At 66.7% G+C, this 46050-nt stretch carries 47 protein-coding genes and 2 pseudogenes (1 of these 49 only partly in view); 27 read left to right on the top strand and 22 right to left on the bottom strand.

The genetic code is table 11. From position 1 onward, the window contains the following. Positions 1-172: 172 nt before the first annotated feature. Positions 173-775: pseudogene (locus tag D6M19_RS34580) on the bottom strand (hypothetical protein); the annotation flags it as partial. A gap of 97 nt (positions 776-872) precedes the next feature. On the opposite strand from D6M19_RS34580, the gene D6M19_RS24015 reads away from it, so the two are divergent. Next, positions 873-2744, top strand: coding sequence for a DNA polymerase III subunits gamma/tau (locus D6M19_RS24015; protein WP_123027767.1), 1872 nt, complete (start codon positions 873-875; stop codon positions 2742-2744). A gap of 7 nt (positions 2745-2751) precedes the next feature. On the opposite strand, the gene D6M19_RS24010 is transcribed toward D6M19_RS24015, so the two are convergent. Next, complete coding sequence (locus D6M19_RS24010) at positions 2752-4065, bottom strand: class I SAM-dependent methyltransferase (protein ID WP_123027766.1); 1314 nt, start codon at positions 4063-4065, stop codon at positions 2752-2754. A gap of 28 nt (positions 4066-4093) precedes the next feature. Beyond that, complete coding sequence (locus tag D6M19_RS24005; RefSeq protein ID WP_123027765.1) at positions 4094-5473, bottom strand: FAD-binding oxidoreductase; 1380 nt, start codon at positions 5471-5473, stop codon at positions 4094-4096. 64 nt (positions 5474-5537) lie between these two features. On the opposite strand from D6M19_RS24005, the gene D6M19_RS24000 reads away from it, so the two are divergent. Beyond that, positions 5538-5978, top strand: a complete 441-nt coding sequence (locus D6M19_RS24000) for an SRPBCC family protein (protein WP_123027764.1) — start codon at positions 5538-5540, stop codon at positions 5976-5978. On the opposite strand, the gene D6M19_RS23995 is transcribed toward D6M19_RS24000, so the two are convergent. Continuing rightward, on the bottom strand, positions 5975-6721 hold the full coding sequence (locus D6M19_RS23995; RefSeq protein ID WP_123027784.1) for an Rv3717 family N-acetylmuramoyl-L-alanine amidase: 747 nt from the start codon (positions 6719-6721) through the stop codon (positions 5975-5977). The genes D6M19_RS24000 and D6M19_RS23995 overlap by 4 nt on opposite strands. Before the next feature lie 104 nt (positions 6722-6825). Between D6M19_RS23995 and D6M19_RS23990 the strand changes: the two genes are divergently transcribed. From D6M19_RS23990 to D6M19_RS23980, 3 genes are all read left to right on the top strand, one after another. Then, positions 6826-7158: a YbaB/EbfC family nucleoid-associated protein gene (locus D6M19_RS23990; protein WP_123027763.1), complete on the top strand. Its 333-nt coding sequence runs from the start codon at positions 6826-6828 to the stop codon at positions 7156-7158. A gap of 11 nt (positions 7159-7169) precedes the next feature. Next, positions 7170-7781 carry a recombination mediator RecR gene (gene recR / locus D6M19_RS23985; protein ID WP_123027762.1) on the top strand — a complete coding sequence of 204 codons (612 nt, stop codon included), beginning with the start codon at positions 7170-7172 and terminating at the stop codon, positions 7779-7781. A 96-nt stretch (positions 7782-7877) separates the two neighbouring features. Beyond that, positions 7878-8768 carry an endonuclease domain-containing protein gene (locus tag D6M19_RS23980; RefSeq protein ID WP_123027761.1) on the top strand — a complete coding sequence of 297 codons (891 nt, stop codon included), beginning with the start codon at positions 7878-7880 and terminating at the stop codon, positions 8766-8768. Positions 8769-8772: 4 nt separating this feature from the next. Here D6M19_RS23980 and D6M19_RS23975 read toward each other — a convergent pair whose 3' ends face one another. Together D6M19_RS23975 and D6M19_RS23970 are read right to left on the bottom strand one after the other, a co-directional pair. After that, the gene (locus tag D6M19_RS23975; RefSeq protein ID WP_123027760.1) at positions 8773-9489 is read right to left on the bottom strand and encodes a type 1 glutamine amidotransferase; all 717 of its coding nucleotides are present in this window, start codon (positions 9487-9489) and stop codon (positions 8773-8775) included. Next, entirely contained in the window at positions 9482-10738 is a 1257-nt protein-coding gene (locus D6M19_RS23970) for a Mur ligase family protein (RefSeq protein ID WP_123027759.1), read from the bottom strand. The genes D6M19_RS23975 and D6M19_RS23970 overlap by 8 nt, the downstream gene beginning before the upstream one ends. Positions 10739-10813: 75 nt before the next feature. Here D6M19_RS23970 and D6M19_RS23965 point away from each other — a divergent pair, with 75 nt between their 5' ends. Then, on the top strand, positions 10814-11803 hold the full coding sequence (locus tag D6M19_RS23965) for a DEDDh family exonuclease (protein WP_234835015.1): 990 nt from the start codon (positions 10814-10816) through the stop codon (positions 11801-11803). A 6-nt stretch (positions 11804-11809) separates the two neighbouring features. On the opposite strand, the gene D6M19_RS23960 is transcribed toward D6M19_RS23965, so the two are convergent. Beyond that, positions 11810-13072, bottom strand: coding sequence for a cytochrome P450 (locus D6M19_RS23960; RefSeq protein ID WP_123027757.1), 1263 nt, complete (start codon positions 13070-13072; stop codon positions 11810-11812). A 33-nt stretch (positions 13073-13105) separates the two neighbouring features. Between D6M19_RS23960 and D6M19_RS23955 the strand changes: the two genes are divergently transcribed. The 3 genes from D6M19_RS23955 to D6M19_RS23945 are packed head-to-tail and all read left to right on the top strand — an operon-like array spanning position 13106 to position 14624. Continuing rightward, the gene (locus tag D6M19_RS23955; protein WP_123027783.1) at positions 13106-13558 is read left to right on the top strand and encodes a VOC family protein; all 453 of its coding nucleotides are present in this window, start codon (positions 13106-13108) and stop codon (positions 13556-13558) included. A gap of 44 nt (positions 13559-13602) precedes the next feature. Beyond that, positions 13603-14058 (top strand): hypothetical protein, encoded by a 456-nt coding sequence (locus D6M19_RS23950; RefSeq protein WP_164478658.1) that lies wholly within the window; start codon positions 13603-13605, stop codon positions 14056-14058. After that, positions 14058-14624, top strand: coding sequence for a TetR/AcrR family transcriptional regulator (locus D6M19_RS23945; RefSeq protein WP_123027755.1), 567 nt, complete (start codon positions 14058-14060; stop codon positions 14622-14624). The genes D6M19_RS23950 and D6M19_RS23945 overlap by 1 nt, the downstream gene beginning before the upstream one ends. On the opposite strand, the gene D6M19_RS23940 is transcribed toward D6M19_RS23945, so the two are convergent. The 10 genes from D6M19_RS23940 to D6M19_RS23895 form a co-directional block, all read right to left on the bottom strand. Then, entirely contained in the window at positions 14621-15673 is a 1053-nt protein-coding gene (locus D6M19_RS23940) for a hypothetical protein (RefSeq protein ID WP_164478657.1), read from the bottom strand. The two genes, D6M19_RS23945 and D6M19_RS23940, sit on opposite strands and share 4 nt — an antisense overlap. A 38-nt stretch (positions 15674-15711) precedes the next feature. Further along, positions 15712-16098, bottom strand: a complete 387-nt coding sequence (locus D6M19_RS23935; RefSeq protein ID WP_123027782.1) for a PLDc N-terminal domain-containing protein — start codon at positions 16096-16098, stop codon at positions 15712-15714. 52 nt (positions 16099-16150) lie between these two features. Further along, complete coding sequence (gene leuA, locus D6M19_RS23930; RefSeq protein ID WP_123027753.1) at positions 16151-17971, bottom strand: 2-isopropylmalate synthase; 1821 nt, start codon at positions 17969-17971, stop codon at positions 16151-16153. A gap of 160 nt (positions 17972-18131) precedes the next feature. Further along, entirely contained in the window at positions 18132-18779 is a 648-nt protein-coding gene (locus tag D6M19_RS23925; RefSeq protein WP_123027752.1) for a helix-turn-helix domain-containing protein, read from the bottom strand. 16 nt (positions 18780-18795) lie between these two features. Continuing rightward, positions 18796-19983, bottom strand: a complete 1188-nt coding sequence (locus D6M19_RS23920; protein ID WP_123027751.1) for an NAD(P)/FAD-dependent oxidoreductase — start codon at positions 19981-19983, stop codon at positions 18796-18798. Then, positions 19980-21311: an FMN-binding glutamate synthase family protein gene (locus tag D6M19_RS23915; RefSeq protein WP_123027750.1), complete on the bottom strand. Its 1332-nt coding sequence runs from the start codon at positions 21309-21311 to the stop codon at positions 19980-19982. Before D6M19_RS23915 ends, D6M19_RS23920 begins: the two co-directional genes overlap by 4 nt. Beyond that, on the bottom strand, positions 21311-22015 hold the full coding sequence (locus tag D6M19_RS23910) for a GltB/FmdC/FwdC-like GXGXG domain-containing protein (RefSeq protein WP_123027749.1): 705 nt from the start codon (positions 22013-22015) through the stop codon (positions 21311-21313). Before D6M19_RS23910 ends, D6M19_RS23915 begins: the two co-directional genes overlap by 1 nt. After that, complete coding sequence (locus D6M19_RS23905; protein WP_123027748.1) at positions 22003-22899, bottom strand: class II glutamine amidotransferase domain-containing protein; 897 nt, start codon at positions 22897-22899, stop codon at positions 22003-22005. Before D6M19_RS23905 ends, D6M19_RS23910 begins: the two co-directional genes overlap by 13 nt. A 26-nt stretch (positions 22900-22925) precedes the next feature. After that, positions 22926-24233: a type III glutamate--ammonia ligase gene (gene glnT / locus D6M19_RS23900; RefSeq protein WP_123027747.1), complete on the bottom strand. Its 1308-nt coding sequence runs from the start codon at positions 24231-24233 to the stop codon at positions 22926-22928. 109 nt (positions 24234-24342) lie between these two features. Beyond that, positions 24343-25596 carry an ammonium transporter gene (locus D6M19_RS23895; RefSeq protein WP_123027781.1) on the bottom strand — a complete coding sequence of 418 codons (1254 nt, stop codon included), beginning with the start codon at positions 25594-25596 and terminating at the stop codon, positions 24343-24345. Positions 25597-25756: 160 nt separating this feature from the next. Between D6M19_RS23895 and D6M19_RS23890 the strand changes: the two genes are divergently transcribed. Together D6M19_RS23890 and D6M19_RS23885 are read left to right on the top strand one after the other, a co-directional pair. Continuing rightward, positions 25757-26215, top strand: a complete 459-nt coding sequence (locus tag D6M19_RS23890; protein WP_123027746.1) for a hypothetical protein — start codon at positions 25757-25759, stop codon at positions 26213-26215. 21 nt (positions 26216-26236) lie between these two features. Continuing rightward, the gene (locus D6M19_RS23885; protein ID WP_123027780.1) at positions 26237-27220 is read left to right on the top strand and encodes a bile salt hydrolase; all 984 of its coding nucleotides are present in this window, start codon (positions 26237-26239) and stop codon (positions 27218-27220) included. Positions 27221-27233: 13 nt separating this feature from the next. Here the strand turns inward: D6M19_RS23885 and D6M19_RS23880 are convergent, their stop codons facing one another. Continuing rightward, entirely contained in the window at positions 27234-27836 is a 603-nt protein-coding gene (locus D6M19_RS23880) for a nitroreductase family protein (protein WP_123027779.1), read from the bottom strand. A 99-nt stretch (positions 27837-27935) separates the two neighbouring features. Here D6M19_RS23880 and D6M19_RS23875 point away from each other — a divergent pair, with 99 nt between their 5' ends. The 4 genes from D6M19_RS23875 (at position 27936) to D6M19_RS23860 (ending at position 32204) form a co-directional block, all read left to right on the top strand. Continuing rightward, a complete protein-coding gene (locus D6M19_RS23875) occupies positions 27936-29201 on the top strand; it encodes an aspartate kinase (protein WP_123027745.1) in 1266 nt (421 codons plus the stop codon). A gap of 31 nt (positions 29202-29232) precedes the next feature. Next, positions 29233-30267 carry an aspartate-semialdehyde dehydrogenase gene (locus D6M19_RS23870; RefSeq protein ID WP_123027744.1) on the top strand — a complete coding sequence of 345 codons (1035 nt, stop codon included), beginning with the start codon at positions 29233-29235 and terminating at the stop codon, positions 30265-30267. Positions 30268-30310: 43 nt separating this feature from the next. Then, complete coding sequence (locus tag D6M19_RS23865; RefSeq protein WP_123027743.1) at positions 30311-31438, top strand: DUF4185 domain-containing protein; 1128 nt, start codon at positions 30311-30313, stop codon at positions 31436-31438. Positions 31439-31499: 61 nt separating this feature from the next. Next, positions 31500-32204 carry a DUF6766 family protein gene (locus tag D6M19_RS23860; RefSeq protein ID WP_234835013.1) on the top strand — a complete coding sequence of 235 codons (705 nt, stop codon included), beginning with the start codon at positions 31500-31502 and terminating at the stop codon, positions 32202-32204. Here D6M19_RS23860 and D6M19_RS23855 read toward each other — a convergent pair. Beyond that, the gene (locus D6M19_RS23855) at positions 32189-32884 is read right to left on the bottom strand and encodes a PAS and ANTAR domain-containing protein (protein ID WP_123027742.1); all 696 of its coding nucleotides are present in this window, start codon (positions 32882-32884) and stop codon (positions 32189-32191) included. The two genes, D6M19_RS23860 and D6M19_RS23855, sit on opposite strands and share 16 nt — an antisense overlap. Positions 32885-32995: 111 nt before the next feature. On the opposite strand from D6M19_RS23855, the gene D6M19_RS23850 reads away from it, so the two are divergent. The 10 genes from D6M19_RS23850 (at position 32996) to D6M19_RS23805 (ending at position 43222) form a co-directional block, all read left to right on the top strand. Next, positions 32996-33418: a hypothetical protein gene (locus tag D6M19_RS23850; RefSeq protein ID WP_234835012.1), complete on the top strand. Its 423-nt coding sequence runs from the start codon at positions 32996-32998 to the stop codon at positions 33416-33418. Between the two features lie 86 nt (positions 33419-33504). Continuing rightward, a complete protein-coding gene (locus tag D6M19_RS23845) occupies positions 33505-34947 on the top strand; it encodes a catalase (protein ID WP_123027740.1) in 1443 nt (480 codons plus the stop codon). A 267-nt stretch (positions 34948-35214) separates the two neighbouring features. Further along, positions 35215-35643, top strand: coding sequence for an organic hydroperoxide resistance protein (locus tag D6M19_RS23840; protein ID WP_206428620.1), 429 nt, complete (start codon positions 35215-35217; stop codon positions 35641-35643). Positions 35644-35695: 52 nt separating this feature from the next. Beyond that, on the top strand, positions 35696-36322 hold the full coding sequence (locus D6M19_RS23835) for a sensor domain-containing protein (protein ID WP_123027777.1): 627 nt from the start codon (positions 35696-35698) through the stop codon (positions 36320-36322). A 120-nt stretch (positions 36323-36442) separates the two neighbouring features. Further along, the gene (gene egtA, locus D6M19_RS23830) at positions 36443-37738 is read left to right on the top strand and encodes an ergothioneine biosynthesis glutamate--cysteine ligase EgtA (RefSeq protein ID WP_123027738.1); all 1296 of its coding nucleotides are present in this window, start codon (positions 36443-36445) and stop codon (positions 37736-37738) included. Continuing rightward, the gene (gene egtB, locus D6M19_RS23825; RefSeq protein WP_123027737.1) at positions 37735-39015 is read left to right on the top strand and encodes an ergothioneine biosynthesis protein EgtB; all 1281 of its coding nucleotides are present in this window, start codon (positions 37735-37737) and stop codon (positions 39013-39015) included. Before egtA ends, egtB begins: the two co-directional genes overlap by 4 nt. Beyond that, positions 39015-39710, top strand: coding sequence for an ergothioneine biosynthesis protein EgtC (gene egtC / locus D6M19_RS23820; protein WP_123027736.1), 696 nt, complete (start codon positions 39015-39017; stop codon positions 39708-39710). Before egtB ends, egtC begins: the two co-directional genes overlap by 1 nt. Beyond that, complete coding sequence (egtD, locus tag D6M19_RS23815; protein WP_123027735.1) at positions 39707-40672, top strand: L-histidine N(alpha)-methyltransferase; 966 nt, start codon at positions 39707-39709, stop codon at positions 40670-40672. The genes egtC and egtD overlap by 4 nt, the downstream gene beginning before the upstream one ends. Further along, entirely contained in the window at positions 40669-41796 is a 1128-nt protein-coding gene (egtE, locus tag D6M19_RS23810) for an ergothioneine biosynthesis PLP-dependent enzyme EgtE (RefSeq protein WP_123027734.1), read from the top strand. Before egtD ends, egtE begins: the two co-directional genes overlap by 4 nt. Positions 41797-41845: 49 nt before the next feature. Further along, positions 41846-43222, top strand: coding sequence for a cation:dicarboxylate symporter family transporter (locus D6M19_RS23805; RefSeq protein WP_123027733.1), 1377 nt, complete (start codon positions 41846-41848; stop codon positions 43220-43222). On the opposite strand, the gene D6M19_RS23800 is transcribed toward D6M19_RS23805, so the two are convergent. Both D6M19_RS23800 and D6M19_RS23795 read right to left on the bottom strand, forming a co-directional pair. Continuing rightward, positions 43219-43659, bottom strand: coding sequence for a hypothetical protein (locus D6M19_RS23800; protein WP_123027732.1), 441 nt, complete (start codon positions 43657-43659; stop codon positions 43219-43221). The two genes, D6M19_RS23805 and D6M19_RS23800, sit on opposite strands and share 4 nt — an antisense overlap. Beyond that, positions 43656-45134 (bottom strand): glutamate-cysteine ligase family protein, encoded by a 1479-nt coding sequence (locus tag D6M19_RS23795; RefSeq protein WP_123027731.1) that lies wholly within the window; start codon positions 45132-45134, stop codon positions 43656-43658. Before D6M19_RS23795 ends, D6M19_RS23800 begins: the two co-directional genes overlap by 4 nt. 104 nt (positions 45135-45238) lie before the next feature. Here D6M19_RS23795 and D6M19_RS23790 point away from each other — a divergent pair, with 104 nt between their 5' ends. Then, the gene (locus D6M19_RS23790) at positions 45239-45586 is read left to right on the top strand and encodes a CD225/dispanin family protein (protein WP_123027730.1); all 348 of its coding nucleotides are present in this window, start codon (positions 45239-45241) and stop codon (positions 45584-45586) included. On the opposite strand, the pseudogene D6M19_RS23785 reads toward D6M19_RS23790, so the two are convergent. Then, a pseudogene (locus D6M19_RS23785) lies at positions 45574-45723 on the bottom strand (methyltransferase type 11); the annotation flags it as partial. The gene D6M19_RS23790 and the pseudogene D6M19_RS23785 sit on opposite strands and share 13 nt — an antisense overlap. Positions 45724-45850: 127 nt before the next feature. On the opposite strand from D6M19_RS23785, the gene D6M19_RS23780 reads away from it, so the two are divergent. After that, a protein-coding gene (locus D6M19_RS23780; protein WP_206428619.1) for a glucose PTS transporter subunit IIA crosses the window boundary here: on the top strand, positions 45851-46050 show its beginning. The gene runs 1849 nt beyond the window's last position; the window shows 200 of its 2049 coding nt (coding positions 1-200); it begins with the start codon at positions 45851-45853; its stop codon lies beyond the right edge, outside the window.

The following is a 46050-nucleotide window of genomic DNA, read 5'->3' as shown; positions in this document are numbered from 1 at the left end:
TACACACCGCCGCAGACCTCAAACACATCCAGGACACCCTCAACAAAAGACCACGACCCACGCTCGACCTCGACACACCCGCCGACCGGCTCAACGCCCTACTCGCCCAAGCGGCCGCCTAACGCCGTTGCACTAACCACTTGACTTTGAGCCGCCGGAAACATCGTCAGATTCACAAATGAAAGCCACGCGAGTGCAGGGCGTTGTCGACCCTGGCGGTGTATGTGGCACGCCGGTAGCGCAGCAGGTCTCTGCTGACCCGGATGATCAGCCAGCCCAACTCGTTTAGGGCAAATTGCTTTCGATATCGCGTTGCCGCACCGCGGGGTCTGTCCAGTGTTGGGGCCCGTCGTACTCGATGCCGCGGTGACTCCGCGCCGCCATCCACCAGCGGAAGCACCCGTCGCAGTCTCGGGAGGTAGCGGGCACCAGGGTGCGCGGCCATCACCGCTTCGACGTCGGCCGGCTTGACGTCGGTGGCGTTGACCGGGGCGTCGAGTCGCTGCACCGCGACCGTCGGCGTTGCGATGTGGCGACCGAGATCGAACATGGTGCGGGCCGGTGCGGTGACATGCATTTCGCCCAAAGCTAGGAATTCGCCAGACAACAGCTTCTCGGTTCTGACGACGAGATTCGGTGGCGGCCTGCGGTTGTCGTGAATCAGCTCGGCAGGCTCTGTGGGGTCGATCCACTTGGTGCCAAGCACTGCAGCCGCCGACAGTCCCGCGACGACGCCGCGACGTTTCGACCACAGCCATGCGGCCTTGGCCCGCCGCTAACGCCTCTGATCCGACGAACGGCCACCGCGGTTCGATCACAGGCGCCACAGTGCGCGCGGCGATGTGTCCGGATGAGTCGGTAGCCTGCTGAGCGTGGCGCTCTACCGTAAGTACCGACCGGCAACATTCGCCGACGTGGTCGGGCAGGAGCATGTCACCGAACCGCTGTCCACCGCGCTGTCGGCGGGCCGCATCAACCACGCCTATCTGTTCTCCGGTCCGCGCGGCTGCGGCAAGACGTCGTCGGCCCGGATCCTGGCCCGGTCGCTGAACTGCGAGCAGGGCCCGACCCCGACGCCGTGCGGGGTGTGCGACTCGTGCGTCGCCCTTGCCCCCAACGGACCCGGCAGCGTCGACGTGGTCGAGCTCGACGCGGCCAGCCACGGTGGCGTTGACGACACCCGTGAGCTTCGCGACCGAGCGTTCTACGCCCCCGCGCAGTCGCGCTACCGCATCTTCATCGTCGACGAAGCGCACATGGTGACCACGGCGGGCTTCAACGCCTTGCTCAAGATCGTCGAGGAGCCACCCGACCACCTGATCTTCGTGTTCGCGACCACCGAACCGGAGAAGGTGCTGCCGACCATTCGCTCGCGCACCCACCACTACCCGTTCCGGCTGCTTGCGCCGCGCACGATGCGGTCGCTGGTGGAGCGGATCTGTGAGCAGGAGGGCGTCGAGGTCGACGAGACCGTCTACCCGCTGGTCATTCGTGCAGGCGGAGGCTCACCACGCGACACGCTCTCGGTGCTCGACCAGCTGCTCGCGGGCGCCGACGGGAACCGGGTCCTGTATCCGCGGGCGCTGGCTCTGCTTGGCGCCACCGATGTCGCGCTGATCGACGACGCCGTCGACGCGCTGGCAGCGGGCGACGCCGCGGCACTGTTCGGTGCCGTCGAGGGGGTCATCGACGCGGGCCATGATCCGCGCCGGTTCGCCACCGACCTGCTGGAACGCTTCCGCGACCTGATCGTGCTGCAGGCGGTGCCCGACGCCGCCGCCCGCGGTGTTGTCGACGCACCAGGCGACGTGTTGGACCGGATGCGCGACCAGGCCGCCCGCATCGGCGCAGGCACGCTGGCGAGGTATGCCGAGGTGGTGCACGCGGGACTCGGCGAGATGCGTGGCGCGACCGCGCCGCGACTGCTGCTCGAGGTGGTGTGCGCGCGCCTGCTGTTGCCCTCGGCCAGCGATACGGAATCGGCTCTGCTGCACCGGCTCGAGCGCATCGAGACCCGGCTCGACATGTCGATTCCCGCCGACAGCACCACCGCCGCCTCGCCCGCGGCGCGGGAGGCGAAGCCGTCGAAGCAGTTCGTCCGCAAGACCAAGGCCGCAGCACCGCAGGCGGAGGTGCCTCAACCGCAGGAGCGTGCCCCTGCGTCGGCTGCCAAGTCTGCGCCAGAACCGGTTTCGCCCGAACCCGTCGCGCCAGAAGCGGTGCAGCCACCCCCTGCCTCCCCGCCGCCTGTGCAGCCGCCAGCCGACCCGGTGGTGGAGGTGCCCGCCGCGTCCGCTGCCGCCGTCGTCGGCGAACCCGACGCCGCCTCGGTACGCAGGCAGTGGTCGACCGTGCTGGACAGGGTCCGCGACCGCAGCCGCTCGCTGGCGGTCATGCTGGCCGGGGCAGTCGTGCGCACCGTCGACGGTGGCACGCTGCTGCTCAACCACGAGTCCGCGCCGCTGGCCAAGCGGCTCAACGAGCAGCGCAACACCGACGTCGTCGAGGAAGCGCTCAAGGATGCACTCGGGGTGGGGTTCAAGGTGCGCTTCGAGGTCGGGTCGCCCGCCGGTGCCGCAGCGGCCGCCGGTGGCCACGACCACGCGATTGCGCGCGACGAGGAGGACAGCATGCTTGCCGAGGCTGGCAGCGACGACTCCGAAACAGTGCGCCGCGATCCCGAGGAGGCCGCGCTCGAGCTACTGCAGAACGAGCTCGGCGCCCGTCGCATCGACGGCAGCTAGGCCGCCTCTACGGCGTCCACCACGGCCGGAGCGGCAGCCCGCCGTCGTTGCCGTCGTCGTCGAGCTTGACCGCCAGAACCTGGTGCAGCTGAACGACATTGGTCTCGAAACCCAGCCGCGAGCCCGCTATGTAGAGTCCCCACACCTTGGCAGTCGGCAGCCCGACCTCCTCGACGGCCTCGTCCCAATGCTCGGCGAGGTTGCGGCTCCAGTCGCGCAGCGTCAACGCGTAGTGGTGGCGCAAATTCTCCTCGTGCACGACCTCGAGGCCGACGTCCTGCGCCTCGGTGATGATCCGGCCCGATCCGGTCAGCTCCCCGTCGGGGAAGACATAGCGGTCGATGAAGCCACCCGCCGAGGGGCCCTGCCGGTTGTCCGGGCGGGTGATGCAGTGGTTGAGCAGCAGCGCGCCCGGCCGCATCTTCGACTTGAGAAAGCCGAAGTACGACGGATAGTTCTGCACGCCGATGTGCTCGGTCAGCCCGATGGACGACACCGCGTCGAACCCTGATTCGGCGACGTCGCGGTAGTCGCCGTGCCGGACCTCGCATAGGTCGGACAGGCCGTCCTCGGCGATCGCCTTCTGCGCCCATGCCGCCTGCTCCTTGGACAGCGTCACCCCGATCGCCTTGACGCCGTGGCTGGCTGCGTAACGGACCATGCCGCCCCAGCCGCAGCCGACGTCCAACAGTCGATCGCCCGGCTTGAGACGCAGCTTCTCGAACACCAGCCGGTACTTGTTCTCCTGCGCTTCCTCGAGCGTTGCGTCGGCGTGCGGGTAGCACGCGCACGTGTATGTCATCGAAGGGCCGAGCACCCACTCATAGAACGTGTTGGAGACGTCGTAATGGTGATGGATCGCCTCCGCGTCGCGGGTCTTGCTGTGCCGCAGTCCTTCTGCGATGCGCCGCCAGCGAGGCAACGCCTCCTGCGGCGGCGGCGCGATCGGCTTGAGGTGTTCGATGCCGATCGAGCGGACGATGTTGGCCAGCACCCGAGCGGGCGGCCGCCTGAAGTCCATCTTGTCGGCGAGTGCCCGCAGGAGCTCGTACGGATCGGCGGGATGCACACCGAGCGGCGCGACGTCGCCTGCCACGTACGCGCGGGCCAACCCGAGCTCGCCCGGCGCGGTGGCGAGATAGGTGGTGCCGCGCGGGGTCAGCAGGTCCAACCCCACGGTGGCGTCCTGCGGTCCGGCCGTGCTCCCGTCGTACGCGGTGAACTTCAGCGGCAGTTGACCCGCGGCGAAGATCTCCAGGATCTCGGCAAGTTTCAGCCTTCGCGCCTGCGTAGGTGTCTGTTGCTCTTTGTATGTCGTCATCGGTGACCTCCGTTCATTGCGCTAGTGCTCATCGCCGTTGAACCGCCTTTGCATACAGGTCGAGGAGACGTGAATCGGGATCGTATGTCTTCTTTACGGTTTTGTAGGCCTCCCCGCCGTAAAGTTCGTCGAAATCATCCTGTGAATAAAACGCGTCGGAGTACAGCGATTTGTGTCCGTCCAGCTCGCTGACCCTGCGCTCGATCAGTTTGTTGGTGTAGCCGTCCTCCGGCCCGACGGGCACCGACGACCAGAAGCCGACGTTGACGTAGGTGTGGTGCGGCCGGATCGGGTACAGCGGCCAGTTCCCGTCGTCGCGCAGGCGCAGGGGACACAGCCAGATCGGCTCGATCGGAACGGTGGCCAGGAACCAGTCGAGGAACTCGACACACCGCTCGATCGGCACCTCGACGTCCTGCACGACGCGCTCCAACGGTGGCCGGCCGTTGCGCTTCTCGATCCGGTCGGCGATGTTGAAGCGCTGGTCGTAGCCGATCAGCTTCCAGTAGAAGCTGCTGCGCCGGAAACGCCGCGGCCAGAACCGCCTGATCTTCGGGTTCTGTGCGCCGAACGCCCGTGAGCACCAGAACCAGTCGGTGTCCCAGCGCCACAGGTAGTCGTGGATCGTCAGCCGGTCGTGCTTCTCGGTGCCGTCGTGCTGGATGGACCGGTAGTAGATGCGCTGGCCGGTGTAATCGCTGACGGGCCCCGGCGTCGCGGTCTGCACGCCGACGCACAGATAGCTTTCGTCCGCGCTGAACACCACGCCGTCGAGATAGTCGACCGGGGCACCGTCGATGCCGCCGGTCTCGATGATGCGATCCATCTCCGCGGCCAGCTCCTGCAGCGATCGAAATCGCAGGTGCCGCAGCGCCACGAACGGCTTCACCGGCTCCAGCTGGATCTTCAGTCGGACCGAATAGCCCAGCGTGCCGTACGAATTCGGAAAGGCGCGGAATAGGTCGCCGTTCTGCTCCTGTGATGCGGTGACCACGTCACCGGTGCCGGTGAGGATGTCCATCTCGAGCACCGACTCGTGCGGCAGGCCGTTGCGGAACGACGACGACTCGATGCCGAGCCCGGTCACCGCACCGCCGAGGGTGATGGTCTTCAGCTGCGGGACGACCAGCGGCGACAATCCGTATGGCAGTGTCGCGGCGACCAGGTCCTCGTAGGTGCACATGCCCGCGACGTCGGCGGTCCGTGCGTCGGGGTCCACCGAAATCACACCCGTCAGCCCCGAGACGTCCAGGCCCTTGGCGTTGCTCTTCGCGCGGGCGCGGAACAGATTGGAGGTCGGTTTGGCCAGCCGGACGGTGGCCGCAGGCGGGATCGCACGGTAGCTCGCGATGAGCCGCCGCACGCCGTCGGCGTGCGTAGCACGTGCTTCGGTGGCCGGGACAGACACGCATATACGCTAGTCCGCGTCTGCGGCCGATGCGACCGCATCACAACGAGGGGAGTCATAGGAGATGGGACAGGTCAGCGCCGCCAGCAGCGTCTTGATCGACGCCACACCGGAGAAAGTGTTGGCGGCTGTGGCGGATTACACAACGGTCCGCCCGAAGATCCTCTCGGCGCACTATCTCGACTACCAGGTTCTCGAAGGCGGGCAGGGCGCAGGCACCGTTGCGAGCTGGAAGTTGCAGGCGACCAAGTCGCGGGTGCGCGACGTCAAGGCCAACGTCGACGTGGCAGGCCACACCGTGATCGAGAAGGACGCCAACAGCTCGATGGTGACCAACTGGACCGTCGCGCCTGCCGGACCCGGCTCGTCGGTCACCGTCAAGACGTCGTGGAACGGCGCGGGCGGCATCGGCGGGTTTTTCGAGAAGACATTTGCGCCCTTGGGGCTGAAGAAGATTCAGGCCGAGGTGCTGGCGAACCTGAAGAAGGCCGTAGAAACCAGCTAGCGGGTCTGGACCCCGAGGAAGCCCGCGATACCGCGCACGACGGCGTCGGCGTAGCGCTGCCTGCCCTCGGGCGTGGTGATCAGGCCCCTGTCGGCGGGATTCTTCATGTTGCCCAGCTCGATGAGGATCGACGGGTACTGCGCCAGGTTGAGGCCCGCGATGTCGGAGCGAGGGTTGAGGCCGCCGGTGCCGATGTAGGTCGATGGCACCAGGCCCGAGGCCTGCAGTTGGTCGCGCATGGTCTGGGCGAACTGCACCGACGGTCCGGCCTGCACCTGGTTGAGCGGCGGCGACGAGTAGAGCACGTGGAATCCGCGGCCCGTCGGCGGGCCGCCGTCGGCGTGGATGCTGACGATGGCGTTGGGTTTCAGCGCATTGGCCATCGCCGCGCGCTCGTCGACGCACGGCCCGAGGCCGGTGTCGTTGCCTCGTGACATCGCGGTCCGCACGCCAAGCGCCGTGAGTGCCTGGCGGATCCGCAGCGTGGTTTCCCAGGTGAAGGTGTGTTCGGGATAGCCGTCCTCGGTGGAGGTGCCGCTTTCCTGGCAGTTCTTGGTGCCGCCGCGGCCGGTGGGCACCTGGCGGCTGATCGAGCTGTCGTTGGAGCCGTTGTGGCCGGGGTCGAGGAACACGATCATGCCCGCGATGTTGGCGGGCGCGGCGGATGCGGGGCTGGCAAGCGTCGACGCGGCGACGACGAGGCAAGTGGCCGCGGTCGCGCCGACACGCAGGGTGGCTGACACGTGCACGGCGTCAAGGTAGCGCCCGGGCGTCTACGCTTGAAAGGCCGAAACGCCGCGTGCCAGCGAGCGCAACCAAGTCGAGACCAATACGCAAGGGGACTGTCATGCAACCCGGAGGCCCGCCCGACATGTCGGCGCTCCTCGCGCAGGCGCAACAGGTGCAGCAGAAGCTGATGGAAGCCCAGGAACAGCTCGCCAACACCGAGGTGCACGGGCAGGCCGGCGGCGGCCTCGTCCAGGTCACCATGAAGGGCAGCGGCGAGGTGGTGGCGGTTTCGATCGACCCGAAGGTCGTCGACCCCGACGACGTCGAGACGCTGCAAGATCTGATCGTCGGCGCGCACGCCGACGCGGCGCGCCAAGTCACCCTGCTCGCCCAGGAGCGGCTTGGACCGCTCGCAGGCGGCATGGGTGACCTTGGTCTGCCGGGACTCTGACTTGTACTGCAATGTTTGAAGGCCCCGTCCAGGATCTGATCGACGAGTTGGGCAAGCTGCCGGGCATCGGCCCGAAGAGTGCCCAGCGCATCGCCTTCCACCTGTTGTCCGTCGAGCCGCCGGACATCGACCGGTTGACCGCCGTGTTGGGGAAGGTGCGCGACGGGGTCAAGTTCTGCGTGGAGTGCGGCAACGTGTCCGACGACGACCGTTGTCGGATCTGCTCCGATTCACGCCGCGACGCATCGATGGTGTGTGTCGTCGAGGAGCCCAAGGACGTCCAGGCCGTCGAACGCACCCGCGAATTCCGCGGCAGATACCACGTACTGGGTGGCGCGCTGGATCCGTTGTCGGGTGTCGGTCCCGAACAGCTGCGTATCCGTGAGCTGCTCAACAGGATTGGTGAGCGCGTGGACGGGGTCGACATCACCGAGGTGATCATCGCGACCGATCCCAACACCGAGGGAGAGGCGACGGCGACGTATCTGGTCCGGATGCTGCGCGATATCCCCGGCCTGACCGTAACCCGCATCGCATCGGGCCTGCCGATGGGCGGCGACCTGGAGTTCGCCGACGAGCTGACGCTGGGCCGCGCGCTCTCGGGCCGACGCGCGCTCACCTGAGTCACATCGATCAACGTTTCGCACAGATCTTCTCGTACTTTCCCTGCAAAACGTCGGTCGATGTGACTTGTCAGTGCACCCGTGCACGATGCCCGTATGTCTGAAGTGTTCATCGGGAGTGAAGAATTGGCCGCCGGCCGCGTGACTCGTCACCAGCTACGGCGTTGGTACACACCGGTCTATCGCGGCGTCTACGCGCGCAGGGACGCGCACTTGTCACTGCGGGACCGCGCGATCGCCGCCTGGCTGGCGTCGGGCCGTAAGGGCGTGGTGGCAGGCGTTGCGGCATCGGCTCTGCATGGCGCTCCCTGGGTGGATCCCGATGTGCCGATCGAACTCGTCGGCGTGAAAATCCGCCCGCAGCCCGGTCTGGTTCCGAGGGCTGACCGCATCGCGGACGGCGAGATCACCCGAGTGTCCGGCTTGCCGGTGACGTCGAGGGTGCGTACCGCTTTCGACATGGGCCGCCACCTCGAGCGAACGGAGGCGGTCGCCCGTCTCGATGCGCTGATGTGGAATCAGGCATTTTCGCGTGCGGATGTGTGCGCACTCGGTGACCGATACCCACGCGCACCCGGTCTTCGAAGACTGCTCGAACTGCTGCCGCTCGTCGATGGCGGGGCCGAATCTCCACGCGAAAGCAGTCTTCGGTTGTGGCTGGTAGACGCCGGCTTGCCGCAGCCCGAAACGCAGATTCCGGTTCTTCATGGCAGTACCGCCCCTGTGGCGTTCCTCGATATGGGTTGGCGGGACTTCAAGGTCGCCGCCGAATACGACGGCGATCACCACCGGAAGAGCCGACGGCAGTACGTCAAGGACATCGCGAGGCTGCGAATGCTCGAAGCGCTGGGATGGATCGTCATACGAGTGATCGCCGAGGACAAGCCGAAGGATGTCATCGCGAGAGTCGAAGCGGCGTTGATCGCCCGCGGCTGCGCTGTCGAAATCGATGAACTACAACGGTTCACCCGCACATTCGCTGCGTGACGCGCTACGCGCGGCGGGGTGCGGCCAGGCGTTCGCGGCGTAGCAGGTCGACCTCTGGCAGGTCCAGCGGCGGCAGGTCGCCGACGACGCGCGACAGCAGGTGATCTGCGAGCTGGGGATTGCGGGCCAGGCACGGGCCGTGCAGATAGGTCGCGACGACGCTGCCCTGCACCGCACCGTCGACACCGTCACCCTCGCGATTACCCGCACCCGAGATGACCCGGGCCAGTGGCCGGGCATCCGAGCCCAACACCGTTCCGCCCCGGTGGTTTTCGAAGCCGGTCAACCGGTCGGTGAGCCCGGGCAGCAGCGGCTGGCTGACCACCTCGCCGATGGTCCGCCGCGGCTGCGGGGACGTCGTCAGGTCCAGCAGTCCCACGCCGTCGACCCGCTCACCCGCAGAGGTTTCGTACCAGTGCCCGAGCACCTGGATCGCCGCGCAGATCGCCAGCACCGGCGCACCCTTGGCCGCGGCGTCCTGCAGGCCGGGGTACCGGATCAAGTGGCGCGTCGCAAGCCGCTGCGCATAATCCTCCGCGCCGCCCAGTGTGTACAGGTCCAGGTTCGACGGCACCGGATCGTCAAGCGTGATGTTGACGATCTCGGCATCAAAACCTCTGCGCCGCAACCGCTGTCGCAGCACGACGGAGTTACCGCCGTCACCGTACGTCCCCATCACGTCGGGCAGCACCAACCCGATCCGGACCGTCGACTCAGCCACGGGCCAGCGCTCGATTCAAGGCCAGAAACGCGGTGTAGTTCGCTACCACCTCGACGTGACCCGGCGGACACGACCTGATGGCGTCGACGGCGTTGTGCACCAACGTGTGCTCGACGCCCGCGTAGCCGAGGCGAACGGCCAGGTCGGTTCCCCGCTCACCCGCCGCGACGACCGGATGGTCGACGAAATGCTCGAAGTTGACGTCCCACAGCCACGAAAGATCTTCCCCGTCGGGCACCTGGCCGTTGACCGAGATCACCACCGAGCCCGCATCGGTGTCGACCATCGACAGTGCTTCCTGCCAGCCCGCCGGATTCTTGGCCAGCAGCATCCGCACGGTGTGTGCGCCGAGCCGCACAATGCTGTAGCGGCCTGCCACCTCGTCGACCGTCGATACCGCGGCCACGGCCGCTGCCGGATCGGCGCCCATCGCAACCGCCGCGGCCACCGCTTGAGTTGCGTTGCCGCGGTTGACCTTTCCTGGGAGTGCGAGCGACATCGGCATCGAGAACCCCTCGGGGCCATAGATGTTCGCGTCGTCGTACCACCACTGCGGGGTTGGCCGCTTGAAATCCGTGCCCGTCGAATGCCAGTGCGCGCCGTCGCGGACGATGATCTCGCCGCTGCGCGGACAGCTCACCGAGTCGTTGGCCCAGCCGCCGCCTGCGGCGACCCACACCACGTTCGGGGTGTCGTAGGCCGCAGAGGTCATCAGCACGTCGTCGCAGTTGGCGACGACGACGGTGTCGGGGTGACGCGCCAGACCGGCGCGCAGCGTGCGCTCGATGTGGTTGATCTCGCCCACCCGGTCGAGCTGGTCGCGCGACAGGTTGAGCAGCACGATCACCTTCGGGTCGACGGCGTCGGCGACGTGCGGCACGTGCATCTCGTCGACTTCCAGCGCCGCCAGCTCGGCCTGCGGCGCGCCTGCAAGCGCGGCCACCAGGCCAGCGTCCATGTTGGCGCCCTCGGCGTTGGTTGCGACCGTCTGATGTCGCCGCCCTCGCGGCTCCGACACCCCCAGCGTGCCAAGCGCCGCGGCGGTCATCCTGGTCGTCGTCGACTTGCCGTTGGTGCCCGTCACGATCGCTGTGCGGCGGCCTCGGCCCAGCTGGCCAAGGATCGATTTGTCCAGCGTCATCGCCACCAGGCCGCCGATCATCGCGCCTGCGCCGCGGCCGGTCACCCGCGACGACCAGCGTGCCGCGGAGCCGGCCGCCAGCGCCATACGTCCGCGTGGGGTGACCATTCCGTGCATATTATGTGTCCGACACGCGGCCTCAGCGGCCGAGCCTTGTCGGTTGGCCGTGCCATCCTGACGTTTGTGAGCCATATCTGGGGTCGGCCGGCAGCCGACCCCGGCGCGGGTTGGGCCGTCGTCGACGTCGAGACGACCGGATTCCGACCAGGACAGGCGCGCATCGTCAGCGTCGCCGCACTCGCGGTCGGTGACGACGGCAACGTCGAGCGCACTGTTTCGACGCTTCTCGACCCCGGTGTCGATCCTGGGCCGACCCATGTGCACGGCCTGACCGCCGAGATGCTGGCCGGTCAGCCGACCTTCGCCGACGTCGCCGCCGAGATCGTCGACGTGTTGCGGGGCCGCACGCTCGTCGCCCACAACGTGGGGTTCGATTACTCCTTCCTGGCCGCGGAGGCCGAGCTCGCCGCGGTGGAACTGCCGATCGACTCGGTCATGTGCACCGTCGAGCTGTCCCGGCGGCTCGATCTCGAGGTCGAGAACATGCGGCTGGAGACGCTGGCCTCGCACTGGGGCGTCAGCCAGATGAAACCGCACGACGCACTCGACGACGCGTTGGTGCTCGCCCAGATTCTCAAGCCCGCACTGGTGCGCGCCCGTGAGCGCAAGGTCTGGTTGCCACTGCGGCCGGTTCAGCGCCGACGCTGGCCAAGCGGGTTGGTCACCCATGAGGAGCTGCGACCGCTGAAGATGATCGCGTCGCGGCTGCCGTGCCCGTATCTCAACCCTGGCCGCTTCGTCCGCGGCCGCCCACTCGTGCAGGGCATGCGCGTCGGGCTGTCGGCGGAGGTGAATCGCACCCACGAGGAGCTCGTCGAGCGCATCTTGCACGCCGGGCTCGCCTACTCCGACGCCGTCGACCCGGAGACGTCGGTGGTGATCTGCAACGATCCGAAGCCCGAGCAGGGCAAGGGCTACCAGGCCAACGAGCTGGGTGTGCCGGTCGTCTCCGACACCGAGTTCATGGACCACCTGGACAGCGTCATCGGCGGCACCGGCATCGAGGAGTTCACCGACCACACCATCGACGGCGGTCAGTTCGCCCTCTTCTAGGCGCGGTCACTGCGGGCGTGGCGTGCCCAGCGACTGGCTGGGCGTGAACGTCACCGGCAGCTTGCCCACCCCGGTCATCGTGGGATTGCCCGCGTAGGTGTGCACGCCGTCGAGGTCGACCTCGTAGTCGGGCATGCGTTCCAGGACCGCCCTGACCATCACCTCGAACATGATGCGGGCAAGCGGCGCCCCGATACAGCGGTGCGGGCCGAGTCCGAACGCGACGTGGCGATTGGGTGAGCGGTCCAACATCACTTCGCCGGGGTCGTCGAACTCCCGCTCGTCGTGGTTGGCGCCGATCCAGCTGACCAGCACCCGGTCGTTGCGCCGAAGCTGTTGGCCCGCAAGGACCGTGTCGCGGCTCACGGTCCGGCTGAGTTGCTTGTTGACGGTGAAGTAGCGCAGAAACTCTTCTGCCGCACGGCGATACAGCTCCGGGTGGTCGATGAGCTGCTGGCGTAGATCTCGATGGGTGCCGAGATGCAGCAGGCTCAACGCGGTGAGCGACGTGGTGGTGTCGACCCCGCCGCCGATGAGGTTCCAGAGGATGTCGAGCAGCTGGCTGTCGTCCAGGCGCGTCCCTTCGATGTCGAACTGCACCAGGAAGCTCGTCAGGTCGTCGCCGGGATCGGCCCGCCGCGCGGCGATGAACTTTCCCAGGCCGTCGAGCATCGCGGGCACCTCGGCGATCGCCCGGTTGTATTCGTCGCCGCCGGAAGCGGCCATGACAGAGTGGAAGAGGTTCGCGTATCGCTGCCAGTCGTCGTAAGGCAGGCCCATCAACCGCATGGTGAGGATCGCGGGCACCGGGCTGGCGTAGTCGAGCACCAGATCCATCTGCCCGTCGGCGATCCGCTGGTCGATGAACCAGTGCACCGACTGCTCCATGAACGGCCGCATCTTGTCGACGGCCCCGGTGCAGAAGAACGGGGTGAGCGCGCGCCGGAGGGCCAGGTGATAGGGCCCGTCGACCTCGCCGATGCCGAGCGGCGGCTGGCCCTGCGGGCGCGGGACGCCCATCTCGCCCTGGTAGCTCACGCCGTCCGGCGCGTCGGGCTCGTACTTGTGCGCGAAGGTGTCGCCGTCGCGAGCCACCTCGGTGACGGCGTCATAGCCCGTGACGAACCAGAACCCGCCGTAGTTCTCGTTCCAGGCGACCGGGCACCGGCGTCGGAGGTCGGCGTTGATGCGGAGTTCGTTGCGCTGGTAGTCATCGGAGTGATGGTCGAAGTCGACCAGTGCGTCGGTGCTGACGTCCGGTTGCCCCATTACGCTATCTTTACCTCTTTGAAAGAGGTGCCCGTGCCCAATCACCGAACGGTTTTCAACCACGTCGGATTGTGCGTCGCCGACCGCGACCGCTCGCGCCGGTTCTACGAGGGCCTGCTCGGCTTCACGTTCTGGCGGGAACTCGAGCTCCCAGACCTTGCCACGGCCAAGCTTCTGCAGCTGGACGGACCGATCGGCGTTCGCGCGACTTATCTGGTCAGCGACAGCGTCGTCCTCGAGCTCATCGACTACTCGAGGCGCGACGTGCAAGCCGGGTCGACGCGAGTCATGGACGAGGTCGGGCTGACCCACATGTCGTTGTCGGTGTCTGACCTGGCGGGGGTGTTGGCGCAGGTGCAGAGTTTCGGCGGATCGGTCGTCGACGAGACGGTCACCGAGCATTTCGCGATGATCCGCGACCCCGACGGGCAGCTGATCGAGCTGCTTCCGGACACCTGGGCGGACAGCCTGCCGCCGCGTCCGTAGCAGCCTCTTGACAACCACTACGCACGTAGTGTTACCGTCTGCCCATGACAACCACTACTGATGTAGTACAACGCAGGGGTTCCTTCCGGGACACCTATCGCATGCACGGCTACTACTTCAAAGAAGCCGCGACGCTGACCATCCTCGTCGGCTTCTGCCTGCACTTGTACCGGGTGATCTTCGGCGACGAAGCCGCGCTGCAGTACGTCGTCACGCAGACCACCGACACCCTTCTGATGATCCCGATGACCTACGCAGCCGTCACCGGCATCCTCGGCTATCGCCGGATGGTGTTCGCCAACAAGGTGCACCGGGTTGCGCTCACCGCGGCCCTGGCCTACATCGCGGTCAGCGTGCCCCTGCACATCTACGTCACGTTGGTGATGGCCGACGTCAGCTTCTACGTCCACATGGCCGGCTACTGGTTCAGCTATCTGCTGCTGATCGTGGTGTACCCGCTGTTCCTGACGATGTTCTGGAAGCTGCACTATAAGAGCTGATGTCAGCCAACCCGCAACGACGAAACCAGATCCTCGACGCCGCCATCGACATCCTGTGCGACGACGGCGTCGGGGGTCTCACGCATCGCCAGGTCGACGGCTGTGCAGGGGTGCCTGCGGGCACGACGTCCAACTACTTCCGCACCAGGCAGGCGCTGCTGGAGGCGACCGCCGCGCGCACGGTCGAACTGCACTGGCAGCGGGTCGAGGCGCTGCAATCCGCGGTCGGCCCGCTGAGCCGCGATGCCCTGAAGGCGTTGATGATTCGCATGCTCGAACCCGATGAGCAGTTTCGCCGTTGGACGCTGGCTCGCTTCGAGCTCTTCATGGAGAGCACACGGCGCGAGGAGTTGCGGCCACTGATGGCCGAACTCCAAGCCGCGGCGGTGAAGTCGGCGACGCTCATCTTCGAGGCCGCCGGCTTCACGCCGACGCAGGACCGGATGGACGAACTGAGCAGGGTGCTCAACGGGTTCGTGTTCTCCAAGCTGACCATCGCGCCCGAACCGGGCGCGCAGGACACCGCCGGCCTGGTGGACCGGCTGCTGAGCGCGTTCGTCGACTAGCCCTGCCTGCGGTGGCGCTGCAACCGCTCTCGCAGTATCTGCTCGAGTGGTTGTCCGTCCGTCTTGAAATCAGACGGGGAGAACGGCAGCTCAGCCCGCGACGAGCCGGTGGCCGCTTCGGCGCGGTACACGACGCCGAGCCGCACCACGTTGTGTCCGTCGCCGTCGGGAACCAACATTGTCTGAAAGCCCTCGATGTCGGCCCACGGCCACACTTTTCCGTCGAGTTCGAACCCGTCGTCGTGCAATATCAGCCCAGGCGAAAACAGTTCCCGCACAGCGAAGTACAACCAAATACCGGTGACGGCGCTCAGCAGCAACCACAAGACTGTAAGCGGGATGACCAACCACAGCGCTACATCACCCTCGTCATCGGCCAGCGTCGCGGGCAGACCGACGGCGATCGACACGAAGAAAACGACGGCAACGGCGGCATTGAATGCGGGTGCCGCTCGTTTGCGCGCGAGCACGACCTCGTCGCCCGTTCTCTTGCGGCGCCGGACGGGCTGGGCTGCCGGCGGATCGGCGGCGCGAAGCCCTGCGGTGAAATCGCCGTGCTGCCAACTCCTGAGGATGTCGAGCAGCGGTGCCCCGCCCGTATCGAAGGCTCCGACGGGGATGTAGGCGGGCGCGGTGTAGTAGCCCAGCCTGCCCAGCGCGCTGCTCGCCCGCAGGGCCCGGCTCTGCTTGGTGTCAGCGCGGCATCTCACCCGCAGATGGCTGACGGCGCCGGTCTCCGCGCCGCCGACGGTGTCGAACCCTTCGATATCCGACCACACGAGCGTGTGCTTGTTGATCTCGAACCCGTTGGAGGTCAGGCGCAATCGCCCGGTCAGCGAACCTATCGTCTGGGCCAAGGGCACTGCGAAAACGGCGGTAACCAGGACGCCGATCGCCACGAGCGCGTAGCCACCTGCGGAGCCGCCATTCGAGGTGGCGACGACGACCCCGCCGACTGCCACCGACAGCCCGATCACGACGAAGCAACCCGTGACCGCCGCCCTGAAGACCCCGTCACCTCGCGCGGCTGGAATCACGAGCTCGTCCATGCCGACCATGATGGGTCTTGCGGCGAGTCAGCGCTGAATCAGCTGAGCGCCTTCGTCTTAAGGGAGTCGAACTCCGCCTGTGAGATCGTGCCCGCCTCCAGGAGTGACTTGGCGTCGGCGATCTCCTGCGCGGGCGACCGGCCCGCCGCCTCGCGGATGTAGTCGTCGGCCTGCTGCTTGGCAGCCAATGACGCTTCGCGCGCCCGCTCGGTCATGCCCCTGCCGCGGACGACGAGGTAGACCAGCGCGGTGAACCACGGCAGCACGAGTAGGAAGATCACCCAAACGGCCTTGGCCAGGCCCGACGTCTTATGGTCACGCCATAGCAGGTCGGTGAGGATCTGGAAGAGCACCAGAAGGTACGCGATCCAGGCGAAAATGATCAAAAAGTGCCAGAGAAAATCCCACGTCGAACCCCAGTCCACGATCAGCTCCTTCTCAACTGACGGATGCACACGGTATTTGCGCAAACGTCAGTCAATCACGGGCTGCCGCGCGGTTGACGGCCGACACCACCGCCCGCAGCGATGCCGTGGTGATCGACGTCGCGATGCCGACACCCCAAATCGTCTTCCCGTTCACCGACGCCTCGACGTAGGCGGCGGCCTTCGCCTGCTCGCCCGATGACATCGCGTGTTCGGAGTAGTCGAGCACACTGACGTCGATGCCGACGCCGGACAGCGCGTCGACGAACGCGGCGAGCGGACCGTTGCCCGAGCCGTGGATCTCCCGTTCGACGCCGTCGATCTTGACGACGGCCTTGATGGAGTCGATGCCGCCGTCCACCTCAGATGCGTCGACGTGTTGCCTGATGCGCTCCAGCGGCCGCAGCGGCGTCAGGTACTCATCGGCAAAGACGTCCCACATCTCCTTGGGAGACACCTCGCCGCCCTCGCCGTCGGTGATCTTCTGGATTGCCTGGGAGAACTCGATCTGCAGCCTGCGCGGCAGCGCCAGGCCGTGGTCGGCCTTCATGATGTAGGCCACCCCGCCCTTGCCGGATTGCGAATTCACCCGGATGACAGCCTCGTAGGTGCGCCCGACGTCCTTGGGGTCGATCGGCAGATACGGCACCTGCCACAGCATGTCGTCGACGTCGGAGTCGGCCTCGTCGGCCGACACCTTCATCGCGTCGAGGCCCTTGTTGATGGCGTCCTGGTGGCTGCCCGAGAACGCGGTGTACACCAGATCGCCGCCGTAGGGATGGCGTTCGTGCACCGGCAGCTGGTTGCAGTACTCGACTGTGCGCCGGATCTCGTCGATGTTGGAGAAGTCGATCTGCGGGTCGATGCCGCGGCTGAACAGGTTGAGGCCCAGCGTGACAAGGCAGACGTTGCCGGTGCGCTCACCGTTGCCGAACAGGCAGCCCTCGATCCGGTCTGCACCGGCCTGATAGCCCAATTCCGCTGCGGCGACGGCAGTTCCACGGTCGTTGTGCGGATGCAGGCTCAAGATGATGCTGTCCCGCGGACTCAGATTGCGGCTCATCCATTCGATCGAGTCGGCGTAGACGTTGGGCGTGGCCATCTCGACGGTCGCGGGCAGGTTCACGATCAGCGGCCATTCCGGCGTCGGCTTGATGACGTCGGCGACTGCGTTGCACACCTCGACCGCGTACTCGAGCTCGGTGCCGGTGTAGGACTCGGGGGAGTACTCGAACCGCCACCGCGTGCCCGGATGTTTGGCCGCCTCCTCGACGCACTGACGTGCACCGTCGGTGGCGATCGCCTTGACCGCGTCCCGGTCGGCACGGAACACGACGCGGCGCTGCAGGATCGACGTCGAGTTGTAGAAGTGCACGATGGCGCGCGGCGCGCCTTCGCACGCCTCGAAGGTGCGCTCGATCAACTCGGGTCGACACTGCGTCAGCACCTGGATGGTGACGTCGTCGGGGATGGCGCCCTCGGTGATGATTTCGCGGACGAAGTCGAAGTCGGTCTGGCTGGCCGACGGGAAGCCGACCTCGATCTCCTTGTAGCCCATGCGGACGAGTAGGTCGAACATGCGCCGCTTGCGGGCCGGGCTCATCGGGTCGATCAGCGCCTGATTGCCGTCGCGCAGGTCGACGGCGCACCACAGCGGCGCCTTGTCGATGATCTTGTCGGGCCACGTCCGGTCTGGCACGGATACCGGTTCGACCTCTTCTGCGAAGGGGCGGTACCGGCTGGTCGGCATGGACGTGCGGCGCTGGGTGTTCCATGCGGGTTGCCCGTCGTTGGGGGCGCCCGATGGGGTGGTGATGGTGCGTGCCGACGTGAAAGCGTCGACAGAAGTCTGGCTGGAATTCGGGTTGTTCACGATGATCGCTCCGGGAGTGAAAAGGGACTCGACCGGCGCATCGCGACTACCCGCGACGGGAAGCCAGTCTGGTTAGACCCCGTCGCGGCTGCCGAGAAGGAGCACCCGCTGCACGTCGACCACTGTAGCCCACCTCGCTGCCCGGCCAAAACCCCAGGTTCTAGACCTGGCTGTCCGGGAAGGCGATGACCGACAGGAAGCGGATCGGCACCTCGATCAGGTCGACCGGGCCGTGCGCGCCTTCGCCGTCGATCTGCAGCGAGTCGCCCGGCTCCAACCGGTAGACCGTCCGGCTGTGGCTGTAGTCCATGACACCCTCGAGCATGAAGATGAACTCGGTGCCCGGATGCTGGAACAGCGGGTAGGTCTTGCTCTTCGCCGACAGTGTGACGTGCAGGCACTCCAGCCGCTTGTGTTCACCGCGCAGCGAGCCGAGCAGCTGGTACTCGTGGCCCTCCTTGGTGCCGTTGCGCACGATGCGGGCACCGGTGCCTGCCCTGACGAACGCCGCGGGCCGCTCCACCTCTGCACCGCGGAACAAACTGGTGACCGGCACGTCGAGACCCTTGGCCAGCAGCGCAAGCGTCGACAGGCTGCAGGAGGTCTGCGCGTTCTCGATCTTGCTCATCATCGCCTTCGAAATGCCCACCCGCACAGCCATTTCCGCAACAGTCAGGCCCTGCTGAAGGCGCAGCTGACGGACATTGCGCCCGATCGCGGCCTCGAACTCGAGATCTTCCACCGGCGCGCTGGGATCGCGGTCGCGGGCGGTGCCGGACTTGTTGCGCAGCAGCGGGACGTCGGTCATGCCTGGACTCTCCTGTCTAGCGCATCTGCCCGGCGCCGACGTACGGATACGGCGTCCTCAGCAGGTCGTTCTCAGCGAACCGGGACAGCCGGAAATCGTTCTCGGGGATGCGCGGGTCGGCGCTTCGGCCGTCGATGACGAGATCGGCGACCAGCCGTCCCACCGCGGGGGAGATCTTGAAGCCATGGCCACTGAAGCCGGCCGCGATGAAGAGGCCGTCCAGCGGGCCTTCGCCGATCACCGGATTCCAGTCGGGAGTGACGTCGTAGCACCCCGCATAGCTGGTGCGGATTGCCGCGGCGGGCAAGCCGGGGAACCTGGTGCCCACCTTGTCAACCGTGAGGTCAACGAACGCCTCGGTCGCGCGGTTGAGGTAGTTGTCCGGGTCGGCCTCCTCGACGTCGGAGAGGTCGCTGTTGCCGAACAGGATGTCGCCGCCGACCTCGGGGCGGACGTACTGCAGCGATACGAGGTCGGAGAACACCGGAACGTTCCCGGTCTCGACGCCTGGGTCGATGGTGACGATCTGCTCCCGCACGACGCGGATGGGTACGTCCACGCCGTACGGTCCGAGCAGGGACCTGGTCCAGACTCCGGTGGCGACGACGACGGCGCCCGCCGACACGGTGCAGCCGTCGGCAAGCCGGACGCCGGTGACGGCATCGCCATCGACCAACAGGTCGGTCACCGTCGCCCCCTGGCGGATACGGACACCGGCCGCGCGCGCCGAGACCGCGAAGGCCTGCGCGGTCAAATACGCGTCGCCGTAGCCGCCGCGCGACTCCCAGCCGAACGCGGCGAACGGCGAAAGGTCCGCGAACGGCCACATCTGCGCCACGTCGGAGTGGTCGATCTCCTCGGTCTGCACGCCGACCGCACGCTGCGCGGCCAGGCTGTTGCGCATCGACTCGACGTTCGCCTCGCCGACGCCGACGACGTAGCCCGTCTGGCGGAAGCCGATGTCCGTGCCGAACATCTCGTCGGCCTTCTCGAACACCTCGAGCCCGACGGTGGCCATGGCGGCCAGCGAGCTGACCCCGTAGTGGCAGCGCACGATTCCGCTGGACTTACCGGTCATGCCCGACGCGACGGTATTACGTTCGGCGACAAGCACATCGGAGACGCCCCGCTGGCTCAGGGCCCATGCGGCCGCCGCGCCCTCGATGCCACCACCGACGATGACGACGTCTGCCGTCTCGTTCATGTGCCTGGAATCCAGTTCGTGCCCGCCAGCGGCACCCGTGCCATCGCCGCCGCTTCGATGGTGACCGCGACGAGGTCCTCCGGTTCCAGATGCAGCACGTGCGACTTGCCGCAGGCGCGGGCGATCGTCTGCGCCTCCATCGTCAACACCCGCAGATAGTTGGCGAGCCTGCGGCCACCCTCGACGGGATCGAACCGCGCCGCCAACTCGGGGTCCTGTGTGCTGATCCCCGCCGGGTCGGTGCCGTCCTGGAAGTCGTCGAAGAAGCCGGCGGCGCTACCGAGCTTCGCGTATTCGGACTCGAAGCGAGGGTGGTTGTCGCCCAACGCGATCAGGGCAGCGGTGCCGATCGCGACCGCGTCGGCGCCGAGCGCGAGCGCCTTGGCGACGTCGGCGCCGGTACGGATGCCACCGGACACGACCAGCTGCACCCCCGTGCGATGTACGTCGAGTTCCTGCAGCGCCTGGACGGCCTCGGGCACCGCAGCGAGCGTCGGGATGCCGACATGCTCGATGAACACTTCCTGGGTGGCGGCGGTGCCGCCCTGCATGCCGTCGACCACGACGACGTCCGCGCCCGCGTGCACGGCGAGCTTCACGTCGTAGTAGGTGCGGGTCGCGCCGACCTTGACGTAGATCGGCTTCTCCCAGTCGGTGATCTCGCGCAGTTCATTGATCTTGATGGTCAGGTCGTCGGGTCCGGTCCAGTCCGGGTGCCGGCACGCAGACCGCTGGTCGATGCCCTCGGGGAGGGTCCGCATGCTCGCGACGCGGGGCGAGATCTTCTGGCCGAGCAGCATGCCGCCGCCACCTGGTTTGGCGCCCTGGCCGAGCACCACCTCGATCGCGTCGGCCTTCCGAAGGTCGTCGGGGTTCATCCCATAGCGCGACGGAAGATATTGGTAGACAAGGTATTTGCTTTGCCCGCGCTCTTCCGTCGTCATTCCTCCGTCGCCGGTGGTGGTCGACGTGCCGACCTCGCTGGCGCCGCGGCCGAGCGCCTCCTTGGCGGGCCCGGACAGCGCGCCGAACGACATGCCGGCGATGGTGACCGGGATATCAAGGTGCAGTGGGTGTTTAGCGTGCCGATCGCCGAGCACGACGTCGGTGTCGCAGCGTTCGCGGTAGCCCTCCAAGGGGTAGCGCGACATCGACGCGCCGAGGAAGAGCAGGTCGTCGAAGTGCGGAAGGGCCCGCTTTGCGCCCCAGCCGCGAATGTCGTAGATGCCGGTTTCGGCCGCCCGGTGGATGGCGGCGATCGTCTGGCGGTCGAAGGTCGCGGACTCGCGCAGGCCGAGGCGGGCCCGGTCGTCGCCTGGGTGGCTCATCAGTAGCTCGCGGCGTTGTCGACGTGGAAGTGATACAGCGATCGCGCAGAGCCGTAGCGGATGTAGGCACCGGTGTCGTCGCCTTCGAAACCGGCCGTCTTCAATAGCTGTTCGAGCTCCTGATGGTGTTCGGGGCGCATCTCCTTGGCGACACAGTCGGCGCCGAGCGATGCGACGTCACCGCGGACGTAGATGCGGGCTTCGTAGATCGAATCGCCCAACGCCTCGCCTGCGTCGCCGCGGATCACCAGCCGCCCAGCTTGGGCCATGAACGCGCTCATGTGGCCGACATTCCCGCCGACCACGATGTCGACGCCCTTCATCGAGATGCCGCATCGCGCAGCGGCATTGCCCTCGATGACCAGCAGACCGCCATGTGCGCTGGCGCCCGCCGATTGGGATGCGTCGCCCTTCACCCACACCGAGCCGCTCATCATGTTCTCGGCGACGCCGGTACCCGCGTTGCCGTTGATGGTTATCTCGGCCTGCTGGTTCATCCCTGCGGCGTAGTAGCCGACGTGGCCGTCCACGGTGATCTTCACCGCGGCGTTCGTCCCGACCGCGACGTTGTGGGCGCCGTCGGGATGGGTGATGACGAATTCGCCGGCCAGGTCGGGTGCGTGCAGCGCCGCATTGATATCGCGCAGGCTCGTCGATCGGAGGTCGAAAGACCGTGATGACACCGTGACTGTTACCTGTTCCATGCGTAGATCACCTCCGGCTCCGGCTCCCAGATCACGGCATTCTCCACCCCGGGAAGGCCTGCGAGAGCGCGGTATTCGCTACCAACGGCCACCCAGTCGGCGGTTTCGGCGATGACGGCGGGCTTGCAGGCGATCGCATCGCGGACCACCGCGAACGAGTCGCGGTTGGACACCAGCAGCGTGTAGAAGCCGTCGAACGTCGCGCAGAGCTCTTTGAGCGCGGATTCGATATCGCGGCCGTCGGCCAGTTGCTTGGCGATGAACCGCGCACCCACTTCGGTGTCGTTCTCGCTGTCGAAGTCGATTCCCGCGGAACGCAGTTGGCGCCGAATGGTGGCATGGTTCGCGAACGAGCCGTTGTGCACCATGGTTTGTTCGGGGCCGACCGTATAGGGATGGCAGCCCGCGGGCGTGACGGCGGACTCGGTGGCCATCCGGGTGTGTCCGACGCCCTGCCAGCCCTGCGCCTTGGCCAGGCTCCACGCATCGGTCAAGATGCGTGGGTGCCCGACGCCCTTGAGCACGGCCATGTCGGCGCCGAATCCGGCGATCAGGGCGCGCGGATATGCCGCTTTGACCGCGTCGAGCAGCGCCGCGGAGTTCGTATCGGCTGACAGCAGGTAGGTGGCGTCGACCGTCACCACGTCGACGTCGCGGCCGAGTTGACCGCTGACGGCGGAGGCGACGGCTTCGACGTCGTCGGACACGTCGACCACCGAGACGACACCGCGTCCTGCCGGTGACCAGATCGGATCGCCGTATACCGCGACTCCCGTCGAGTCGCTGCCGCGGTTGCCCATCTCGCACAGCATTCCGGTGAGCAGTTCCCCCAGCCTCGGGTACAGCTGCGGGGTGCGTAGATGCAGCCCGACGATCCCGCACATGGTCTTGACTCCCTTGGTATTCCGGCTCAGAAAGCGGTCAGGTAGTTGTCGATCTCCCACGGCGAAACGGCGCTGTGGTAGGCGAAGAACTCTTCGCGCTTGAGCTTTGCGAAGTAGGACGCGACACCCTCGCCTGCGGTGTCGAGGACGCCGGTGATCACCTGGTCGGCCTCGAACTCGTCGACGGCATGCAGCAGGGTGGGTGGCAGCGGCCGTCCTGTGCTGCCTTCTCCAACGGCGCCGGGGTCCGCGCTGCGCTTGATGCCGTCGATGCCCGCGCCCAGCGCCGCTGCGATGGCCAGATAGGGGTTTGCCGAGCCGTCTCCGCCGCGCAGCTCGACGCGTGCGGAGTCAGGTACCCGGATGTAGTGGGTCCGGTCGTTGCCGCCGTAAGTCGGCGTCCTCGGCGCCCACGATGCACCCGACGCGGTGGTCGTCGCACCGGTTCGCTTGTAGGAGTTGACGGTTGGCGCCACCACTGCCTGCAGCGCGCAGGCGTGCTCGAGGATCCCGCCGATGAACGCGTACGCGGTCTCGGACAACCCCAGCCCGCGCTTGTCGTCGTCGGCCGGAAAGACTGGAGCGCCTCCGGAGGTCAGCGACATGTGCAGATGCAGTCCGCTGCCCGTCTTGTCTCCGAACGGTTTGGGCATGAACGTGGCGATCATGCCGCGTTCGGCCGCGATCACCGACAACAGATAGCGCAGCGTCACAACGCGATCGGCGGTGGTGAGTGCGTCGGCGTATTCGAAGTTCTGCTCGAACTGGCCGTTGCCGTCCTCGTGGTCGTTGGCGTAGTTGGACCAGCCGAGCTCATTCATCGCGGCGGAGATCGCGGTCAGGTGGTCATACATCCGGGTGACACCACGCGCGTCGTAGCAGGGCTGGGCGGCGTTGTCGGCGGTGTCGGCGACCGAAAGGGCACCGTCGGCGTCGCGGTGCAGCAGAAAGTACTCCACCTCCGCGCCGACCCATGGCTCGAAGCCGGCGTCAGCGGCGCGCCCGATGAGTGACTTGAGGATGACCCGCGGTGCGTAGGGCCACGGTTCACCGTTGACGTGCGGGTCGCAGTGGACGATGGCAAGGCCGTCCTTGATGAACGGGATCGGGGTGAACGACGCAATGTCTGGAATGGCCATCAGGTCAGGGTCTTTGGGCTCCTGGCCTATCGCGCCGACCGCGTAGCCCGCGAAGCCGACGCCTTCGGTGGCGAGCAGGTCGACGGCTTCGACAGGAACCAGCTTCGCGCACGGCTTCCCGCGCAGGTCGACGAACAACGCCAGGATGAACTTCGTTCCTGACTGCTGGGCCAGTGCGGCGAGGTCGGTGGACATCTTGAAGCCTTGTCTCTTGTTAGGAATCAGTGTATCGCGCTAGGAAACTACCTGCCGACCAAACCGGCCGGCGCGGGCGAGTGGTGCCGCGCCGGCCGGGGCTTGGGGGTCAGGCTGTTTGCAGCTCGTACGACGCTTCGCGGTGGAAGGCCGTGTCGATGCCTGCCTCCTCTTCGTCGGGGGAGATGCGAATGCCCATCGTCTTCTTGATCGCCAACGCGATGATGCCCGCGACGACGAACGAGTAGACCATCACGGCACCTGCCGCGACGGCTTGGCGCCACAGCTGGTCGAATCCGCCGCCGTAGAACAGGCCGTTGGTGGCGTTGGGCATGCTCTCGCTGGCCAGGAAGCCGATCAGCAGGGTGCCGACGACGCCGCCGACGAGGTGCACGCCGACCACGTCGAGCGAGTCGTCATAGCCGAAGCGCTCCTTGAGCCCGACCGCGTAGACGCAGATCGCGCCCGCAATCGCACCCAGGATGATCGCCCCGACCGGCGTGACCGCGCCGCAGGCGGGCGTGATCGCGACGAGTCCGGTGATGGCACCCGACGCCGCACCGACGCCGGTGACGTGGCCGTCCTTGATCTTCTCGACCGCGATCCAGGCCAGGGTCGCGGCACAGGTCGCGACGAACGTGGTGACCATGACGATCGAGGCGGAGTTACCCGCGGCCAGCGCCGAGCCACCGTTGAAGGCGTACCAACCGGCCCACAGCAGGCCCGCACCGAGCAGCGTGAGCGGCACGTTGTGCGGCTTGCGAAGCTTGCCCCAACCGGCGGACTTGCCCAGCACGATCGCGACGGCCAGCGCTGCGGCACCGGCATTGATGTGCACCGCGGTGCCACCCGCGAAGTCGATGGCTTTCAGCGAGTTGGCGATCCAGCCGCCGACGGAGTTCTCAGTCACCACGCCGTCGAACGCGAAAACCCAGTGCGCGACAGGGAAGTACACCAGGATCGCCCACACCGCGGCGAACAACATCCACGCGCCGAACTTCATCCGGTCGGCGACCGCGCCCGAGATCAGGGCGACGGTGATCGCCGCGAACAAGGCCTGGAACAACGCAAACAGCGTTATCGGCAACCCGCTGAGCGTCGTGTTCGACTCCAGTAGGTCCTTCATCCCCGCAAATTCGAAGACGTCGCCGACGAATCCGCCGTAGGAGGTGCCAAAGGTCATCGAGAATCCGAACAGCACCCACAGCACGCCGACGATCGCGACGGCGCCGAACGTCATCATCATCATGTTGGTCGAGCTCTTGACGGACACCATGCCGCCGTAGAACAGCGCGAGCCCGGGGATCATCAGCGTGAGGCCGATGATGCAACACAGCATGAATGCTGTGGTTCCTGTATCCACGTCCATATACATCTCCTGAGTGATAGCGGCCTTCCGTCGGCCGATCACTGGCAGTAACCGATGTTTCTGTTACGTGGACGGGTTCGTGTTGTTGCGCGGGTGTTAATAGTCACCGCGCACGTGAGGAGCAAGCCTTGAACCGCCCGTTAAAGTTGCTGTGATGAAACTCGATCGCCGGTGGGGGTTCGCCATCGGCGTCGCGGTGCTTGCGGTGGTGGCGTTCGCGTTGTCGCAGTTCGGCGTCTTCGGCCCGTCGGCCGAGGACTGCCGTCCGGTCAAGGAGATGCTGGAGTACAACCGGTCGCAGGGCCAACAGATCGCCGCCAAGGCCGGTGACTCCGATGGCATCCCCAACGTGGCCGAGGAGGGCGCGTATCAGGTCTGGGCCGACGGCCTCGCCGAACGCGCGCAGAGCGTGCACGATCCCGACCTCGCCACCGATGCCACACAGCTGGCGAGCCTGTCCGGCGAGTTCGTCAGCAAGTTCCCGGTGCTGCGAGCCCAGTCGCAGTCGCGGGCGCCTGGCGCCCCGGCGCCGCCAGAGGCCTACGAGATGGCGGTTCTGAATACCCAGATCACCGAAGCAATCTCGAAGTTATCTGACGCCTGTCCCACATAGTCCGGCCGTAGGGTGGGCCCCGTGTGCACACGTGTGGTTTACCTCGGGACCGGCGAGCGGATCGTCACCGGCCGGTCCATGGATTGGAAAACCGAGATCGGCACGAACCTGTGGGTCTTCCCAAGGGGGGTGAAGCGCACCGGGGAGGCGGGTCCCGACTCGGCGGAGTGGACGTCGAAGTACGGCAGCGTGGTGGCCTCCGGCTTTGACATCAGCACCGCCGACGGCCTCAACGAGGCCGGGCTGGCCGCCAACGTTCTGTGGCTGGCCGAATCCGAATACCCGGCCAACAACGGCGACCGGCCCGCGATGTCGCTGGCGCTGTGGGCGCAGTATGTGCTGGACAACTTCGCGACGGTGGCGGAGGCGGTTGACGCGCTGACGGCCGTGCCGCTACGCGTGGTCACCGCGGAGATACCCGGGCAAGGCCTGCTTGGCACCGTGCACCTGGCCATGTCCGACGCGAGCGGGGACAGCGCGATCATTGAGTACATCGACGGCGAGCAGGTGATCCACCACTCCAGGGAGTACCAGGTGATGACGAACTCACCGATCTTCTCCAAGCAGTTGGCGATCAGCGAATACTGGGATGAGATCGGCGGGACGGTGATGCTGCCGGGCACCAACCGCGCGGCCGACCGCTTCGTGCGCGCGTCCTTCTACATCAACGCGGTGCACAAGACCGATGACCCGCTGGTCGCCGTCGCCGCCGTCTTCAGCGTTGTGCGCAACGCCTCCGCCCCGTACGGCATCGCCACGTCGGATGAGCCGAACATCTCCATGACGCGTTGGCGCACCGTCATCGACCACAAGTCGATGTGGTACTTCTTCGAATCGGCGTTGTCCCCCAACATATTCTGGGTGGACCTGAACAACCTCGACTTCACCGAGGGAGCGCCGACGAAGCGACTCATCCTCGGCGAGGGTGAGAAAACGATCTACGCGGGCGATGCAAGCGCGCAGTTCGAGCCGGCCGAGCCGTTCGCCTTCTTGGCCACGCCGTAGTCGGGCGCCGTAGTCACAACGGCAGCGGCGTACCCCAGCTACCCGTGAAGGCGACGTCGGTGAGCGGCAGGCGTCGGCGGCCCTGCGCGTCGCGCTCGACGACCTCCGGTGGGGCGTTGTCGTAGTCGCCGAGCGACCCGACCGCCACGACCGCGACCGGACGCACGCCAGCCGGAATCCCGAACACGTCACGCGCGCCGTCGGCGTTGAACCCCGCCATGGGGTGGGCGACAAGACCGCGCGACACCGCCTCGACGGTCAGCTGCGCGATCGCGGCACCCGCGTCGACGGCCGCGTACCTGGCGGTGCGCTCGTCCTCGCCCTCGTCGATACACACCATGATCAGCGCCCCCGCGGCATGCGAGTAGCGGTTGCCGCGCTTCATCAGCTCGGTGATTTCCCCGAAGGTGTCGTCGCCGCGCAGCCCGACGATGAACCGGACCGGCTGCCGGTGTCCCCACGTCGCCGCCCAGCGCGCCGCTTCGAGGACGGCGACCAGCTGCTCGCTGTCCAGCACCGCGTCGGGGTCGAACATCCGCGGACTCCACCGCGCCGCGATCTCGGGGTGAATCGGCACCCTGGTGTCGGCGCGCTTCTCGACTGGGTTGTGCCCCACGGCCGTGACGCTACCGGCGGAGTAAATGAGGTGCGCCAACCCCTTATCCTTGGTGGGATCTTCACGGATCACCCGCGAAACCAGGGAGGGTTCACCACAGTGGCGCTCGTCGTGCAGAAATACGGCGGATCGTCGGTTTCTGACGCCGAACGGATCCGTCGCGTCGCTGAGCGCATCGTCGAGACCAAAAAGCAGGGCAACGACGTCGTCGTGGTGGTCTCTGCGATGGGCGACACCACCGATGACCTGCTCGACCTGGCCAGACAGGTCTCACCGGCCCCGCCTGCGCGGGAAATGGACATGCTGCTCACCGCGGGGGAGCGCATCTCCAATGCGCTGGTCGCGATGGCCATCGAGTCTCTCGGCGCGCAGGCCCGGTCCTTCACCGGGTCGCAGGCGGGCGTGATCACCACAAGTACCCACGGCAACGCCAAGATCATCGACGTCACTCCCGGCCGGCTGCGCTCGGCGCTTGACGAGGGGCTGATCGTGCTTGTCGCCGGTTTCCAGGGCGTCAGCCAGGACAGCAAGGACGTCACCACGCTCGGCCGCGGTGGCTCGGACACCACGGCCGTCGCGCTGGCCGCCGCGCTCAAGGCGGACGTCTGCGAGATCTACACAGACGTGGACGGCATCTTCACCGCCGACCCGCGCATCGTCCCGAACGCACGGCACCTCGACACCGTGTCCTTCGAGGAGATGCTGGAGATGGCGGCGGCCGGGGCGAAGGTGCTCATGCTGCGCTGCGTGGAATACGCCCGCCGGTATGACGTCCCGATTCACGTCCGGTCGTCGTACACCGACAAGCCGGGCACGGTAGTCAAAGGATCGATGGAGGACATCCCGATGGAAGACGCCATCCTTACAGGAGTCGCGCACGACCGCAGCGAGGCCAAGGTCACCGTGGTCGGCCTGCCCGACGTTCCCGGTTACGCCGCGAAGGTGTTCCGCGCCGTCGCCGACGCCGATGTGAACATCGACATGGTGCTGCAGAACATCTCCAAGATCGAGGACGGCAAGACCGACATCACCTTCACCTGCTCTCGCGACAGCGGGCCCGGCGCGGTGGAGAAGCTGACGGCACAGCAGAACGAGATCGGCTTCACCAAGGTGCTCTACGACGACCACATCGGCAAGGTGTCGCTGATCGGCGCAGGCATGCGCAGCCACCCGGGCGTCACCGCGACGTTCTGCGAGGCGCTGGCCGGGGTCGGGGTGAACATCGACCTGATCTCCACCTCCGAGATCAGGATCTCGGTGCTGGTGAAGGACACCGAATTGGACAAGGCTGTTTCGGCGTTACACGAGGCGTTCCACCTCGGCGGCGACGAAGAGGCAGTGGTGTACGCCGGAACGGGACGCTAGGTCCGCGGCGAGCGAAGCGACGGGATAGACGATGGTCAACATTGGTGTAATCGGCGCGACCGGGCAGGTCGGCCAGGTGATGCGCACGCTGCTTGAGCAGCGCGAATTCCCTGTCACGTCGGTACGGTTCTTCGCGTCGGCGCGCTCGCAGGGGCGCAAGCTCGAATTCCGCGGCCAGCAGATCGAGGTCGAGGACGCCGAGACCGCCGATCCCAGCGGCCTTGACATCGCGTTGTTCTCCGCGGGCGCGACGATGTCGCGTGTGCAGGCCCCGCGGTTCGCGGCCGCAGGCGCCGTCGTCATCGACAACTCGTCGGCGTTCCGCAAGGACCCCGACGTGCCGCTCGTCGTCAGCGAGGTCAACTTCGAGCGCGACGCGGGCAGTCGGCCCAAGGGCATCATCGCCAACCCGAACTGCACGACGATGGCCGCGATGCCGGTGTTGAAGCCGCTGCACGACGAGGCGGGCCTTGTGCGCATCATCGCCTCGACGTACCAGGCGGTCTCGGGCAGCGGGCTGGCAGGCGTGCAGGAGCTTTTCGGGCAGACCCGCGCGGTCGTCGACGAGAGCGAGAAGCTGGTGCACGACGGCGGCGCGCTGGAGTTCCCGCCGTCGGTCTGCTACGTCGCACCGATCGCGTTCAACGTGGTCCCGCTGGCCGGCTCGCTCGTCGACGACGGCTCCGGTGAGACCGATGAGGATCAGAAGCTGCGCAACGAGAGCCGTAAGATCCTCGGCATCCCGGACCTTCTGGTCAGCGGCACCTGTGTGCGGGTGCCGGTGTACACCGGGCACTCGCTGTCGATCAACGCCGAGTTCGCCGAGCCGCTGTCCCCCGAGCGTGCGCAAGAGATCCTCGACGGTGCCGCGGGCGTCAAGCTGGTGGACGTGCCGACGCCGCTGGCGGCCGCCGGCGTCGACGAAACGCTTGTCGGTCGGATCCGCCGGGATCCCGGGGTGCCCGACGGCCGAGGGCTCGCGCTGTTCGTGTCCGGCGACAACCTGCGTAAAGGCGCTGCGCTGAACACAATTCAGATTGCCGAGTTGCTAGCCGCCGAGCTCTAACCCCCGCCCCCCTGTGCGCCGAAACCGACGTTTGGGCGGAATAATGCGAGTGCGCCCCGCCATTTTGTCGATTTCGGCGCTCACCGTCGTCCTATTGACCGCTACGCCCGCCCAGGCCGATCCACCGTCACCGATTCCGGAGCCGATCCTGCCGCCGCTCGCGCCGGGGCAGGTGCTGCGCATCGGGCCGACCGCGGGAACAGGCACGCCGACAGGCGATTACGGTGTCGGCGCCACCGATCTATGCGAGTTCATGGAGTTTCCCAGCGGCATCCTGCAGGTGTGCGGGGACAGCTTCGCCGGGCAGGGCGTCGGCTTCGGCGGCTGGTACTCGCCCATCGCGCTGCATGTCGAAACGGATTCGATCGACGATCCAACCGGGGTGCGATATGACGGCGTCACCGGAACCGACAAGCCGCTGCTCGCCGATCCGACGCGGCCGGGGGAGTCGCAGCTGCCCGCGGGCGTCGTGCAGATCAACCGCGAGAACTACATGATGGTGACCACCGCCAAGGATCTGCGCCCGCAGTCGTCTCGATTGGTGAAAGCCGATCCTGCGCAGGGTAATTGGCCGACGCTGCCGGGTTCGGTACGGGGGGCGGGATTCGAGGGCGGCAGGCAGAGCCAGATCAGCGGATACTACGACCCGATCCCGACGGCGGACTCACCCACCGGCTGGGTATACATCGTGGCCAACAACTTCGACCGCACCGGCCCCGTCGTTCTGTACCGCGCCAAACGGGAGACGTTCACCGACCGGTCGAGCTGGCAGGGCTGGTCGTTGGCCGGCTGGAACAAGGCCCCCACTCCGCTGTGGCCGGACAGGGTCGGTGAGATGAGCATCCGGCAGATCGACGGTAAGACCGTACTGTCGTATTTCAACGCCAGCAACGGGAACATGGAGGTGCGTGTCGCCGACGACCCCACCGCGCTTGGCACCGCGCCGGTCACCACCGTTGTTTTCGCCAGCGAATGGCCAGATCCCGCAGAGGAATTGCCGCCTCCCGAGGTCAACCGGCTGGCGCAGCCGTATGGCGGCTATGTCTCGCCGGGATCCACGCTCGACGAGGTGCGCGTGTTCATCAGCCAGTGGAATACGCTGCCGCGTGCCCAGTCGCCGTACCGCGTCATCCAATTCGCGGTGAATCCGTTGAAGCCGTGGTCGGGCTGAGGGCGGAAGCCACATTCACCGTGCGGGAGGTCAGGATTTCCAGTCGGTCGGGCAAGCCCACGTGGGCACGGGATGGGAGGTGAACATGGCGCAGGGTCGCGCACGGAGGCTGCTGCATGAGAACGGCTTGCTCCTCGCCTGTCTGGGGCTGTTCGTCGTCTTCTTCGTTGGCATGATCGTGTCGGGTTGGGCGGTCTACAACCAGGAGCAGCAGGAGCACGGCTCCGCACAACAGATCTCACTGGTGCGGTACCTGTCCACCGGCGATTTCGTCGAAGCGACGTTCGAGAACTGGGAATCCGAATTCCTGCAGATGGGCATGTATGTCGTGCTCACGGCATTCCTGTACCAGAAGGGCTCGTCTGAGTCGAAGCCGCTTCACGGGTCGGCACCGCAGGACAAGGATCCCCGGGACACCACACCGAACCGGTGGACGCCCTGGCCCGTGCGCAGGGGCGGTTGGGTCCTGCGCATTTACGAACACTCACTGGCCATCGCGTTCTTCGTGTTGTTCTTCGCGTCTCTGGGCCTACACGCCATCGGCGGCGCGAAGGCGTTCAGCGAAGAACAAGTGCAACACGGCGAGAGCGCCGTCTCGGTGTGGCGTTACCTGACGACGTCGCAGTTCTGGTTCGAGTCGATGCAGAACTGGCAGAGCGAGTTCATCGCCGTGGCCGCCATCGTCGGACTGTCGATCTTCTTGCGGCAGCGCGGTTCTGCGGAATCCAAGCCGGTCGCCGAACCACACCGTCACACCGGCGACTGACCGCGGGTGTGCTTGCCTGCGGCCTTCGCCCTCACTCGCTTGTGCACGGTCAGCAGTAGCCGGTCGAAAGTCGATCGCGGCGGGATGTCTTCGCCGTACTCCAGGGCGCGGATGTCGGCGACGAGCTGTTCAGCCAACACGCGCAGCTTGACATTCGTTTCCTGGGAGCGCCACTTCAACAGGTCGAAGGCGGCGTCGGCCTGAATGCGATAAACCAGCATCAGAATGCCCTTCGCCTGCTCGATCGCCGCCCGATTCTCCGTGATCTCGGCGACAGCCTCGGTGATGATCGCCGCCTGTAGCTCACCGGCAGGCGTGACGTCGATGTAGAACCCCTGCGTACCGATCACCCGGCCGGCGTTGTCGTGCATGCGTTCGCCGATCACGACGACCTCGCGCGTCACGCCCGCGACGGTGACGATGCGGTGGCGGGTGCTGAACGGCTTGTGCGTCCGGCGGATGTCCTCGAGCGTCGCGGCGACCTGTTCGTAGTCCTCTGGGTGCTTGTGCGACAGCACCAGCCGAGTCGTCGGTGTGACCTCGCCCGGCTCGTAGCCGTGAATGCGGGCCACCTCGGGCGACCACTCCCACCGCTCGTCTTCGAAGTAGAAGCGGTACCAACCAAAGTGCTGCGGAGCGCCGCCCGCCAAGGCTTGCTCGACGGTGGAGTCCTGGCTCATTTCTCAACCAGACCGCTGGCCATGTAGCAATTTTGGCACGCTATTGAATTCACAGCTGATTCATATGCAAATCAAGCCGGGTGCATCACAAATGTTTGCATGCTCAGAGCCATGAGCGAATCAACATCGACACCCGAACCGGCGACGGCGCCGGTGGCCACCGCAAGCCCTTCGTCGCAACCGACATACGTCGAGCGCGAGCCGCGTCGCTCGCGGCTCCCCGCGGTCGCCGCATGGGTCGGCATAGTCGCAGGTGTCGTCTTCATCGTCGCGGTCATCTTCTTCAGCGGCTTCATCCTCGGCGCGCATGCCGGTGGCAACCGCGGCCACCACGGCGGAGGCGATCGCGAGTTCGGGATGTTTCACCGCGGCGGGCCGCCGCCGATGTTCCCGATGGGCCCGGTAGGTCCGATGGGGCCGATGGGGCCGCCACGGTTCGAGCGTCCGCCGTTCGGTCCGGGTGGGCCCGGTGGACCCGGCTCCCAGCAGGAGTCACCCCAGGCGCCGGCGACCTCGGCCCAGCCCCGTCCGTAGTACGAGGTTTTGAATCGGTGCATCAACGGGGATTCAACTCGACGAGGCTCAGTCCGCCTCACTATTCGTCGAGGAGATGACAACTGATGGCTGACAAGTTCACCACGACCGACGCCGGTGCGCCGGCGCCGAGCGTCGAGCACTCGCTGACCGTAGGGCCCGATGGCCCGATCCTGCTGCAGGATCACTACCTCATCGAGCAGATGGCGAACTTCAACCGGGAGCGCATCCCGGAGCGGCAGCCCCATGCCAAGGGCGGCGGCGCGTTCGGCCACTTCGAGGTCACGCAGGACGTCAGCAGGTACACCCGCGCTGCCTTCCTGCAGCCCGGCGCCAAGACCGAGATGGTGGCCAGGTTCTCGACGGTGGCAGGCGAGCGCGGCAGCCCAGACACCTGGCGTGACCCCCGCGGCTTCGCGCTGAAGTTCTACACCAGCGAGGGCAACTTCGACATGGTCGGCAACAACACGCCGGTGTTCTTCGTCCGCGACCCGATGAAGTTCCAGAACTTCATCCGCAGCCAGAAGCGGATGGCCGCCAACAACCTTCGCGACCACCACATGCAGTGGGACTTCTGGACGCTCTCACCGGAATCGGCGCATCAGGTCACCTGGCTGATGGGCGATCGAGGCATTCCGAAGACCTGGCGGAACATGAACGGCTACTCCAGCCACACCTACAGCTGGCTCAACGCCGACGGCGAATTGTTCTGGGTCAAATACCATTTCAAGACCGACCAGGGCATCGACTTCCTTACGCAGGAGGATGCCGACCGGCTGGCCGGCGAGGACGGCGACTACCACCAGCGCGACCTCTTCACCTCGATCGAGGACGGCAACTTCCCCAGCTGGACCTTGCACGTGCAGATCATGCCGTTCGAGGATGCCAAGACCTACCGGTTCAACCCGTTCGACCTCACCAAGGTGTGGCCGCACGGCGACTACCCTCTGCATGAGGTGGGCCGCATGACGCTGAACCGCAACGTCACCGACTATCACGCGCAGATCGAGCAGGCCGCGTTCGAGCCGAACAACATCGTGCCAGGCACCGGCCTTTCCCCGGACAAGATGCTGCTCGCCCGCGGGTTCTCCTACTCCGACGCACATCGTGCCCGGCTCGGGGTGAACTACAAGCAGATCCCGGTCAACGAGCCGCATGTCGAGGTGAATGCCTACTCGAAGGACGGGGCGATGCGGATGCGAAACGCCACCGACCCGGTTTACACACCGAATTCGATGGGTGGTCCCGAGGTGGACGCCAGGCGCGCCGCCGAGGTGCACTGGGCGTCCGACGGCGACATGGTCCGCACGGCGTACGCCCTGCGCCAGGACGACGACGACTGGGGTCAGGCCGGCACGATGGTCCGCGAGGTGCTCGATGACGAGGCTCGGGACCGGTTGGCGCACAACATCATCGGCCACGTCTCCGACGGTGTTCGCGAACCAGTGCTTTCGCGGGTGTTCGAGTACTGGCGCAACGTCGATCCCGATCTGGGCAAGAAGATCGAGGAAGGCGTGCGCGGCGCCTGAGACGTTGGCGGGCGGCCGATTCAGGGGCCGACCCGTGCCCAAACTGCGGTCAGGTTCGCCGCGGGGCAAGTCCCTACCGAGACGAGCGTCAGTTCTTGGACGGAGCCGTCGGCGACCACCGTCGGCGACGGGGCCCCCTATTGATTTTGCTGTGTCGTCGGGTGTGCGGCCATGTTCACCGTTGCGTGCGGGAATGCCGAAGGTCGGTGTTTGCGCCGCTCGAAGGCACGGTGCTGAGCCCGACCGGTAGCTGGCATGATCGAGCCCATGAGCATCGAAGTCCTTTTCACCGCAGAATCAACCGCAACCGGGGGTGGCCGCGACGGTCACGTGAAGTCGACGACCGGCAGGATCGACCTGGATACCCGTCCGCCGAAGGAGATGGGTGGCAGCGGCGAGGGCACCAACCCCGAGGAGTTGTTCTCCGCCGGCTACTCCGCATGTTTTCTTGGTGCGCTACGCCTTGTTGCCCGCAACGAGAAGATCGACCTCGACGACGCCTCGGGAATCACGGCCCAGGTCGGTTTCGGCAAGGACCCCGATGGCGGATTCGGCATCAACGCGCACCTGATCGGCTACCTGCCCGGGCTCGAGCAGAGCGCCGCCGAGGAACTGATGGAGAAGGCGCACGGCGTCTGCCCCTATTCCAAGGCCACCCGCGGCAACATCGACGTCAAGCTGTCGGCGAAGGTCTAGTCGGGTGACGTCGCGGCGGCCGCGCAGCCGCCGGGGGCGAACCGCGGTCGCCATGGTTGCCGTCGGTCTGGCTTTCGGTCTTTCGGTCGCCGCCCCCGCGGACGCCCGCCCATCCGATCCCGGCGTGGTGAACTACGCCGTCCTCGGGAAGGGATCGGTCGGCAACATCGTCGGCGCCACGTTTCGGTTCGATGCGCCGTTCACCGACCCGTTCCAGTCGTATTGGGTCGACAACCCGGTGTGCAACAACTGGGCCGACATCGGATTGCCCGAGGTGTACGCCGACCCCGACCTGGCGTCGTTCAACGGGACGACGACGCAGGAGACGGCGACCGACGACACGCACCGCGTCAAGCAGGCGGTCGGTGTATTCGCCACCAACGACGCCGCCGACCGCGCCTTTCACCGGGTCGTCGACCGGACGGTGGGCTGCTCGGGCCAGACCACGGCCATGCATTTGGACACCATGGCGACCGAGGTGTGGTCGTTCACCGGCGGTCCGGCGTCGGCGACCGACGCCGACTGGGTGAAGCAGGAGGCGGGCACCGACCGACGCTGCTTCACCACGACACGGCTTCGGGAGAACGTTCTGCTGCAAGCGAAAGTCTGCCAGCCGGGCAACGGCGGACCCGCGGTGAACGTTCTGGCAGGCGCGATGCAGAACACTTTGGGGCAGTAGCAACGGCCCTTTTGGGTACCCGTCATCGACCCGTCATGCGTGAATCGCAGGACTTTGTCAGTGTCATCTGGAAGATGGATGACGGCGGCGAGTGTCCGAGACCCCGGAGGGACGGTTGGTATGACCAACACCATCGTGTCCGACCTGCGCGAAACACCCCCCGGGCCCGCCCCTGACACCGTACTGACCAGCGCGAACGACGCTGCGTCCTATATCACTGCCAAGTGTCTGACCGACGCCCCGGTCGGCCGAGTCGGGTTGGAGATCGAAGCGCACTGCTTCGACACCGCCGAACCACGTCGCAGGCCCTCTTGGGACGAGCTGACCGCTGTCGTCGCAGGCGTCCCGGCTCTCCCCGGTGGCAGCCTGATCACCCTTGAACCCGGGGGTGCGGTGGAACTGTCCGGGCCGCCGTTGGACGGTGTGCTGCCCGCAATTCAGGCAATGGCCGACGACCGTGCGGTTCTTCGGAACGCGTTCGCCGAAGCGGGTCTCGGTCTGGTGCTTCTCGGCGCGGACCCCCTACGGCCCGCCAAACGAGTGAACCCTGGCGATCGCTACCGCGCCATGGAGGAGTTCTTCGCCGCCAGCCAAAGCGGTCCCGCCGCTGCGGCGATGATGACGTCGACGGCATCTGTGCAGGTGAACCTGGAAGCGGGCCCGCAGGCGGAGTGGACAAGACGCATAGAGCTCGCCCACGCGCTCGGCCCGACCATGATCGCGATCGCCGCCAATTCACCGCTGCTCGGCGGTAAGTTCACCGGCTGGCGCAGCTCGCGGCAGTGGGTGTGGAGTCAGCTCGACTCCGCGCGGTGCGGGCCGATCCTTGGTCTCAGCGGTGAAGACCCCGCCAGCGACTGGGCGCGCTATGCGCTCAAGGCGCCGGTGATGCTCGTGCATCCCACTCCAGAGGAAGACGCCGTGCCGATGAGCGACTGGGTGCCGTTCGCGGACTGGGCTAACGGGCGGATATTGCTCGGTGATCGCAGGCCGACCGTCGCCGACCTGGACTACCACCTGACGACGCTGTTCCCCCCGGTCCGACCGCGGCGCTTTCTGGAGATCCGCTATCTCGACAGCGTGCCCGACGCGGACTGGCCCGCCCTGGTCTTCACCCTTGCCACGCTCCTCGACGACCCCGTCGCCGCCGACACCGCCGCCGAAGCCACCGAACCCGTGGCGACGGCATGGGATCGTGCCGCCCAGATCGGCCTCGGTGACCGGCTGCTGGCCGAGGCCGCCGTCCGCTGCGTGCAGGCGGCCGCCGAGCGCGCCCCCGCCGAACTCCAGGAATCGATGCAGCGGCTGGTGCGTTCGGTAGAGCTGGGACGCTGTCCGGCCGACGACTTCTCCGACCGGGTGGTGAGAAACGGGATCGCGGCCGCGGTCACCGAAGTGGCGCAAGGGGAGCAGTGACCTCACGCGAAACGCTGGCGCGCCGGCTGACCAAGGCGCGCGATCGCACGCTGCGGCTGGTCGAGTTCGACGACGCGGAACTGCACCGGCAGTACGACCCGTTGATGAGCCCTCTGTTGTGGGATCTCGCGCATATCGGATGGCAGGAAGAGCTGTGGCTGCTGCGCGGTAATGATCCGCACCGGCCGGGCATGTTGACGCCCGACGTCGAACGCCTCTACGACGCGTTCGAGAACTCCCGCGCCAGCCGGGTCGACCTGCCGCTTCTGCCGCCGTCGGATGCGCGGATGTTCTGTGCGACGGTGCGCAACAAGGCGCTCGACACCCTTGACGCGCTCACCGACGACGACGTCGAGGCGGAGTTCAACTTCGGCCTGGTGATCAGCCACGAAAACCAGCACGACGAAACGATGATGCAGGCGTTGAATCTGCGGACGGGTCCCGCCCTGCTCGACCACGGCACCGCGCTTCCGCCGGGTAGGCCGGATGTGGCCGGGACATCGGTGCTGGTGCCCGGCGGCCCGTTCGTCCTCGGCGTAGACGCGGTGACCGAGCCCCATTCGCTGGACAACGAGCGGCCCGCCCACATCGTCGATGTGCCCGCCTTCCGAATCGGCCGGGTGCCGGTGACCAACGGCGAATGGCGGCAGTTCGTCGACGACGGCGGCTACCGGCAGCCGCGCTGGTGGTCGCAACGTGGTTGGACACATTGCGAGCAGGCGGGATTGACGGCTCCGCAGTTCTGGAACGCTGACGGCACCCGGACCCGGTTCGGCCACGTGGAGGACATTCCGGCCGACGAGCCCGTGCAGCACGTCACGTACTTCGAGGCGGAGGCATTCGCGGCGTGGGCAGGCGCGCGGCTTCCCACCGAGGTCGAGTGGGAGAAGGCGTGCGCATGGGATCCAGACGTCGGCGCGCGGCGTCGATTCCCTTGGGGCGCATCCGAACCCACCAGTGCGTTCACCAACCTCGACGGGGACGCCCTGCGCCCCGCTCCGGTCGGCGCGTACCCGACAGGTGCATCGGCATACGGCGCCGAGCAGATGCTCGGTGACGTATGGGAGTGGACGTCGTCTCCACTGCGGCCATGGCCGGGGTTCACACCGATGCTCTACGAGCTGTACAGCCAGCCGTTCTTCGACGGCGACTACAAGGTGTTGCGCGGCGGTTCGTGGGCGGTCGCAGCAGACATCATTCGGCCGAGCTTCCGCAACTGGGACCACCCGATCCGCAGGCAGATCTTCAGCGGGCTGCGATTGGCCTGGGACGTCTGATGTGTCGCCACCTTGGCTGGCTGGGTGAGCCGCGTTCGGTGGCATCACTCGTGCTGGATCCCCTGTATGGCCTACTGGTGCAGTCGTATTCGCCGCGACGGCAGAAGCACGGGCTGATGAACGCCGACGGCTGGGGCGTCGGGTTCTTCGACGAAGACGCCGCACCACGGCGTTGGCGCAGCGCTGCTCCGCTATGGGGCGATGCGTCGTTTGCGTCGGTGGCGCCGGTACTGCGCAGCGGCTGCGTGGTGGCCGCGGTGCGCTCGGCGAGTGTCGGGATGCCGATCGAGGCGTCGGCATCGGCGCCGTTCAGCGATGGACGGTGGCTGCTGTCGCACAACGGTCTGGTGGATCGCGCCGTGCTGCCCGCGTCCGCGGCGGCCGAATCGACCAATGACAGTGCGCTGCTGGCCGCGCTGATCTTCGAACGCGGTCTCGACGCACTCGGCGATACCATCCACGAGATTGCGGCGGCTGACCCCAATGCCAGGCTGAACATTTTGGCAGGCAACGGATCTGAACTGCGCGCCACCACATGGGGTGACACCCTGTTTCTGCTCCGGCGTGACGAGGGCGTGGTGCTTGCCAGTGAACCATTCGACGACCACGAGGACTGGCAAGAGATCCCCGACCGCCACCTCGTCGCGGTCACTGACTCCCGCGTGGACCTGACCGCGCTGAAAGGATCGGAATGACACTGTCGCTGTCCAACCATCTCGCGGCTGACTCCGCAGCACAGGCGCTGCGCCGCGATGTCTACGGCGGCCTCACGCAGACACCGAAAACGTTGCCGCCCAAGTGGTTCTATGATTCGGTCGGCAGCGACCTGTTCGACCAGATCACCCGGCTGCCGGAGTACTACCCGACAAGGACCGAGGCGCAGATCCTCCGCGACCATGCGGCGGAGATCGCCGCCGCATCCGGCGCGGATACCCTCGTGGAGCTCGGCAGCGGCACCTCGGAGAAGACCAGGCTGCTGCTCAGCGCACTGCGCGACACCGGAGCACTGCGCCGCTTCATCCCGTTCGACGTCGACGCCGGGATGCTGCAGGCCGCCAGTTCGGCCATCCTCGACGAGTATCCGGGGATCGAGATCGACGCCGTATGTGGCGATTTCGAGGAGCATCTCGGCAAGATCCCTCGCGTCGGCAGGCGGCTCGTCGTGTTCCTCGGGTCCACGATCGGCAATCTGACGCCCGGCCCGCGCGCCGAGTTCCTTTCGGCGCTGTCCGACGCGCTTGCGCAGGGCGACAGCCTCCTGCTCGGCACCGACCTGGTCAAGGACACCGGCCGGTTGGTCCGCGCCTATGACGACAGCGCGGGTGTCACGGCGCGGTTCAACCGCAATGTGCTGGCGGTGGTCAACCGTGAGCTCGACGCCGACTTCGACCTCGGGCGCTTCGACCATGTGGCGCGGTGGAACGCCGACGAGGAACGCATCGAGATGTGGCTGCGGGCAAGCTCGGCGCAACGGGTTCGCGTCGCGGCGCTGGATCTGACCGTCGACTTCGCCGCGGGCGAGGAGATGCTCACCGAGGTGTCATGCAAGTTCCGCCAGGAGCGCGTGGCGGAGGAGTTGGCCGCCGCGGGCCTGCGACGCACGCATTGGTGGACCGATCGCGCGGGAGACTTCGGGCTGTCGCTGTCCACGCGATGACCGTGCTCGCGGACCGGTGGCGGGCCGCCCGGCCGAAGGTGGCGGGCCTGCACCTGGACAGCGGCGCGTGCTCGCGGCAGAGCTTGGCGGTCATCGACGCCGCCACCCAGCACGCCAGGCACGAGGCCGAAGTCGGCGGATATGTCGCCGCGGCGGCCGCCGCGCCCGTCATCGACGCCGGCCGCTCGGCGATCGCGGTGCTGACCGGGATGACGGCGTCCGACGTCGTCTTCACCACCGGCGCCAATCACGCCCTCGACCTGCTATTGAGCAGCTGGACGGGGCCGCGCACCGTGGCATGTCTGCCCGGTGAATACGGGCCGAACCTCGCGGTGATGGCGGCGAACGGCTTCGATGTGCGCGTCCTGCCGGCCGACCGGACCGGACGCCTGGTGGTCGATGAGGCCGCCACGGCGCTGGCCGTCAGTCCGCCCGGGTTGGTGCACCTGACCGCGCTGGCCAGCCACCGTGGAATCGTCCAGCCCGCCCGCGAGCTCGCCGAGGTGTGCCACGGCGTGGGACTGCCGTTGGTGATCGACGCTGCCCAGGCTTTCGGACACATCGACTGTGCGGTGGGCGCCGACGCCGTCTACTCGTCGTCGCGCAAGTGGATCGCAGGCCCGCGCGGTGTTGGCATGCTGGCGATCACACCGGCACTGGCCGAGCGTCTTCGGCCGCGGTTGCCTCCACCGGAATGGAACCTGCCGTTCACGGTCATGCAGAGCCTCGAGCACGGTGAGGCAAATCTCGCTGCGCGCGTTGGGCTTTCGGTCGCACTCGGTGAGAACCTCGCGGCGGGACCGGAGAACATCCGCGCCGTGCTGGCCGAGCTGGGGCGATTGACCAGGACGACTTTGGCCGACGTCGACGGGTGGCGGGTCGTCGAGCCCGTCGATGAGCCGACGGCGATCACCACGCTGCAAGCGACCGCGGGTGCAGACCCGCAGCGCGTCCGGGCGTGGCTCATCGCCGAACGTGGGATCGTCACCACCTACGCCGAGGTGCAGCGCGCGCCGTTCGAGATGGCTGCGCCGGTGCTGCGGGTGTCGCCGCATGTCGACACCACCGCCGACGACCTGGAGATATTCGCCGAAGCCCTGGTAGCTGCGACATCCGAGGTGTGACACAGCCCACTTCTGGTTACCCCACAGGCACGACACTAAGGGGCCGACCATGACCGAGCACGTCGATGTCGAGCGCGACGAGAAGCCGAAGAAGCAAAAGCGGGACCGCACCCACTGGCTCTACATCCTGGTGATCATCGGCGTCGTCGCCGGCATCATCGTCGGCCTGGTCGCGCCGGACCTTGGTAAGTCGCTCGGCGTGCTCGGCGAGCTGTTCGTCAAGCTGATCAAGATGATGATCATCCCGGTCATCTTCTGCACCGTGGTGATCGGCATCGGCAAGCTCAAGGCGACCGCGGTCGGCAAGGTCGGCGGGCTTGCACTCGCCTACTTCCTGGCGATGTCGACGGTCGCGCTGGCCATCGGCCTGGTCGTCGGCAACCTGATCAGCCCGGGAACCGGTCTCAACATCCCCTCCGATCCGAGCAAGGGCGCCGAACTGGCAGGGGAGGCCGCCTCCGAGGGCGGCCCAATGGAGTTCTTCTCCGACATCATCCCGACGACGCTGTTCTCCGCACTGACCGAGGGCAACGTGCTGCAGGCGCTCTTCGTGGCGTTGCTCGTCGGCTTCGCGATCCAAATGATGGGCAGCTCGGGGGTGCCGCTGTTACGCGGCATCGAGCTGCTGCAGAAACTGGTCTTCCGCATCCTCATCGGTGTGCTTTGGATAGCGCCGATCGGCGCGTTCGGTGCCATCGCCGAGGTGGTCGGCGCCACCGGGTTCGACGCGGTCGTCCAGCTCGCTGTGCTGATGCTGGCGTTCTATCTCACCTGCCTCATCTTCGTGTTCGGTGTGCTCGGTGCGCTGCTGTGGATGGTCACCCGGGTGTCGATATTCAAGCTGGTGCGCTATCTGGCCCGCGAGTACCTGTTGATCGTCGCGACCTCCTCGTCGGAGTCCGCGCTGCCGCGGCTGATCGCCAAGATGGAGCACGCGGGTGTCGAGCCGGCGACGGTGGGAATCGTTGTGCCGACCGGCTATTCGTTCAACCTGGACGGCACGGCCATCTACCTGACGATGGCGTCGCTGTTCATCGCCGATGCGATGGGCACCCCGATGTCGATCCCCGAACAGTTGGGTCTGCTCGCGTTCATGATCATCGCGTCCAAGGGGGCCGCAGGGGTCAGCGGCGCGGGGCTGGCGACGCTGGCCGCAGGCCTGCAGAGCCACCGCCCCGATCTGCTCGACGGCGTCGGGATCATCGTCGGCATCGACCGGTTCATGTCCGAGGCCCGCGCGGTCACCAACTTCTCCGGCAACGCGGTGGCCACCCTGCTGGTGGGCACGTGGACCAACTCCATGAACGGCGACCGGGTGCACAACGTGCTCGACGGCGACATCCCGTTCGACGAACGGACGATGATCGACGAGGACGACGAGCCGACCGAGGACAAAGAGCCCGCGAAGGCCGCCGCCGCTCCTTAGCGCCCCACCACCAGCGTCGCCGTGTAGTCCTCGAATGCGGTGCCGTCGTCGGGCGTTCGCGGGTACGGGTCAAGGGATTTCAACGCGATCGTGTAGCCGTCGACGTCAGCGGTCTGCACGTTCTGGCCAGGTGCAGGGTTGGTGTTGAAGTCCACGGTCGTTGCCGCGCGTCCGGCCGGCTGGACCGCGATTGCGATGCGGGCCTGCCCGGTCCAGAAGCATTCGACCTCGGTCGGACACCGCGAGTCTTCGAGCACGTCGGTGAAGCGCACCCGCAGGTTCTCGCCTGCGATCGTCGCCTCCTGCCCTGCGGTCAGCGGGAACTGTTGGCCCAGAGCGAATTCCACGGGATCGGCTTCGGCCTCCCTGCTGGCCTGGCATGCCGTCAGCGCGGCGGCCAGCACCGTCACAATGAGCAACCGGCACGCGGTTCTCATCCGCTGATCTCCCATGTGTGCACGGGCTCGTTGCTGTGCATCCGTTCGCAGTACAGCCGCAACATCTCGGCCAGCGCCGCGGGCCGCGCCATACCGCGTTCCTGCAACGCCCGCACCGTCTCCACCTGCCAGACCGACCCGTTGCGCCCCGTCTTGGCACGGCCCTCGATGACACCGAGATACCGGTCGGAGACCTCGCTGGACACGCCCCAGCTGCGAAGACCGTCGCGGGCCATCGGCAACAACTGACGCAGGACCAGTTCGTCAGGCGTCACCTCGCCGAGGCCGGGCCAGTACAGCCTGGCATCCATTCCGTGTTGGGCGGCCTCGAGGAAATTCTGATGTGCGGCAGCGAAACTCATCTTCGTCCACAGCGGCCGGTCCTCCTCGGACAGGCTGCGCAGGATGCCGTAATAGAAGGCCGAGTTGGCCATCATGTCGACGACCGTCGGGCCCGCGGGCAGCACGCGGTTCTCGACCCGCAGGTGGGGTCGGCCGTCGACGACGTCGTACACCGGCCTGTTCCACCGGTAGATCGTGCCGTTGTGCAGCCGCAGCTCCGGAAGCGTCGGCGTGCGCCCGTCGGCGAGTTCGGCGACCGGGTCCTCATCGGACAGCTCGGGCAACAGCGACGGAAAGTAGCGGACGTTCTCCTCGAACAGATCGAAGATCGACGTGATCCACCGTTCACCGAACCAGACGCGTGGCCGCACACCTTGGGCCTTAAGCTCGTCCGGGCGGGTGTCGGTGGCCTGGGCGAACAGTTCGATCCGCGTCTCCGACCACAGCTGATGTCCGAAGAAGTACGGCGAGTTGGCGCCCAACGCCAACTGTGGGCCGGCGATCACCTGCGCAGCGTTCCAATTCTTCGCGAAGTCTTCCGGCGACACCTGCAGGTGCAGTTGCATGCTCGTACAAGCGGATTCGGGTGCGATGGACGCGGCCTGCAAGCTGAGCCGTTCGGGTCCCGCGATGTCGATCTGGATGTCCTCGCCGCGGGCATAGAAGATCGAGTCGTTGAGGGCTTGGTACCGGGTGGATTCGCTCATCCAGTCACCGGTTAGGTGTTCGGGCATCAAGGTCGGCAGAATGCCGATCATCACGATGTGCGAGCCGCTGGAACTCGCCTTCGACTCGGCGGCGTTGAGGCTGCCACGGACTTCGGATTCCAGGTCCAAGGCCGCCCGTCCCGGCAGCGGTCGGGGCGGGACGTTGAATTCGATGTTGTAGGCGCCCAATTCGGTTTGGTACGCCGGATCGGCGATGGAAGCCAGCACTTCTGAGTTGCTCATCGCGGGCTGGTAGTCGGCGTCGACGAGGTTGCATTCGATTTCCATGCCGGTCAATGGGCGCTCGAATTCGAAACTCGAGCGGGCCAGCATCGTCTCGAACACGTCGAGGCACAATTGCACCTTGCGTCGGTATTCGCGGCGGTGCGCGCGACTGAAGTCGGTCTGCTTCACTTCTTCGCCCACAGAGCCGATGCAACAGGGTCGATGACGCGGGCGCAAGGAAATCGGGCATATCCCCGCACGGGTACCTTCGGAGTTGTCGCCAATCATCGACTGGGGAGCCTGAAATGACTGAATCCGAACCCACCACTGCGCCGCAGGCGCAGGCGCCGGCCACCGCACCGCCGGTCGGCCCGCCGCCGCACAACGCGGGCTGGGCCGTCGCCGCCGTGCTGTTCTTCTGGCCTCTGTCGTTTTCTGCGTTCACCCATGCGTTCAACGTCTATCCGCTGTGGGCGGCGGGCAACTATGCAGGCGCGCAGTACGCATCGGACCGGGCGCGAAGGCTCGGCCAGTTGTCGCTGTGGCTCGCAGGCGCCCTCTTGCTGTTGTTCGTGATCTTCTACGCGATCTTCGTGCTCGTGTTGATCTCGCAGGGCGGCGACTGGGGCCACCACCGCCGCTACATGGACTGAGGCCGGCGGCTCACGACGGCGACCCGGGGGCTGAACAGGCCGCCGCGCAGGGCCGACGGGCTGTAGGTGCGCAGCGAGCTGATCACGCCGTCGTGCGCGAACGGAAGCCATGGCGCAAACGGCAGCATCGTCGCCAGGAAGTCCATTTCGGTCCACGTCAACCCCGGCGTCGATAACATCACCGCCAGCGGGCAGCGCTCGCGTCCCGTCGCACAGTGCGGCCAAAGTCGAGCGTTACCACTGGTGAACATTTAAGGGGTTCCCATGGTGTCGAACGCGGCGGCAGCGATAGTGGAGAGTGTCGGTGGAGCCGACAACATCGAGGACCTGACGTACTGCGCGACGCGGCTGCGTTTCCAGCTCAGGGATTCCTCGAGCATCCAGCAATCGGACGTCGAAGCGGTGCCCGGCGTGCTGGGCGTCGTGTCCCAGGCCGGCAATCGGTACCAGGTCGTCATCGGCGG

The organism is Mycolicibacterium stellerae, from assembly GCF_003719305.1.
Taxonomy (GTDB): Bacteria; Actinomycetota; Actinomycetes; order Mycobacteriales; family Mycobacteriaceae; genus Mycobacterium; species Mycobacterium stellerae.
Note: the sequence above shows the minus strand (reverse complement) of the source record. Positions and strands in the feature narration are given on the sequence as shown.

What these genes read in the sequence shown, in the direction of transcription:
- glnT (WP_123027747.1), bottom strand. Translation starts at nt 24,233, where the DNA reads ATGTCCACCGACCTCGCCGCACTGGCCCAGCAGTCAGGAACGAAGTTC.
- D6M19_RS23920 (WP_123027751.1), bottom strand. Translation starts at nt 19,983, where the DNA reads ATGAACGAGACGGCAGACGTCGTCATCGTCGGTGGTGGCATCGAGGGC.
- D6M19_RS23915 (WP_123027750.1), bottom strand. Translation starts at nt 21,311, where the DNA reads ATGAGCCACCCAGGCGACGACCGGGCCCGCCTCGGCCTGCGCGAGTCC.
- D6M19_RS23945 (WP_123027755.1), top strand. Translation starts at nt 14,058, where the DNA reads ATGTCAGCCAACCCGCAACGACGAAACCAGATCCTCGACGCCGCCATC.
- D6M19_RS23960 (WP_123027757.1), bottom strand. Translation starts at nt 13,072, where the DNA reads ATGGGGCAACCGGACGTCAGCACCGACGCACTGGTCGACTTCGACCAT.
- D6M19_RS23990 (WP_123027763.1), top strand. Translation starts at nt 6,826, where the DNA reads ATGCAACCCGGAGGCCCGCCCGACATGTCGGCGCTCCTCGCGCAGGCG.
- egtD (WP_123027735.1), top strand. Translation starts at nt 39,707, where the DNA reads ATGACACTGTCGCTGTCCAACCATCTCGCGGCTGACTCCGCAGCACAG.
- egtC (WP_123027736.1), top strand. Translation starts at nt 39,015, where the DNA reads ATGTGTCGCCACCTTGGCTGGCTGGGTGAGCCGCGTTCGGTGGCATCA.
- D6M19_RS23950 (WP_164478658.1), top strand. Translation starts at nt 13,603, where the DNA reads ATGACAACCACTACTGATGTAGTACAACGCAGGGGTTCCTTCCGGGAC.
- D6M19_RS23845 (WP_123027740.1), top strand. Translation starts at nt 33,505, where the DNA reads ATGGCTGACAAGTTCACCACGACCGACGCCGGTGCGCCGGCGCCGAGC.
- D6M19_RS23800 (WP_123027732.1), bottom strand. Translation starts at nt 43,659, where the DNA reads ATGAGAACCGCGTGCCGGTTGCTCATTGTGACGGTGCTGGCCGCCGCG.
- D6M19_RS23790 (WP_123027730.1), top strand. Translation starts at nt 45,239, where the DNA reads ATGACTGAATCCGAACCCACCACTGCGCCGCAGGCGCAGGCGCCGGCC.
- D6M19_RS23940 (WP_164478657.1), bottom strand. Translation starts at nt 15,673, where the DNA reads ATGGACGAGCTCGTGATTCCAGCCGCGCGAGGTGACGGGGTCTTCAGG.
- D6M19_RS23925 (WP_123027752.1), bottom strand. Translation starts at nt 18,779, where the DNA reads ATGACCGACGTCCCGCTGCTGCGCAACAAGTCCGGCACCGCCCGCGAC.
- D6M19_RS23840 (WP_206428620.1), top strand. Translation starts at nt 35,215, where the DNA reads ATGAGCATCGAAGTCCTTTTCACCGCAGAATCAACCGCAACCGGGGGT.
- D6M19_RS24000 (WP_123027764.1), top strand. Translation starts at nt 5,538, where the DNA reads ATGGGACAGGTCAGCGCCGCCAGCAGCGTCTTGATCGACGCCACACCG.
- D6M19_RS24010 (WP_123027766.1), bottom strand. Translation starts at nt 4,065, where the DNA reads ATGACGACATACAAAGAGCAACAGACACCTACGCAGGCGCGAAGGCTG.
- egtA (WP_123027738.1), top strand. Translation starts at nt 36,443, where the DNA reads ATGACCAACACCATCGTGTCCGACCTGCGCGAAACACCCCCCGGGCCC.
- D6M19_RS23905 (WP_123027748.1), bottom strand. Translation starts at nt 22,899, where the DNA reads ATGTGCGGGATCGTCGGGCTGCATCTACGCACCCCGCAGCTGTACCCG.
- egtE (WP_123027734.1), top strand. Translation starts at nt 40,669, where the DNA reads ATGACCGTGCTCGCGGACCGGTGGCGGGCCGCCCGGCCGAAGGTGGCG.
- D6M19_RS23850 (WP_234835012.1), top strand. Translation starts at nt 32,996, where the DNA reads ATGAGCGAATCAACATCGACACCCGAACCGGCGACGGCGCCGGTGGCC.
- D6M19_RS23910 (WP_123027749.1), bottom strand. Translation starts at nt 22,015, where the DNA reads ATGGAACAGGTAACAGTCACGGTGTCATCACGGTCTTTCGACCTCCGA.
- D6M19_RS23890 (WP_123027746.1), top strand. Translation starts at nt 25,757, where the DNA reads ATGAAACTCGATCGCCGGTGGGGGTTCGCCATCGGCGTCGCGGTGCTT.
- D6M19_RS23805 (WP_123027733.1), top strand. Translation starts at nt 41,846, where the DNA reads ATGACCGAGCACGTCGATGTCGAGCGCGACGAGAAGCCGAAGAAGCAA.
- D6M19_RS23855 (WP_123027742.1), bottom strand. Translation starts at nt 32,884, where the DNA reads ATGAGCCAGGACTCCACCGTCGAGCAAGCCTTGGCGGGCGGCGCTCCG.
- D6M19_RS23835 (WP_123027777.1), top strand. Translation starts at nt 35,696, where the DNA reads ATGGTTGCCGTCGGTCTGGCTTTCGGTCTTTCGGTCGCCGCCCCCGCG.
- D6M19_RS23870 (WP_123027744.1), top strand. Translation starts at nt 29,233, where the DNA reads ATGGTCAACATTGGTGTAATCGGCGCGACCGGGCAGGTCGGCCAGGTG.
- D6M19_RS23970 (WP_123027759.1), bottom strand. Translation starts at nt 10,738, where the DNA reads ATGGTCACCCCACGCGGACGTATGGCGCTGGCGGCCGGCTCCGCGGCA.
- D6M19_RS23980 (WP_123027761.1), top strand. Translation starts at nt 7,878, where the DNA reads ATGTCTGAAGTGTTCATCGGGAGTGAAGAATTGGCCGCCGGCCGCGTG.
- recR (WP_123027762.1), top strand. Translation starts at nt 7,170, where the DNA reads ATGTTTGAAGGCCCCGTCCAGGATCTGATCGACGAGTTGGGCAAGCTG.
- D6M19_RS23865 (WP_123027743.1), top strand. Translation starts at nt 30,311, where the DNA reads ATGCGAGTGCGCCCCGCCATTTTGTCGATTTCGGCGCTCACCGTCGTC.